A 57671-nucleotide genomic window follows, 5' to 3' on the forward strand; every position below is an offset into this window, starting at 1 on the left:
GGAGAAACCCAAGAAGAAACGAAAGAAAGCAGCGTAGATATTCCGCCGCACAGAGCAGTCTGTGCGGTCTTTTTTTGCTTTGTAAAACGTAAAGATTTTATGAACGACAGAAAAATGTCGCTTTTTGTCTTCTGCCATCGGTAAGTATATAGAGGGCGATCGTTCTCAATAAACAAAAAAAGAAAGGAGAAATCACATGAACAAACTGATCATCAAGTCCTGCGAGGAGATAATGACCACGCTGTACAAGCCGATAGAGTTCGCCGTTGACGGCTTGCTTGCCCAAGGCTTGTACATCCTTGCAGGCTCCCCGAAGACGGGGAAATCGTGGCTGGCATTGCAGCTTTGCCTTGCAGTCGCCAAGGGAGAAAAGCTGTTAGAGCGTGAAACTGCAAACGGAACGGCTCTTTATCTGTGCCTCGAAGATGGCTACGAGCGTATCCAAAAGCGGCTGTACGAACTGACAGACGAACCGTCGGACAAACTGTTCTTTTCGATAATGGCTGACTCTATCGGCTGTGGATTGGAGGAACAGATCACCAAGTTCAAATCTGCACACGAGGACTTGCATCTCATTGTAATCGACACACTGCAAATGGTTCGCAGTGAAACAGAGTCCACATATGGCAGCGACTACGCAGAGCTATTGCCTCTAAAAAATCTTGCACAGCAGCTTGGAATCTGCATCGTGCTTGTACATCATCTGCGCAAGGCTACCGATAGCGACCCGTTCAATATGGTCTCGGGCAGCACAGGGCTTAACGGCTGTGTTGACGGACTGCTGGTGCTGATGAAAGCAAAGCGGAGTGCAAATCAGGCGACCTTGCACTGCACAGGTCGTGACATCGAGGACACCGAGCTGCTGCTCACTCGGCAGGGTGCAAGGTGGACAGTCACCGACGAGAGCGAGGACAAGCCGCCTGACATTTTCTCTTTTGCCATTCATGACCTGATGCTGGAAATGCTTTCGTTCAAAGGCTCGGCAACAGAGCTGTGCGGTCTGCTGACGGAAAAGTTTGAGCAAGAATTTTTCCCGAACATGATAAAGAAAGACCTGACCTTGCACGGCTACGAACTGCAAAGCTACGGCGTGAATTTCTCGCACAAGAGAAGCAATGGACAGAGACTGATTATGCTGGCGTACGACCGTGACAGTGACACCAGTGACGGCAGAAATCTTATGCCCGAGCCGTCACAAAACGCTGACCCTGCTGTCACTGCCGAGCAACCCGAAAGCTCGCAAGCCATTGATTCTATTGGCTCTGCGGCAACAGAAGGAAGCAACACTTGTGAAAAGTCAACTGACCCTGTCGGGCAGTTAGCTGTCCCTTTTCGGAAAGGCGCTGACCCTGAGTACCTGCTCATCAATGGAAAGAAAATCGAGGTGAAACGATACACACTTAACGAGTTGCTCAACCAAAGTGCAGCAAGACTGCGAGAAAAGATTTTCAAGGAACGAGGTGTTCTCGTCCCCGAGTTCGACCCCGCACTGTGAGCCGAAATTTGCCCACCCTCTCCCCCGGTGGAGAGTTTACCCGACCCGCATGCACAGAACGCCACACAGGGCATCGTGGCGCAAGTGTGAGCGAATGAAAAAGCAAGGAACACTAACGGCTGGAGTTTACTATCTGTATAGTAACTCTGAAATTGCGGAAAAGACAAAACCCCGAGCTTGAGCGCTTTGCAGCTCACGGGTGCAGCAAAAAACTGTTCCAAGTTTAAGTCGGCAGGTCAAGCCACACAGCATATTTCTCTCTTCTGCGAATGATAGCGAAGAAAGAAAACAGCTAATTTGAGGGTGTCAAACGGCAGTCCGAAAACCGCTAAACTTTGTGACCAGCCAGCATCGCAGTCGGCAGTCCACCACCGCCCGCTTCACTGGCTCGGGGCGGACCCCGTGAACCCCCTGTCGCATTAGCAGAAAAAGAATATGTCTGAACTGATAACCCGACAGTTTTGAGTACAGCCAAACAAGGCTCGATTTCAGAGCATTCAGAGCTTTGCAGGAAAAAGCACGGCGTCATTTGCCGCCGCACGCCTCACTTCGACGAGCAAAGCTCGGCGTGTTTGCGAGAGAATCTGCGAAATGAGAATTGGAGTCAAAATGTGAAAAAGCCAAAACTACCGACGTCAAAATTCAAAAAATGTGCCTGTAACTCCGCTTGTGCGAGGTTATCCGATGGCGTCACGGGCTGTTTTCGGCTGAACAAAAAAGTTGTGTTGAAACTCTTAACGGCAAAAAATAAATACGAAAGGAAGATCAAAAATGACAAACTATAATCCAAAAGCGATGTGCTGCTTGATGCACAAAAAAGACAGACAAAATTCGTTGCAGTTGGTGATAGATAACCGCCGCAGAGTGTGGTACTCTTGTGGTAAAAACTACTGCAATAAATGGTATAATCCACCTGACGATGATAAGAATAAAGATAGGAGTGATGCGTTTGAAGATTACAGAAAAATGCAAGGCTCTTGAGCTTAAAAAGCAGACGCTCACCGCCTGGACGAGAATACTTCTCGGGCGTGGTGAGATAGATGTGAAAAAGTACAACCGGATGCTTGTGCTGATAGATAAGCTCACAGCCTGAAAAAGCCCGCTGCAAAGGCGGGCTACATAGAGTAGATATGTAAATGTTTCCACCGTATTGATTTTGAAAAATAACAAGTTATAATTAAAATAAAGGAGGATATCTTATGGATATTTACAAGGCTCGTCAGCTGATGATGAGCGAGCGGAAAACTATTTTTGACCTGGACATCAACGTGACTTTCTACGCACGAGTGTCCACCCTCTCGGACGAGCAGGAAAACTCTATCGAGAATCAGATAAGCTACTTCACCGAGATGATAAAGTCAAATGCACATTGGAACTACGTCGAGGGCTATGTGGACAGAGTCAGAGGTGAGAGTGCCGAGAATCGTGAGTCGTTTATGCAGATGATAGACGACGGCAAGGCGGGCAAGTTCGACCTCGTGCTGACTAAAGAGGTCAGCAGATTTGCAAGAAACACCATCGACAGCCTGACCTACACAAGAGAGCTTCTCTCCTCGGGCGTGGGAGTGTTCTTTCAGAATGACAACATCTGCACCATAGACCCCGACTCCGAGCTTCGCCTTACGATAATGTCAAGCATAGCCGCAGACGAGGTAAGAAAGCTGTCCGAGCGTGTGCGATTCGGTCACAAGCGTGCTATCAAGAACGGCAACGTCCTTGGCAACAACCGCATCTTCGGATATGACAAGAAAGACTGCAAGCTGGTCATCAACGAAGAGGAAGCCGAAATGGTCAGGCTCATCTTCGAGCTGTACTCCACAGGCGATGCCAGCGTGCGGAAGATAGAACGGATACTCTACGACAAAGGCTATCGGGGACGCAACGGCACACGCATACACCACAACACCATCTCGGGAATAATTCAGAACCCCAAGTACAAAGGCTACTACTGCGGAAACAAAGTCACCACCGTTGACTACCGCACCAAAGAGCAGAAGTTCCTGCCGCAGGATGAATGGGTGATGTACAAGGACGAAACAGGCGAAACAGTCCCAGCGATAGTCTCCGAGGAGATATGGGAAAGGTGCAATCAGATATTTGCCTACCGCAGCAGCGTGATAAAAGCAAGAGAACACTCCTTCAAGGACAAAAGCGTGTTCACTGGAAAGATATGGTGTCAGGCTCACGATAAGCCATACTGGCGGACGAGCTTTTCAAACAGCGCATCAAAGGGCAAGCCCGTCTACGAATGGATATGCTCCGAGAAAAAACGCTTCGGCACAAAGACCTGCGCATCATTTGCAATACTTGAAAGCGAGCTTTACAAAATGCTGTCGGGATTTTTCACCGAGATAGCAGGCGACCTTGACGACTACATCGAATCATTCCTTGAGATATACAAGCAAGCCGACAACACAGGCGAGCTGCAAAAGGATCTGAACAGACTGCAGGTTCAGCTTGACAAGGAGAACCGCAAGCGTGACAAACTGCTGGAACTTTACATGGAAGAAACTATCTCCAAGGCGGAGTTCACCGAGCGCAACACCAAGCACACCAAGGTCATCCAGGACATCGAAAACGAAATGCAATACCGCAAAGAAAAATCCCAGGACAGCGAGCAGTACGCAAAGAATATCCGCCGCATCGGCGACTACTTCCGCAATATGTACGACCCAACAGGCGTAATGACCAAGGAAGATGTTGACGAAATGGCAAAGGCGGTCATCGACAGGATAGATGTGGTGCCAATGAACAAAAACACCATGAAGCTGCAAATAAAGCTGCTAACCGGCGATAACGAGCCTGTCACCTACGTACGCAAGGGAGCGAGGTATGCTCGGCGTTCGGGTAACATCAGCAAGAAGATGATCGACTCCTACAAGGCAGGCAAGTAAACCACACCAATAAAAAAGCCACCCTATATGGGTGGTTTTTTTGCAGCAAAAAGCTTCCCCGCAAAAGCAGAGAAGCTTGTATCCGTTACTATGTATCGGAGCTTATTTGTCGTCCTTGATAGGAGGCGTGATCTTTGGACCCTTAGCCGGCGGGATAGCCGAAGCATTGTTGTTTGGACCTGCGATCTTTTCAAGAGCCTCGTGTGTCGCCGTAACATCAGCCACACACTTTGACAGTACATTGTGAGCCTCGCCAAGAGAAATGTTCAGCTTCTCAACCATAGCCTTTCTGATAGCCATGTCCTGAGCCTTTGCATTTGAAATGATCTTCTCAGCCTCTTCGTTCGCCCTCTGAGCCTCTGCGTTTGCATACTCGTGAGCCTGCTTAACGATTTCTTCCTCGCTGATAAGCTCCTTAGCCTTTGCCTGAGCGTCCTTAACGATCTGGTCGGCCTGACGCCTTGCATCGTCAAGAATGCTCTGTCTGTCCCTCTCTATCTCCTTTGCCTTCTGGATCTCATCGGGAGTGGACTCGATAAGCTCGTCAACGATCTCCATCATCATCTCAGCATCTACCTTTTTCTTGTTTGAAAAAGGTGTGCCCTGAGCGTTCATAAGTGCGGATTTAAGGTTGTTCAGTCCCTCTTCAAGATTCATGTATATCTCATCCTTTCTTCAACCTATATTTTTATATCGTCAGACTTGAGAAGTCTGCTTTTTATAAAATCATGTATCTGCGGCGGAACAAAGCCCGAGATGTCACCGCCGAAGTATGCGATCTGCTTGACAACGCTGGAGGATAAAAACATATTCTCCCCCGTGGTGGTGAGAAATACCGTCTCCGCACCGTCGTAAAGCTTTCTGTTTGCCAGAGCCATCTGAAATTCGTATTCAAAATCCGAAACAGCCCGCAAACCCTTGACAATAGCCGTTGCGCCGGTCCTTTTAAGATAGTCCGCCAACAGCCCGTCATTGCAGTCAACAACAACGTTGTCCAGATCCTTGACCACATCGTATATCATCTCCACACGTTCTCCCACCGTGAAAGCTGCCTTCTTTGCTGCATTGAAAGAAACCAGCACGATCACCTTGTCAAAAAGCGTGGATGCCCTGTTTATAATGTCCAGATGCCCCAGCGTTATAGGGTCGAAACTTCCGGGACAAACCGCAATGCGCTTCATATGTCCTCCTGTGGTGCCTTGAATACAGTCACCGCCGTCTTGCCGTATTTATACCGCTTGTAAAGCCTGATGCCATCGTAACTATCCGTCAGCTCAAGTTCCTTTTCGTGCTCGCAAACAACAATACCGCCGCTGTTGAGCTGATCGCCCATGAATCCCAGAGCCTTCTCAACAAGCCCCTGCCTGTACGGCGGATCTATAAAGACAATGTCAAAACCGCCCTTTGACACCCTCAGGTATTCAAAGCTGTCCATGCCCAGTACCCTTGACTGTGCCACGAACTTGCAGTCGCTTATGTTCTGCTTGACGATCCTTATAGCCTCAGGGTTTGAATCAACAAATACACAGTGATCCGCTTCCCTGCTCAGAGCCTCAATGCCCATCTGACCGCTGCCTGCGAAAAGATCAAGCACCTTGGAGCCCGCAACATCGAACTGTATAATGGAAAAAACAGACTCCTTGACCATGTCCGTGGTGGGTCTGGTGTCTAACCCCTCTAAGGTCGCAAGCTTCTTGCCCCTGCATTTTCCGGTAATAACTCTCATAAGCGTCTCCAATGGGTAAAAAGATATAATTTCCCAACTAATTATACAATAATTATTTCAATTTGTCTATACCTTTTTGAATTTTTCTTAATTTTTTCTGCCAAAGGCATGGAATGACTGCCGCCTGCCAAGCCGCCTGCCCCCCCTTGCAGCATGGGTGAGCGAGCTTTGTTTTTCCATTATCCCTGTGTTGTTGTCGGGGATATTCTCTTGGTGCTCTATCGGGAGTAGTTCTTCCGGGTAAGTTTTTCTCCGCACTCTCTTTGGGAGCCTTTCGGTTATTTTTCCCTGCCCCGTCGCAGACGGAGTGGGGAAAAATCATTAAGAGGTTTCTCAGGGGGGGTACGGGGGGAAGTCTTCTCCAAAAGAGTTCCCCCCGATAAAGCTCCAAAAGAGTTTCCCCCTGCTGCCACGCAGAAGTAATGCGGCAGATCCGGATATGTGTTATGCCTCGCCCTTTTTGCTCTGGACCTTTCCTGTCATGGCAACGAGCAATTTTCTTGGCATGAGCCTTGAACCCACCGCAGCCAGTTTAAGCGCAGCCGATGGCACAATGATAGTCTTGCCGCCGAACATACCCTTGATCGCATCCTTGGCGCATTGTTCTGCACTTATGGCTTTGACGCCGAATGAACAGCCTGCCACCTGGTTAAATTCAGTGTCCACAGGTCCAGGGCACAGCGCACATACATGCACCCTGCTGCCTGCCTCCTGAAGCTCTCTTGCAACTGCGCTGGTAAGGTCGGCAACGTATGCCTTTGATGCGTAGTAGGTGCTCATGTACGGACCGCCGCTCATAAGTCCCGCAGAGGATGCAATATTCATGATATAGCCCCTGTCCTTTTGTGCAAAATCCTTCACGAAAAGCTTTGTGAGAATGTGTACCGCAGTTATATTGGTGTCTATCATCTCCAGCTCACGCTCAAGCTCTGTCTCGCAGAACTTACCGAAAAGTCCGAATCCCGCACCGTTTATAAGTACCCCCACATTCTCATCCTTTACCTCGTCATAGAGTCTGTAACAGTCCTCTTTTTTGGATACATCGCATACAATGACCCTTGTGTTCTCTCCCAGCTCGTCAGCCAGCTCTCTGAGCCTGTCCTCTCTGCGAGCACAAAGAATACACCGAAAGCCCCTTGCATAAAGCTCTCTTGCGATCTCCCTGCCGATCCCCGAGCTTGCCCCGGTGATAAGTGCCGTCCTTGCCATATATATTACCTCCTTGCGGTTTTGTTTCCCTTTGATTTTACCATACCCCTCCGACCTTTGTCAATCAGCCTGTATATTATTTTTACTGTTTTTTTTGCCGTTTTCTTAACATTCTATTGACAAATCCTTTGCTATGTGAGATAATATAGCTGTAAAACCAGCGCAAATACATTGCTTGGAGGACGAAAACATGAACGCAACCCTGGTAATACTCGCAGCAGGACTCGGGAGCCGCTTTGCAGGCGGAATAAAACAGCTTGAACCCCTGGGACCGGGCGGAGAGATAATCATGGATTATTCCATATATGATGCAGTTGAAGCCGGATTTGATAAAGTGGTGTTCATTATCCGCAGGGATATTAAGGACGCCTTTGATAAAATGATAGGCGAGCGTATAAAAAAGATAGTTAAAACAGATTATGTATTTCAGGAGCTTGACTGTCTCCCCAAAGGATTTGAGTGTCCCAAGGACCGTGTAAAACCCTGGGGACACGGTCATGCCGTCTATTGCTGCAAAGATGCGGTCAAAGAGCCTTTTGTTGTCATCAATGCCGACGACTACTACGGCAAACAAGCCTTTGTCCAGCTGTATGATAAACTGAAGGAAATGCAGTCTGCCCCGCAAACACCAATGTCTATCGCCCTTGTAGGGTTTGAGCTCCAAAATACCCTCAGCGAATTCGGCAGCGTAAACCGTGGAGTCTGCAAGGTGAAAAACGGCAAGCTGGAAAGCATAAAGGAAACCTATAATATCCGCCGTGAAGCCGACGGAAAAATACATTGCGGAAAAGAAACCGACGAGGTAATAGCCGACGATAACCCTGTTTCAATGAATATGTGGGCTTGCCCCCCTGAGTTCATCACAAAGCTGGGTGAGTATTTTGAAAGCTTCCTCAAAGAAAATGTAAACAATATCACCGCCGAGTTCCTGCTTCCAGGCGGGATAGAGAAAATGATCGAAAACGGCGACGTTACCTGCGCCGTTACCCAAAGCAGCGATAAGTGGTTCGGCATAACCTATGCCGAGGATACCCCAAGCGCAAAGGCAAATTTCAAAGCATTGGTGGATAAAGGCGTTTATCCTGCAAAGCTGTGGGGCTGACAGAGCACACTATTAAAAATACCCGGGGAAGATCCCTGCCAAAAAAGATCCCTCCCCAGTCAATATCCTAAGGCATTGTGCCTTTTTATCCCATTATCTGAGCGATACCCTCGGCAACCTCACCGATGGCGTGCATAGCACGGCTGGTACGCCTTTTGAGCATACGCTTTTCCGAGCCTGTGGAGTTTGCCACAGCGTACAGCGCAGTGCCTACCGCAGCGCATACGGAAACTCCCGCAATTATAGTCTTGACCTTCAACCTTTTCACCCCCGCATAAATAAGATTTTTACAAAATCATTCGTCTTTTGTATATCTTTATTTTTTCCCGCAGGGTCTGAAAATATAGCTGTGGATTATTTCCGTTTTTCTGGCTGAAAAATCCTTAAAAATTTTTAATCTAAATCGTTTTAGACAAATATTATTCATAGTTTGTTATAAATTGTTCTTTACATTTTGACCTCTGCTATGTTATAATGTTAAGTGGCAAATGATGATTGATTAAAATAAATTATTATCTCCTGTACAGAGTGCAGGGACAGGGCGCAGACTTTGCCGCCCAATATGTGTTTAAAGGGGCTTATTTATCATGGCAATGACAATGACTCAGAAAATACTTGCAGCGCACGCAGGACTGGACAGCGTAAAAGCAGGACAGCTTATAATGGCTGACCTTGACCTTGTGCTGGGGAATGACGTCACCTCGCCTGTTGCCATAAATGAGTTCAATAAGGCAGGATTCAGCGATATATTCGATAAGAATAAAGTCACCATGGTCATGGACCACTTTGCGCCTAATAAGGATATCAAAGCCGCCGCACAGTGTAAACAGTGCAGGGATTTCTGCGGAAAATACGATATAGTCAACTTCTTTGACGTGGGCGATATGGGTATCGAGCATGCCCTGCTTCCCGAAAAAGGACTTGTTGCCCCCGGCGACTGCGTTATCGGCGCAGATTCACATACCTGTACATACGGCGCTCTCGGCGCATTCTCCACAGGTATCGGCTCCACCGATATGTGCGCAGGTATGGCAAAGGGCAAGACCTGGTTCAAGGTGCCAAGCGCAATAAAGTTCAATATCGTAGGCAAGCTGCCAAAGTACAGTGCCGCAAAGGACGTTATTCTGCATATTATCGGAATGATAGGCGTGGACGGCGCACTTTATAAGTCTATGGAGTTCTCCGGCGAGGGACTTGTGAACCTTTCTATGGAGGATAGACTCTGTATGGCGAATATGGCGATCGAAGCAGGGGCAAAGAACGGTATCTTTGCCGTTGACAGCGTAACGCTCGATTATATAAAGGATAAGGTCAACAGAGATTATAAGATATATGAAGCAGATGCCGATGCCGAGTACGAGGCAGAGTATACCATCGACCTTAGTCAGATAAAGCCCACCGTGGCTTTCCCCCACCTCCCCGAAAACACAAAGACCTTCGATGAAATAGGCGACGTGGTTATCGACCAGGTGGTGATCGGCTCCTGTACCAACGGAAGGATCGAGGATCTGAGATGTGCCGCAGAGATACTCAAGGATAAGCATATCGCAAAAAATGTAAGATGTATCGTTATCCCTGCCACCCAGAAGGTTTATATGCAGGCTATGAAAGAAGGTCTGCTTGAAATATTCATCAATGCAGGCTGTGCAGTTTCAACGCCTACCTGCGGACCGTGCCTCGGCGGACATATGGGTATCCTCGCAAAGGGCGAAAGAGCCGTGGCAACAACCAACCGTAACTTTGTGGGCAGAATGGGACATCCCGAGTCCGAGGTCTACCTTGCGTCTCCATATGTGGCAGCCGCAAGTGCAGTGGCAGGAAAAATAGCCCAGCCCTCACAGCTTTAAGCATAGTCTATGAAAAGAGAACATAAAGGATAAGAAGGAGGTAACAAAAAGCTATGAAGAATTTTCTTAAAGAGATATTCAACGACCTTGTGCTAAGCCTTGTTACCAAAAAATACGGCAACCAGCTCAACGACGACCAGCGTGAGGAAAAAGCCGACGAGATAATAAGGATACTGCACGATACCAACTCGTATACCGTGGAAATGGCGCAGGCGCTTATAGATAAAAAGGGCTTTAATTCCTTTTATAATACCCAGATAAACGGACAGCCCGTTATCGGACTGGTGAAAGAGGGTATGTTCCATAAGCCCAAGACCTGCTATTTTATAACAAGAAATAAAGAGAAGCTTGACACAGCGTATCTGGACCAGATCTATGACGAGCTGCGAAGACAAGCCCAGGGCGATAATGTGTTCAATTCCCCTGATTTCAAACCGTAAAGGAATATAACCACCGAAGGGAGAGCTTAGAAATGATAGCTCGAGGCAAAGTACATAAATACGGAGATAACGTTGATACCGACGTAATAATCCCCGCAAGATACCTTAACACCGCCGATATGCAGGAGCTTGCAAAGCATTGTATGGAAGACATCGACATCGACTTTGCAAAGAACGTGCAAAAGGGAGATATAATGGTGGGACAGGCGAATTTCGGCTGCGGCTCTTCAAGAGAGCACGCTCCCGCTGCAATAAAAGCCAGCGGAATATCCTGCGTTATCGCAAAAACCTTTGCAAGGATCTTTTACAGGAATGCCATCAATATCGGACTGCCTATAATCGAGTGTGAAGAGGCAGCCGACAAGATAAGCGCAGGCGACGACGTGGAGATCGACTTTGAAACAGGCGTTATCACCAATCACACAAAGGGCGAAACCTATCAGGGACAGTCCTTCCCCGATTTTCTCATCAATATAATCGACTCCAACGGACTGCTCAACTCGCTGAAATAACAACAAAGTGCTATCGTATGATAGCATTTTTTGTGTGCTCGGCTGCAATAACTTGAAAATGCTGTTCGATCCGCCTTTTCACAGGCGGATCGAGGAAAAACAGTCTGAAACTTCTCAAAGGGGCACGCCCTCTCTTGCAGGGCTTTCCCTCTTTCAAAACAGTCCACCGGACTGTTTTGAAATTCACCCTTTTCGGAGAGCCTGACGGTCAGGCATTTCGCTGTCTGCGGACAGCGACGAGGGCTCTGCCCTCGACCGCACGCTATCCGCAGGATAGTGTAGCTTTCTTTTACGAGAAAAGGCTTGAGCGAAAAACCTGTTATTATGCTACTAATACATTGAAAGAAGGAATATTCAAATGGAAAAGAAGATCACAGTTATCAAAGGCGACGGAATAGGTCCCGAGATCGTTACCCAGGCTCAGAAAATCCTTGATAAAGTCGCAGAAAAATACGAACATACCTTTAACTATACCCATATCCTTATGGGCGGCTGCTCAATAGATGCCTGCGGCGAACCCCTTACCGATGCGGCTGTTGCCACCGCAAAAGCCGCAGATGCAGTGCTTCTGGGAGCAATCGGCGGAAATACCTCCACATCGCCCTGGTATAAGCTGCCCCCCAACCTCCGCCCGGAAGCAGGTCTGCTTAAAATAAGAAAAGAGCTTGGACTGTTCGCAAACCTGCGTCCCGCCGTGCTCTTTGACCAGCTCCGCTCCGCCTGCCCCCTCAACGACGAGATAATCGGCGACGGCTTTGACATGATGATAATGAGAGAGCTTACCGGCGGTCTCTACTTCGGCGCAAGAAAAACCGAAACAGTTGACGGCGTTGAAACCGCTACCGATACCCTTACATATACCGAAAAGGAAATCGAACGTATCGCTAAACGTGGTTTCGATATCGCCATGAAACGCCGTAAAAAGGTAACTTCCGTGGATAAAGCAAATGTCCTTGACTCCTCACGTCTGTGGCGCAAGGTTGTAAATAAAGTGGCACAAAGCTACCCCGAGGTGGAGCTTGAGCATATGCTGGTGGACAACTGCGCTATGCAGCTTGTCAAGGATCCCGGTCAGTTCGACGTTATCCTTACCGAAAATATGTTTGGCGATATCCTCTCCGACGAGGCTGCAATGGTCACAGGTTCCATCGGAATGCTCTCCTCAGCCTCCCTCAACGATACAAAATTCGGTCTGTACGAGCCAAGCCACGGCTCTGCCCCCGATATCGCAGGCAAGGATCTGGCTAACCCCATCGCAACTATCCTCTCCGCCGCTATGATGCTGCGCTATTCCTTTGATATGGATAAAGAAGCTGATGCAGTGGAAAACGCCGTAAAACAGGTACTTTCCGACGGTTACAGAACCGTGGATATAATGTCCGACGGCAAGACCCGTGTGGGCTGCGAGCAAATGGGCGATCTTATCTGCGAAAGAATATAGCTCCAAAGGGTATACTATTATAATATATATAATATGCCCCACGACGGTTAAAAACATAAATAACGGGGAGTCCTCAACCAAATGAGGCTCCCCTGATTTTTTCACTACGCCACGGTTTTTACACTTTCAAACATTCGTTTCGCCGGTTTTCCAACGTATTTTATCTGTCCATTAAAACGTACTTTTGCCCTAAACAGCGTGTTTTGCCGATGCAGTGCCCACAAAGATTAAATGATTTAGCATAGTTTCATTTTGTGGTAACGCCCCTTTTATTTAATAACCGATAGTTCATATTTTGTGCACTTTACCAAATGTCACCAAAATGGTACAGTATGATTTTTCTGCGTATATGCGCCATTTTAGAATTTTTCAAAAATGTTCATAAATGTGTAACAGCAAAAATGCAAACAGTTTTTAAATTTAAAATCCTTGTATTTTTCTGTTCTTGATTTGTAACTTTTGTTCCGAAAACGATTAAGTTACATTTTTGCGTTTGTTTTTTGGTGTTTTGCATCTGAGAGCTGAAAAATTTAGAACTTTTCCGTTTTTATGTTAATATTGCACATTAAAAAATGCTTTTCTTTGTTCATCATATACTGAATTTCACAAAAAACAGCTCAAAAATCAATGTATTTGGAAAAAATGTCCTGCTGAAAAATTACAAAACGGTAACAAATGTGATGATTGTGTGGTGAATTTGCATAAAGGCTGAGTTAGATTTTTGTTGAAACCGACATATTTTATTACAAGGCGCAAAAAAATAAAAGAAAAGACTTGAAATCGAATAAGGAATATTGTATATTCTTATTAGCGGAAACGCTGAAATGTTATGCATCTTGATGAAAATGCGAAAACGTTTTTATCGAGCGAAAGGCGGAAAGACCATTGGTTTCTTTAAAAGACATTTCCGTCCGCTGCGGTGTTTCAGTCGCTACGGTCAGCAAGGCGCTGAACGGGCATAAAGATGTATCTGCCGCTACGAGAGAAAGGCTGCTCAAAGCCGCAAAGGAAATGGGCTACTTCCCCAATTCCCAGGCAAGGGCGCTCAAGACCAACAGAACGCACAATTTAGGCGTTATGTTTCTTGATGAAGCCGGAAGCGGTCTGACTCACGAGTTTTTTGCAAAGCTGCTCAACAGCTTCAAGACAGAGGCGGAGTCTTTAGGCTATGATATCACCTTTATAAGCGGCTCGATGGGCAAGAACAAGATGTCCACCTACGAGCACTGCAAGTACAGGAATGTGGACGGTGTGATCATAGCGTGCACGGATTTCACTTCTCAGGATGTTTATGAGGTCGTCAATGGAGATATCCCCATTGTTACCATAGATCATATCTTTGACTGCCGGACAGCTGTTATGTCCAACAATGAAAAAGGTATAGAAAAGCTGATCGAATATGTCACCAACAAGGGGCATACAAAACTGGCTTACATTCAGGGGAACAAATCATCTGTTGCCGACAAACGACTGGCAGGTTTCTGTAAAGCCTGTATAAGCAGAGGGATAAATGTAAATAACGACTGGCTGGTCCAGGGCGATTTTCACAATCCCGAAAAGACTTATGAGCTTACCAAGAAGCTGCTTTCGGACAAGGACAGACCAACTTGTATCTTTATGCCGGACGATTATTCGGCAATAGGCGGGTATAACGCCATCAAAGATCTTGGAATGTCGATACCGGAGGACATCTCGGTGGTAGGATACGACGGGATCACTTATTCGCAGCTGATCTCACCAAGACTCACCACTTATTCCCAGGATACTGCGAAGATCGGAAAGATCGCTGCAAAACAGCTGATCTCACTGATCGAGGATCCCCAGACCACCTTTACGGAGGTCATAACTGTGGAAGGGTCGCTGGTCGAAGGCGATTCGGTAGCACAGGTTTAATTCACGGCATTAATATTTTACGGCAATCCCGCCGTAAGACAATTCAATATAATGCAAATTTAAGGAGGAAATTATTATGGCAAATCTTAAGAGAGTACTTGCAGGCGCACTTAGCCTCTGCATGGTAGGATCAATGCTCACCGCTTGCGGCGACAGCTCTTCTTCCAGCGACAGCTCTAAGAAGGACAGCTCTTCTGCAGCATCTGGCAGCTCTTCCGCTGCTGATTCTTCAACAGCTGAGTCCAAGGCTGACAGACAGAACACAGCTGAGCTCCACGGTAAGGCTTCTTCTGAGGAGTCCAAGAAGACACTGAGAATCGAGTGCTGGAACACTGAGTTCAGAGAGAGACTCGAGAAGTACTATCCAAAGGGCACCAAGATGGAGATCAAGACCAACGAGTACGAGAAGAAGAACGATGACGGTACAACAACAAAGATGACCGGTATCGAGTCCATCAACGGCGTTAAGATCGAGTGGATCCAGACAGCTAACGAAGGTAACGCTTACCAGACAAAGCTGGATGAGGACCTCAAGAAGCAGAAAGATTCCGACAATAAGGTAGATATGTTCCTTATCGAGGCTGACTACGCTCTGAAGTACATCAACGGTGACGTTGCACTTTCCGTACAGGATATCGGCGTTACAGAGGATGACCTGAAGGAGCAGTACAAGTACACAAAGGACGTTGCTACAGATACAAAGACCAACGAGCTCAAGGGTGTTTCCTGGCAGGCTACTCCTGGTCTTCTGATGTACAACACCAAGTATGCTAAGGACGTTCTCGGAACAGACGAGCCTGACAAGGTTCAGGAGTTCGTTAAGGACTGGGATACATTCAAGGATACTGCTAAGAAGATGAAGGATAAGGGTATCGCAATGGTTTCCGGCTATGACGATACATACAGACTCTTCTCCAACAACGTAAAGGCACCTTGGGTTACCGACAACAAGCTGACTATTGACGATCAGTACAAGGCTTGGGCTGAGATGACCAAGGAGTTCACTGACAACGGCTGGAACAACAAGACATCCCTGTGGGATACTGCTTGGGCAGCTGGTCAGAAGCCAGACGGTAAGACATTTGCATACTTCTTCTCCACATGGGGCATTGCATTCACACTCGAAGGCAACGCAGGTGGAGCAGGCGCAGATCAGATCGGCACATGGGCAGCTTGCCCAGGTCCTCAGTCTTATTTCTGGGGCGGCACATGGATCTGCGGAGCTATCGACTCCGATAACACAGATATCGTTGCTGATATCATGAAGGTTATGACATGTAACAAGGATGTCATGAAGTCTATCACCGAGGGTGAGCAGGATTACACCAACAACAAGGCTGCAATCAAGGAGCTCATCGACGGCGGATACAAGTCCAGACTCCACAATGGTCAGAACCACCTCGTTCTCCTCTCTGAGAACGCTGACAAGATCGACCTTACTAATAAGCTCTCCGCTTATGACCAGGGTTGTAACGAGAAGTTCCAGGCTGCTATGGCTGACTGGTACAAGGGCAACACCAAGTCTTATGATGATGCAGTTGCAGCATTCAAGACTGAGATCAAGAAGCTCTACGCTAACCTCGAGGTTTAATTACCCGCTTAGCGCATAAGCAAAATTTCATCTAAAAAATAATAGGGGGTGGGAGGATCCCTCCCCCTAATTATTTTATCTTTAACTTAAACTCTCTCGGAAAGGAATGTAATTGATCACTTTTTCAATTACTAAAGGGTAATCGTGTATGAAAAGAAAAAGTGTAAGCTATGCAAAATGGGGTTACATTTTCATGATCCCGTTTTTCGTTGTTTATATTATCTTCTCATTGTATCCTTTGATCCAGACTTTCTATAACAGCTTCCTTGATTACGTAATCGACCGTGGTACTATCGGCGGAGGTTGGGGTGCTGAAACCACTGCTACCGAAACCATTAAGTTCTGCGGACTTGACAACTATGTGAACATCTTTGCTAAGGAAGAGACCCTTCTCCAGAGCTTCTGGAACACAGTTATCATGTGGATAATCGGTTTCATTCCTCAGATCGCTGTTTCACTTCTCCTTGCTACCTGGTTTACAGACCTGCGTCTGAAAATCAAGGCTCAAGGCTTCTTCAAGACTGTTATTTATCTTCCTAACGTTATCATGGCTTCTGCAGTTGCGTTCATGTTCACCTCGCTGCTTGAACGAGGAGGTTCATTGTTCAACGCTACAAGCTGGATGACCGGCGAAGACTTAAGTATACTTGATACTGTCTGGGGTACCAGAGGTACAATCGGATTTATCAACTTCCTGTTATGGTACGGTAATACAACCATCCTTCTCATGGCTGCTATCATGGGTATCGACCCAACTCTTTATGAGTCAGCTCAGATCGACGGTGCTACACCAAGAGATACCTTCTGGAAGATCACAATCCCGCTTATCAGACCTATCCTTTCATTCGTTCTCGTAACGTCTATGATCGGTGGTCTTCAGATGTACGACGTTCCTGCTCTGTTGACTAAGGACCAGGGTAATCCTAAGGGTAAAGCCCTTACTATTATCATGGAGGTTCAGCTGCGTAAGGATTCCGGTGTAGGTAAGGCTTCTGCCGTCTGCATTGCCATCTTTATCGTTTCCGCTATCCTCGGTATCATCCTTATGTTCGGTATGAACGACGACAAACCTAAAAAGAAAAAGAAGAAAAGGAGGGCGGCATAAATGACTGGTTCACTTGAGGTTGTTGGTCAGAAGACCAGTAATACCACCCTTACGATCAGAAGAATAGTTGCATATGTTGTGCTTGCTGTTCTTGTTTTCGTTTCCCTTTTCCCATTCTTCCTGCTGCTTATAAATGCTACTCGTGAAAGACGTCAGGTAGGTATTCAGTTCTACCCGGGCAGCGAGCTTATCAACAATATTAAAAAGCTCTTTGCTCCTGCTACTGCTGTTGCTTACGGAAGTGTTTACAGAGCTCTGATTAACTCGCTGATCATTTCAGCCAGTGCTTCTCTGCTCAGCGTTTACTTCTCCGCTATCACAGCTTATGCTACTCACGTTTATCAGTTTAAGCTCAGAAAATTTGCTGATACCTTCATCCTTTTGATAATGATGGTTCCGACTCAGGCTTCTGCTATCGGTTTCTACAGAATCATGAAGGACTGGGGTCTCACAGACTCTTACATTCCACTTATCATTCCTTCTATTGCAGCTCCTGCTACATACTACTTCATGAAGCAGTACATGGCTTCTTCTCTCCCTCTGGAGATCATTGAAGCTGCTCGTATCGACGGATGCGGTGAGTTCAGGATTTTTAACAGCATTGTTACTCCTATCCTGAAACCTGCGTATGCAGTTCAGATCATCTTCACATTCGTTGCTAACTGGAACAACTTCTTCATGCCAAGACTTATCATCGACTCTAAGGAAAAGTTTACTGTTCCTCTCGTATTGAGCCAGATGCGTGTTGCAGGTCCGCAGGAAAAGGACAACGGTGTATTCTATCTGTACATGGTAATCGCTATTTTGCCTGTTGTTATAGTTTACCTATTCTTGTCCAAGTTCATTATTCGTGGAATTGCTCTTGGTAGCGTTAAGGGCTAATCGCCCGTTTAATAAATCGGAACACTTTACGTGTTCCGATTTTTTTTGCCTTATTTTCCTTTACTTCTGCCCCAGGTCGTCATCATAGCAGCTTATTTTCGTTCTCACGCCTTTACTGTCCGCTGTCATGAAAACGGCGTTTATGTATTTGCTGTCACAATCTGTGGAGGTATTTACCACACGGTCAAACAGCTGCTCATTGGCAAAGGATGGGTACTCAAAAAAGCTGAAATTCCGCTTCTGGTTGGAGATCGCTGTTTTGTACACAAGTCCTTTGTTCATATCATAAAGCCATTGGCGGTCCAATTCATAATAACGTGATCGCTTAATGGAATACTTCCCTGTTTGCGGATTGTTATAATTATAATCGTAAGTCCCGTCTCCGATCCGCATATGCACATCTGAAAGCATATTCAGTGTGTTTACTCCGAATCCGCAAGAAAGCAATTTTACACCTGTATAGTCCACCTGTCGGCTATGGCTGAGGGTGGACATAATTTTATTTGTGCCGTGGATATAGGGCAGGCGGTCGTTTGCTTTGATGTTATAGGCGATTATTGCGCTCCACAAGGTGGAAGTGGGCTTAACATAAATGTAATTCACCACAGGTGTGCCCGTCTCTATGGTGATGTTCGGGTGCGGCAGACAGCCTGTCACAAGTGAGGCAAGGTCAACGTCGCTTTTTATTCCCGGTTCAGGCTCATTATTGGCTGTGAGGGAGGTATAGCTTCGGGCTGACACGGTGATAAGGCTCATGCCTGCGCTTGTGGTCATGGTGACCTTATCGGGTATTCCGTGAAAGACCGTATCGGTTCCCCACAGAAGCTTTATACTGCATATCTGGGCGGCGGTAATAGGGGTATCGCTGGCAAATTCAGCGGTGAGGGCTGCAAAGGGTGTATACAGCTCACGCTGCATTGTAAGGCGTATCCCCTTTTCAAATGTGCGCTGAATATTGTTCACGTCCAGGATCACAAGTTTAAGTGGTCTGTCCATTTTCCACGCTCCTTATCTTCAGGACAAATGTATCTATTCCGCTGTCGCAGCGGTCGGTGAGGCGGCTTTGCACAAGACAGCAGCCTTGGAAGGTCATGCCGTCAAGGGTCATAGCTGCCATACCGCTTTCAAGGGGTGCGGTAAAGGCGGTCAGGTCAGACAGACGGCTATGGGGCAGCTTTCCCTCAAGGGTCAGCTCTTTGAACCGAAGTCCCGAGGGGCTTGAGATAAAGCCACCATGCACCAGCGGCAGCTGTGTCAGGGCGTATATGGAGCGGATATCATAGCTGTCCAGCAGGATACTATTACCGCCGCAGGTGGCTGTGCAGAAGGTCGTTCGGTCAATCATCGGGCACCTCCTGTGTTACATTTGTCCGCAGTGTAAGCTCGATGTCCCTTTCAAGGCGTTTAAGGGGCATGGACTGGACGGTTTTTGAGGCTGTCATTTTACAGATAAGCAGCTCACGGCTTGCGGCAAGGGCATAAAACAGCTCATCGCAGGCGGCGGAAAAAGTATCATAATCCACAAAGTCTCCGCTTTTGCCATAAAGACGCAGCTTTATCAATGTATCCGTCTGTGCATACAGCTTCATATCGGATATATCATAGGCGCAGGCGGTGACGGAGGTATTTTCTACACAGATGACGGCAAGCATATCCTGTGGGTGGGTAAGGCTGTCAACGGCGGAAAACTCGGTCATTGGGAAAAAGCCGGCGTCGGTAATAAGGCTTTGCAGGGGTGTCATAAAAGGTCTTGTATCAGCAGTCATTTTATCCCTCCATTGCCTTAAACAGAAAGTCGGTACCCAGCGTCACCGGGCGGATTGCTTCAAGGGCGGACTCCTTCAGGCAGCGTGCGGAGCGCACACGGCTTTCGTATGCCACGTCTGCGGAGGCTTTTCCCGAGAGGGTACAGATAAGCTTATTACGGGCATTTTCTTTGCAGACATAGTCATAAAAGGCGCAGGCTGCGGCGGCATACTCTGCTCTTGAGATGTCACCTGCGGTACACCTTCTATCGTCCAGGAGCCGGCTCACCATGTGGTAGGAATTCTCGATAAGCCCCAGGTTTTCTGTGGTCTGCTGTGAGCTGCAGCCGCTGAGGTGGTCAAACTGTGCAATTACGTTTTCTAAGGATAGTTTTATCATTCTTTCTCTCCTTTTCGTTTATTGCCCCCAATGGGGGGCTTCCCTGCCCTTTGAGGGTGGGAAGCATGGTCCAAGAGCTTTTGTCAGGAACCGGTGGAAAGTGTCTTGACTGCGCCGCTTGAAAGCTTGGAGAAGCCAACGGTCACGGAGCAGGCTATCTCTGAACACTGGGTGGAGATAAGCTTGTCAAAGTCTACCACAACGTCGGTACCGAAAACTGCTTCGAGGGCGCAGTTCTTATCGATGCCTACGGCGATGTCGCTTGTAAGCTGGGGGCACTTTACCAGGGTCACGCCAAAAGGTGTTTTTACGGCTCCCCCTGTCATATACTCACCGGCACAGTATTTCATCTGCTCAAGACCCAGGATCTGCGCCATTGTTTCAGGCTTGCAGACCATGGTGGTCATATTGTAGTCGCTCATGCTGCTCCAGAAGTCGGCAAGGTCGGCATAGGTTATGCTGCTGCCTGAGATAGAGGAGGGTGTTACTCCGTATGCGGCTGTGGACATACAAAGACCGTTTACGTCTCTGGCGATAGATGCACCCAGGTTTTTGAGGATAACGCCGAAAGCTTCAAGACGCTGCTTTCTTATGGACTCATAGGAAAGGGAGAGCTTTCTTGCGAACTTTGTCAGGGCGGTAGCTGTGGAGGCAAGTCTTACGGTAGTTGTGGGGAGTGTGCCTGCCTCGGCAACCTCATCGGTGCCCTGTTTTACCACGGTAAGTCCACGGAAGTCCATGCTGTCGGTATATGTAGTTGCGGCTGCAACGTAAGGCAGGATAGATGCCTCGTTAAGACCTGCTTTGATAGCTCTTCTTACATACTCGGGGAAGAGGACTGCGGACTGGGCGGAGAGGAAGAATTTTTCCACTCTGTCGGAGTTTGCGCCTTTGAGCTTTATGTCAAAACGCTTGAGCTGTCTTTCAAAGGCGTCAAGGTTCTTCAGCTCGGTGTTTTCGTAGGCTGAGTCCGGGTCAAGGTCACAAAGTGCCTGGGTGAAGGACTTGCCGGTGATGTTATAAAGGGACTTGTCAAGTTTTACGTCGGTATACATATTTTCGTTTCTCCTTTTCAGATAGTATAATTTTCGTTTTCGTCTGTGTCATCATCTGCGGGCTGGGTGATGAAGCTCTTTTCGCTCTGCTCTATATCCGCTGCGTGGCTTTGGACGTAGCTTTCAAGCTTTTTACGAAGCTCAAGCAGGCGGTAGATATCCATTTCCTCAGTCATTGCGCACACCTGGTCGGTGGTATAAAAGGGGGTACAGAAATAAGACAGCTTCAGTATCTCCCCTCTCACATGGTCAGCGGCGGCAGACAGCTTCTTTGTTGCCTCACCAAGCTCGCTTCTGAGCTTTGTAAGCTGCTTTGAGGTGTCCTGCCTTGTTTCATGGCGTTTGGTGACACCTGCGCCCTGCTGGGCGGGGACCGCAACAAAGGACCACTCATAGGCATCGGTGGGGTCTTCAAGGGTCACATAGCACAGCTTTTCTCCGTAGCGTTTGCCCTTGATATGGGAGCAGCTATGCTGTGCTCTGTCGGTGCCGCAGACAGAACAGGTATGCTTTGCAACGGCACAGCTCACGGATACCTCCTTTTTTATGCCGCCGTTTATCTCTTTGATAAGGTCGGCATTGGAGGAGGTCCTGACCATATAGGCTTTGGCGGTGAGGGCGGTATACGGCTGTCCGTCAAGGGTCAGGCGGGTATCATCGGTAACGACGGCGGTGGAAAAGATGCGTGCCGTCTGTCCCGACGAGGTAGGGTCGTGGTCGAAGATGCCTGTTTTGCCAAGAAAAAGCTTTGCCAGCTCTTGCAGAGCTGCGTTTGAAAAGCGCTCGTTATCCCTGTCGATGTCGTTATCGCAAAGGGTAAGGCTGAAGCAGAAGACATCCTCCGGTTTCAGCGGGTCGATGGTATAACGGTTTATCATATCCATGACCTTGTCTGTAACGGGAAATGATTTTTCCAATCAGTTCTCTCCTTTCTGTAAAGAGTTTTCAAGTACCTGTGCACGGGCATTATCAAGTCGTGCCTGAGCAAGGTTCACCTCGTCCTGGAGGTTGATATTCGCCCAGTTTACCTTGCAGCCGCAGGGTGCTCCCATAAGGCGAAGGAAGGTATCTCCCACACGCTGCACCACCGGGGTGAGCAGGCGGCGGTAATACTCAAGCTCGCTGGTGAGGATATCCGCCTGCTGGGAGCTCATTTTTTCGGTGGTTGACCAGTTAAGTCCCAGCATAAAGGGGGGAATGGAAAGCTTGGCAACTATCTGCTCAAGGAGCTGGCGCACAGGTATCTGAGTATCAAGGACCTTATTGTCTGCGCCGATAACTCTTATATCCACGTCCCCTACGGTGACAAAGTCCTTGACAACACCGCTGCGGGAGGCAGTCATGCCGTCCGCCCACTCTTTGGCTATCGCCATGGCACGCTCCTTTGCATAGATACGATCGGAGCCGTCGGGGGCAGGCTTATAGGTCACGGCGTAACGCACGTTTCCGGCACGCTCAAAATTCCTGCCGATACAGTCATAGATGCTCATAAGCAGGCTGCTCACCGCAGGAAGTCCACGCAGCAGGGATACTCCCTGGGGGTCCTGTGGACTGGGGTTGAGAGTGGTGTACATAAGCTTATGGGGGGCGGTAACGGGGATATCCTTCTTGCTGAAGGCGCCTTTCACCTTAATATCAAGGGGGGACTTTCCGCAGGTGAAGGTATAAAGGGTAGGGTCGCCCACATAAAGACCTTTCACGGTCATGGTGCGGTGGTCGGTAAACACCCTGCCCACTGCTCTGCCGTAGGTCAGCAGGCTGTCAAGGTACATATCGGCAAAGGTATGGACAGAGTTTCCCGAGATACCCACAGGCACGTCATTGCAAAAGGCATCAAGCTGAGGCTGGTACCTTTCGTCAAGGGCTTGCAGGGTGAAGTCGCCTGTAAGGCGGACTATCTTATGGATACAGGAATCTATCACGGGGACCTTTTCACGCAGGTCGTAAAAGATGCTCTCGGTGAGATATTCTCCGTTATGGGCGAGGCGATAGGTAAATCTGTCGCTTTCACGGTTGGCAGCTGCACAGGTATCCGCAGGCGGCTGCTTTTTTTTGAATATGTCTTTTATAAGACCCAAAGTATTCCTCCTTTCTTATCAGTTCCTTTCAAGAGAGAGGGCGAAAAACGGCTGGGTTTGCTCATCGGCGATGACGGTGGTCACAAAGTAGCGTATATCGTCCATGGCGTGGTCGTTCTCCTTTATGGGACAATCCTTGCCTGCGGTCTCGTCCCAACGGTAGAGGGTGAACTCACGCAGGGTGTCGGTGCATTTCTCGCTTATCATAAGCTTGCCTTCACGAATGCAGTCGGACACCTTCCTTATGCCTGTGAGCACGTCGTTTTTCGCTGCTGCGACACTGTATTTGCCGTGACGGCGGATACACTGGATAAAGGACTGGGCGGAGGGGTCACAGACTATCACTTCAACATTCCTGTCACCGATAAGACGGCAAAGTCCTTGATAGTGCTCCTCGTCGGTCCTTCGTTGTCCGCTGCGGCGTGAGTCGTAATAATATTCCTCAAGTCGGTACCAGATGCCTGCCGACCTGCCCCAGAGACCAAAGCTTGAGGGATTTACGGTGCCGTAGTCACAGCTTACAGCATATTTATCACAAAGGGGCTCGCCCTTGAAGGTATGTATACGGGTATCGAACATGGGGTAAACGATACCCTGGGGGGCTGTCCATTCTCCTCGGACAAAGCGTTTATAAAAGGCTCCTGTGTAAAGCCGCTTATAACGCTGTATGACCTGGGGGGACAGGGAGGGATTGTCCTTCAGCCCGAAATGGATATGACACAGGTTCTTTTCACGGGCTTTGTCTATCCAGTCGGTCTTGAACCAATGATACGGTCCGTCAGGGTTGCAGTTGAACCAGAGCTTTGAGTTCTTTACGGAACACCTTGCCACTGCCTGCTCCACAAAGCTGCGGGGCATCAGTACTACCTCGTCAAGGAGCAACCCTGCAAGGGTAATGCCCTGTATCAGTGCGGCAGAGCCTTCATCCTTTCCGCCGAAGATATAAAATCGGTTGCGGTGACCGTTATAGGTCAGCTCGAAAAAGTTGGAGGTCTTATGCTCACGCACGGTCATTCCCATTTTCCTCACACGTACAAGCAGGTCGTCAAGAAGATTGCGCCGAAGTGAGGATATTGTTTTTCCGCAAAGGGCAAAACACCTGCCGTCAAAACGATCCATCGCCCAGATCACAAAGGATACGGACATGGCGGTGGTCTTTCCGCTTCGGATAGCTCCGTCACATATCACGCCGTCGTAGTTTTTATACTTGGTGTTGTGCCACCAATGGAACAAAAACAGCTGTTTCGGGGAAAGCCTTGGCAGATCATTCAGGCATCTCCTCAGGGACATCGTCATCACCGTCCTTCAGCATATAGGATATATCCTCATCAGAGGTGCGGCAGACGGCAGAGAGAAAATCATCTGCTTTGCTGTCGCTTTGAAGCTTGTCGTCAAGCTCAAGAAGCTTTTCCAGCGCCTTCTGGCGGTCAAAGAACTTTACCTCTACCCCGCCGCCTTTGACTCGCTTTATCTCACTTATATTGAAAAGGTCAGAGTGGGCTATGGCGTAGGGGGTGGGCTGGTCGGAAAAAATCAGGGACACAGCATCGTTGACGCTTCCAAAGGCAAGACGGGCAAGCCCTGCACGTACCTCGGAAAAGGAATAGGGGGCGCTGCTTTCTATGCTTCGCAGGCTTTTTTGCACCCCGGGGGTGTTCGCCATGCGCTCCCCTTCGGTCTTTGCTTTGCTTGGTGGGATACCCAGACGCACTGCCGTTTCAAAGCTGTTGCGCAAACGGGCGTAAAGCTGGGCAAAGGTTTTTGTGGTCAGATTTTTCATGGTCATCGGCTCCTTTGTTGCGTATTTAAGTTGTATTGGTTGGATATAAGGACTGTTTTTGGTGACCTGCTAAAGAATTATCCGGCAGCAGCAGAATTGTCAGCTTTAAGTCACCCAATGGAAAAGTCCTTTCACTAATAGCGAAAAAGGGGGGATTTGTTGCATTGAAACGTGCAACAATTACAGAAAATCGGTATAATTAGTTCTTTTATCATTTTTGTGCACAAAAAGGGGACGCTTGTTTTGTGGGAAAAGACGGATAAGATGCGGTAAGATGTGAATTATTTGGGAGAAAAAACAATCTGCACACAAGAGCAGAAAGGTAGTCGGGTGGACATAATGCACATACAAGCGAGTGTATCTCCGTGCAAAAGTTACATATAATGAGTATGTATAATTAGTTGTTGCAACTATTTTCATAATAATTTACAGTTATTTTTGGCGAACACCTAACATTTGATAACTGTGGGCTTGCAAATTTTGTGCTTTTATGGTATACTGGATATTGCAGATGTGCCCAAGGGGGTAATATGCGCTTATATAACAAGTCGAATTATGTCCTGATGCGGAGAAAAACCTCGCAGACAGGGTAAAAATAACGCCCCTTGATCTCAAAGGGACGGTATCAGGAGGAAAAAACATGGCAAAGACAACTGCGGAAGGCAGCATAACCAAAACAGAGCTTAAAAATCAGTTTGTGGAAATTCTCCACAACGATTTTCAGACTACACCCGACGAGGCTTCGGATAAGCAGGTGTATGAGGCTCTTACAAAGATCGTTGTAAGTATTCTTAAAGCTAAGAGAAGAAAATTTACAGTAAATCACAACTCACAGGGCAAAAAGAAGGTTTATTACCTTTCTATGGAGTTCCTTATGGGACGTTCGCTGAAAACTTCAATATATAACCTATGCATTGCTGACAAGGTCACTTCCATGCTCAAGGACTTTGGTATCTCTATCAACGGTATCTACGAGCAGGAGCCTGATGCAGGTCTGGGCAACGGCGGTCTGGGCAGACTTGCTGCCTGCTATCTTGACGCTCTGGCAGCAGACGGCTACCACGCAACAGGTTATTCAATTTGCTATGAATACGGTATCTTCAAGCAGAAGCTGGAGGACGGCTGGCAGACAGAGCTGCCGGATAACTGGCTCCCCGGCGGCAGCGCATGGCTGGTGCCTGTACCTACACAGTCGGTTGAGGTTCGCTTTGACGGCGAGCTGAACGAATACTGGGACGACCAGTACCACTGTGTAAAGTACGAAAACTACACTTCGGTAATGGCTGTGCCTTACGACCTGTATGTTTCGGGTTACAAGAGCGATGCGGTATCAAAGCTGCGTCTTTGGAAGGCTGAGCTGTCTACATTCGATATGTCCATGTTCAACAAGGGCGATTACACCAAGGCTCTGGGCAGAAATATCATCTCTCAGGCTATCACCAAGGTGCTTTATCCTAACGACAACCACGCTGAGGGCAAGTCTCTGAGACTGCGTCAGCAGTACTTCCTTTGCGCTGCGTCTATCGGCGACATCGTAAACCAGCATATGAACGTTTACGGCACGCTGGATAACCTTTACGAGAAGGTGGCTATCCACATTAACGACACACACCCCACGCTGGCTATCCCCGAGCTTATGAGGACACTGCTGGACGACTGCGGATACACCTGGGAGAAGGCTTGGCACATAGTTACCAACACCTTTGCTTACACTAACCACACAGTCATGCCCGAGGCTCTGGAAAAGTGGGACTGCAATCTTCTCAAGAGCGTTTGCCCCAGAATTTTCTCTATCATCGTTGAGATAAACGACAGATACTGCAAGGACCTTTGGGAGAGATACAGAGATGAGGCTAAGGTTTCCCATATGTCTATTGTGGAAAACAACAAGGTCAAGATGGCTACTCTTTGCGTTCACGCTTCCCACAGCGTCAACGGCGTGGCTAAGATACACTCGGAGATAATCAAGAAAGAGACCTTCAAGGACGAATATCTTGACACACCTACAAAGTTCAAGAACGTTACTAACGGTATTGCTTACAGACGCTGGCTGTATCAGTCCAACGAGGGGCTGACCAAGCTGCTGCGTGAGAAGATCGGCGACGGCTTCCTCAGAAACGCTGCGGAGCTTTCAAAGCTCACTGTTTTTGCAAACGACAAGGCTGTTCTTGAGTCTCTGGGCAAGATAAAGCACACAAACAAGGAAAGCTTTGCAAAGTATGTTAAGAACCAGTACAACGTTTTGCTCAACACAGATTCTATCTTTGATGTTCAGGTAAAGAGGCTGCACGAGTACAAGCGTCAGCAGCTCAACGCTCTGAATATCATTGCTCAGTACAATTATCTCAAGAACAATCCAAACGCTGACTTTGTGCCAAAGACATACATCTTTGCCGCAAAGGCTGCGCCGGGATACTACATGGCAAAGCAGATAATCAAGCTTATCTGGAACATTTCCCAGGAGCTTAAAAAGGATAAGAATCTGGGCGAAAAGCTGAGCGTCATTTTCCTTGAGGATTACAACGTTTCCCTTTCCGAGATCCTTATGCCGGCAGCGGACATCAGCGAACAGATCTCTCTGGCAGGTACTGAGGCAAGCGGTACGGGCAACATGAAGCTGATGATAAACGGTGCGATCACTCTGGGCACTATGGACGGCGCTAACGTTGAGATCCACGAGCAGGTGGGCGATGACAACATCATTATCTTCGGTATGAACGTTGACGAGGTAAACGCTTGCAAGAACAGCTACAATCCTATGGATATGTACAACTCAAACGGTGTTATCAAGGCTGCTATCGACAGGCTTCAGGGCGGCATTAACGGCAACACCTTCAACGAGATATCTGAAAACCTCAAGACCAAGGATCCATACATGGCTCTGAAGGACTTTGACAGCTATCAGCAGGCACAGAAGTACGCTTCGGAATGCTACACAGACAAGATGAAGTGGAACAAGATGAGTCTTGCAAACATTGCAGGTGCAGGTATTTTCTCGGCAGACAGATCTGTTGAGGAGTACGCTAAGGACATCTGGGGACTTAAATAATCTATCCGAAATTGCAAAACAGCCATACAGAGCAAGTCTGTATGGCTGTTTGTGGGTAAAAAGAGGGTGAGGACTTGGACAAGCAGCAATTCTGCGACGCTTGCGAAAAGGTGATCGGTGAGCAGCGTCAGCGCAGGGGTATCGGTACTCTTGGAGAAAAAACGCTGCACGCTGTGCTTAAAAATTACTACGAGCCTCACCGGGAAAACCACGAGATAAAGGTCGGACGGTACGTTGCGGACATTGTGGGGGAACAGGGAGTCATTGAGATACAGACACGGCAGTTTTTCAGGCTTGTGCCAAAGCTGGATAACTTTTTGGAATTCTGCGACGTTACGGTGGTTTATCCAATGCCTGCCCTTAAATACGTAAGCTGGCTGGACATGGACACAGGGGAGGTGTCCCCGAAGCGGAGGTCCCCTCGGAAATACCGTATTTACGATGCTTTCAAGGAGATATACAACATAAAGTACGCTCTTGACAATCCACGGTTTCACCTGGTGCTGTGCCTTATGGAAATGGACGAGATAAGATATCTTAACGGCTGGTCCAAGGACAAAAAGCGTGGCTCCAGCAGATGCGACCGCATACCCAAGGAGATAATCGAGGAAGTCCGCTTTGACTGCGTACAGGATTACAGGCTGTTTATCCCCGGCTCCCTGCCTGTAAGGTTCACCTCGGCGCAATACGCAAAGGCTTGCTCTATCAGCAAAGAGCTTGCAGGCATGGGGCTTAACATACTGAATTATCTGGGACTTGTTGAGCGTGTGGACAAGGTGGGAAACAGCTACATTTACACCGTTGCCGATTGACAAAGCAGAGAAAAAAATATATAATGTATGTGTATGTTTTTCAGCGTTCACTTCCCTGACAGGGTGGAACGCTTACAAAAGCTTGGAACAAACGTGCAGTTAATATAAAGGAATGGTTAAATGAAACTCAAAAAGAAGTTTTGCAGGGTGCTTGGCTTTATGCTGGCTCTGGCAATGGTATTGCCGGGAGTGAGTGGGGCGGCACTGAATTTCAAGCCGGTATCCTCCATTGACAAGGACGGCAAACCGGTGGAGCTTACCTTGCGCTCAAAGGCTTGCTGCGTTATGGACATGGACAGCGGCGACATTATTTACAGCATGAACGGCGGCAAGGAGATGCCTGTGGGCACTCTGAACATGATAATGACAAGCCTGTTGATCGTTGAAAAATACAACGACATCGGCACTCTTAAAAACACCACCGTCAGCGCAGGCTCAGAGGCTTACGACGAGCTTTTCGACAAGGGCGCACCTACGGCGGACATCCAGCCCAATGAAAAGGTGAGCTACTACGACATTTTGTGCGCTATGATCTTACAGTCCTCCTGCGAGGCGGCGAACATTGCGGCTCTTGACATGGGAGGCGGAAAGCTTGCGGGCTTTACCAAGCTTATGAACGACAGAGCTCAGCAGATGGGACTTAAACACACCAAATTCTCCAGCGCACACGGTTTATGGACCAGCGGAAACTATTCCACCTGCGAGGATATGGCGGTGCTTTGCAAGTATGTTATGGAAAATTCCAGCATACTCAAAGAGATTTTCAACATGAGCACCTACACCATGTCCAAAACAGACAAGCACCCTGAGGGCACTACACTTTACAACAACAATGTGCTTATAAACAGCGCATCTTTATACTACTACTCCTCGGCAAAGGGCATCAAGACAGGCTCAACAAACGATGCAGGCAGATGCCTTGCAAGCTGTGCGGTAATAGAGGGCAAAAACTATCTCATTGTATCCCTGGGCGCACCGGCGGAAATTCTGGAGGAGGACAAGGAAAAGGGCAAGGACGACCCTGATTCGGTCTATGCTCAGGACTACATCTACTACAACCTTATCGACCACATCAACATTTACAACTGGTGCAGGACATTCCTTGTGGAGTCGGATTTTCTCAACCCTGACAGCGAGGTCCGTGATGTACAGGTGCTTTACGGAGACAAGAACTATGCCAATCTGAAGGCAAAGACAGGCTTCAGCAGAGTCTGGCCAAGCTACATCAAGACAGAGGACGTTAAGCGTGAGATAACCGTAAAGGAGAACATTGTGGCACCGGTAGAGGTGGGCGATGTTCTGGGTGAGATGAAGCTGAGCTACAACGGAGAGACTATCGCTACGCTGGACCTTATTTCCACCACCAAGGTGGAGCGTTCAGAGTCAGCTTCAAAATGGGAGATAGCAAAGAGCTATTTTAAGTCAAAGGTCTTTTATGTAACACTGGTGCTCATTGGCTGTCTTATAGTGTTATACACGGTGGTACACGTTGTAAGGACAAACAGAAAATATCTTAAAAAGAATGCGGAGGTGCACTCTGATGATAATAGACTGGACGAAGATGAATGAACAGCTCTCAGAGGGCTTTAAGGGCGGAGAGAAATTCTACGCAAGAAAAGCCTTTGAGGACGGTGACAACAAGATAATGCTGGGACGGCTCGTTCCGGGGGCGTCTATCGGTCTTCACACCCACGAGGGGGACAGCGAGGTAATTTTCTTCCTGCAGGGAAAGGGCAAGGTGCTGTATGACGGCGGATATGAAAAGGCAGAGGCAGGACTGTGCCACTACTGCCCTATGGGACATGAACACAGTCTTATAAACGACGGCGACAGCGACCTTATTTTCTACGCCGTTGTTCCAAAGCACAGGTAGATATACAAATAAAAAGGGGGGAGTTTTTAGTTAAGCTCCCCCCCTGAATATTTATTAAAGGATCGACTCACTCTGTCTGCGCCGCTAAGGGACAATGGCAGCTGATAAGCTGTTGAAAAGCAGAAGAAAATTGGGCATATTCCGCAAAAAAAGCTGTAATAACATGCTCGTACACCGGTGGCAGCCTGTGAAAGCTGCGCAGATACGGTGTTTTAGTATGGTGAAAGATTTTTTTGAAAAGGGGCTTGACAAAACCCCCGGTGTGTGCTATAATGCTATCAAACCACCAAACTACCTGATTGGTAGGTTAAAGGGAGATGAGCATTATGCAAGGCAGATCTTACAGGTTTTTAAGACAGTATTACCGTTTCGGTCGAATGTGGCGATGTTGCAGCCGCAACAACACATTTAACTTGAAAGAAAGAACTTGTAATGAGTATTTACAGATTTGAAGCATTACAATTACACGTAGGACAGGAACAGGCAGACCCGGTAACGGATTAGGGGCGGTATGGCTGCTCCGGCAGAGCCTTTCGGGGCAGCTGTCATGACCTACACAATTCAGGCTCTTGCTCAGGCAGGCATGATCCATGCCACGGTAAGGCTTTATATCAGAAAAAACACATTGACGACATTACTGCAGACCTTGACAATGCATTTGCACAGGTCTGATAAAAACGGAGGAATTTATTATGGCTAACATTTACACATCAGCAGATCAACTTGTAGGCGGCACTCCCCTGCTGGAGCTTTCGCACATTGAAAAGGAGCTTGGTCTGAAGGCAAAGATCCTTGCAAAACTGGAATACTTTAACCCGGCAGGCTCTGTAAAGGACAGGGTGGCAAAGGCTATGATCGAGGATGCGGAAAAACAGGGCAAGCTGAACGCAGATTCGGTAATAATCGAGCCTACAAGCGGCAACACAGGCATTGGTCTGGCATCTGTTGCGGCGGCTCGGGGCTACCGCATAATCATTGTTATGCCCGAGACGATGTCCGTTGAGAGACGGCAGCTGATGAAGGCATACGGTGCGGAGCTTGTACTCACAGAGGGGGCAAAGGGCATGAAGGGTGCTATTGCCGAGGCTGAGAGGCTTGAGAGAGAAACTCCTGGTGGAATTATCATGGGACAGTTCGTAAACCCTGCAAATCCAAAGGCACACTTTGATAGCACAGGTCCTGAGATATACCGTGACACAGACGGAAAGGTGGATATTTTCGTTGCAGGCGTTGGCACAGGAGGAACGGTAACAGGTGTGGGCAAATTCCTTAAAAGCAAGAACCCTGACGTTAAGATAGTTGCTGTTGAACCTGCATCATCACCGGTACTTTCAAAGGGTGAGGCAGGAGCGCACAAGATACAGGGCATTGGCGCAGGCTTTGTTCCGGACGTTCTGGACACAGGCATATACAGCGAGATCATTGCGGTGGAAAACGATGACGCTTTTGAATACGGCAAGCTGGTAGGCAAGAAAGAAGGCGTACTGGTGGGCATATCCTCGGGCGCAGCTGTTTACGCTGCTGTTGAGCTGGCTAAGCGTGAGGAAAACGCAGGCAAAACTATCGTTGCTCTGCTGCCCGACACAGGCGATAGGTATTTGTCTACTTCCCTGTTTGCTGACTGAGCCTACTGCGGCAGGCTTATTAAGGAGCGCACCGCGGTTCAGACGGAGGTAAAAATGGACAGTTCATCAACGCTTGAGATCAAGGCTATCGGTCACATAAAGAGCGATTTTCCCACCAAGTTCGGAATACCCAGGCAGAGCGGGCTTTGCAAGAACCTTCTGTCACAGATAGTTTTTGAATCGCCTTACAATACGGCAGATGCGTTCAGAGGTATCGAGGAATTCTCCCATATATGGGTAATATGGGGCTTTTCGGACAACGCAAGGGAGGTCTTCTCCCCTACGGTGAGACCGCCTAAGCTTGGGGGCAACGAAAGGCGTGGGGTATTTGCCACACGCTCCCCTTTCAGACCTAATCCTCTGGGGCTATCCTGCGTTAAGCTGGAGCGGGTGATACGCTCGGATAACGGGATCATCCTTGAAGTGTCGGGAGGCGACATGAAGGAGGGCACGCCTGTTTACGACATCAAGCCGTACATTCCCTATGCGGACTGCATTGAGGAGGCAGACGGCGGTTTCGGGCAGCGGCACAGCGGCGACAGGCTGAAGGTGGAGGTCAGATCTGATCTGATGGAGCTTGTTGCCCCGGAAAAGCGCAGCGCACTTACAGAGGTTCTGTCCCTTGACCCTCGTCCCGGATATCAGGACGACGGGCAGAGGGTTTACGGCTTTGAATTTGCCGGACTGGAGATAAAGTTCAAGGTGAACGGTGACACGCTGACTGTCACGGAAATATATGCTGTATAAAAGAAAAACGGGCACCAAAAAGTGTCCGTTTTTTTGTACTTATTTTAAAATGGCTTCAGCTTATACACCACAGCGGAGATACGTGGGCAGCAGACATGACCTGTTCTTGGGGCGGGATAGGACTTTCCGTTTTCGTCCAGCACCAGCAGCCACTCCCCCATGGGCAGGTCAAAATACCTATCTTCATTGCTGCCGTTAAGGGCGACAACGAAGCTTTCGCTGCCCTCAAAGAGGCTGTAGATAAGGAAATTTCCATGACTTATTTTCCAGAACGAGAGCTTCTGCTCCACCTCCCACTTCATGGACATTCGCAGCAGGCTGCTTGATTTACGCAGGGCGATAAGCGCCTTATAGTAATCAAAGACTGCGGAATACTGAGTTTTTCGTGTCCAGTCGATGGCGTTGGTATAGTCGGGGGCATTATAGCTGTTCTCGTCAAAGATGTTGACCTCGTTTGGCTCCTCCCCGGGCTTTAAAATTCTTGGCTTAGTGCGCAGAAAATCCTGTCCAAGCTGGAGAAACGGCACGCCCTGAGACAGCAGCACAATGGCAGCTGCCAGCTTATCCATACGGATACGGTCCTCCTCAGATGCGTTATTTGAACAGATACAAAGCTTGTCCCACAGGGTATTATTATCGTGAGCCTCGCAATAGTTTATGGTCTGGGTGGGTTCAAACGCCCAACAGGCTTCCTTTGCCTCATGCAGTTCCGGGTGAGGCACAGAGCCTGCGATGCCTCGTTTGAGCATTGCCACGCTATGGGTATTGCCGCTTACAAAGCCTGTATCAAACACATTGAACGTACCGCCCTTGATGCTGTCACGGATATTATCGTTGAACAGTCCCACTCTGCCGAAGCGGTAGGAGTTCCATTTATACGCCAGTTTATCCGATGCCAGGGGCGATGCTCCCCCTGTCCAGCCCTCGCCGTACAAGAGGATCTGCGGGTCTATCTTATCCAGCTCGTCACGGATATGATTCATGGTATCTATATCGTGAAGCGCCATAAGGTCGAAACGGAAGCCGTCCACCTTATACTCCGTTGCCCAGAATTTAAGAGAATCCACAATATATTTACGCATCATAAGGTGCTCCGATGCAGTTTCGTTACCGCAGCCCGAGCCGTTGGTGAACTTGCCGTTGATATGACGGTGGTAATAATAGGGGAAGGAACGCTCGAATGCAGACTCATCGGTATAATATGTATGATTGAAAACAACGTCCATTACCACGCCGATGCCTCTTTTATGAAGCTCCATGACCAGCTTTTTAAACTCCCTCACACGGCACTTTGGGTCGTAGGGATCGGTGGAATAGGAGCCTTCAAGGCAATTATAATTCTTCGGGTCATAGCCCCAGTTAAACTGGTTCTTTTCGGGGTGCGCCTCATCAACGGTGGCATAATCCGCCACAGGCAGCAGCTGTACATGGGTAACACCAAGCTCCTGCAAGTGGTCAAGGCAGGTATTGGTGCTGCGGTTCCTTGTGCCGCCCTTTGCCATTGCAAGAAACTTGCCACGAAGCTTTGCTGGAACTCCGGAGGACGGATGGACGGAAAAATCCCTTACGTGACACTCGTAGATAACTGCGTCACAAGGGTTTTTGCACACAGGTCGGTCTACATTTTCCCAGCCAATGGGGTCGGTGGTCGAAAAGTTTACCACCGCTCCCAGATCACCGTTTACGCCGCACGCCTTTGCGTAGATGTCTATGGTCTCAGGGTTCTTCTTGTGGTTATATTCAAAGGAATAGGTATAAAAACAGCCGTCAAGGTCTCGCAGTATCTCTACATACCACACGCCCTTGTCCAGCCGTTCCATGGGAAGCGACTCCATTCGGCTCAGACCCTCTCCGTCAAGATATAAATTCAGGTATACACCCGTCGCCATCGGCGCCCATGTCTTGAATACAGTCTTGTCCTCGTGTATTATCGCTCCGAGGTCATCGCCGTCGTAAAAATATTCCTGATCTATCCATGCATAGTTTATTTTATACAACGGCTTAACCTCTCTTTCCTAATAGATCAATAATTTTCGTCAATGCTTTACAGCCACGCCCACAGCTTCTCCCTGGAGCAATTTAGTTTCAAAGCCTTGTCGGGTGTTTTCCAGCAGGTCGGGGCAGACCTTGACCTTATCCTTTTCAAGCAGCAGGACGATAGTAGAGCCGCCGAACTCGAAATAACCTTTTTCCTCCCCTCGCAGGACAGTTCTTCTGCCGTAGGGGTGGGCGTTGGTGATTTTGCCCACCAGGAGCGCTCCCACTTCCATTTGCACAACGTCGCCGAAATTCTCGGTTCTTATAACGCAATAGCGTCTGGAATTTTCACGGTAAACGGGGACATACTCATTGACCACGGGGTTTACGGTACTGAGCACGCCGTTAATAGCTCTGTCGTGGCTTTTAATGCCTGTTGCGGCATAGCAATATCTATGATAATCGTCGGGGGTAAGGCGGATTATTACCGCTGTGCCGCCCTCATAACGCTTAGCCAGCTTTTTATCACGAAGCAGGCTCTTCACTGAATAAACAGAATTTTTGATAACAAAGCCGTTGACCTCGTCGATCTTATAGGCTGTGACCTTACCGTCGGAGGGTGAGATAAGGATATTTTTATCCTTTGGGATCGGTCGTGAGCCGGGCTTTATTTTTCTTGTGAAAAAGTCATTGAAGGAACGATACGCCTTTGGCTCATAGTCAGAAAGGTCGATATTGTTCTTCTCGGCAAAGTCAGAGATAAAGCTTGCAGAGATCTTGCTGTCAAGGATCATTCCCCCCAGCTCGGAAAATCCGGGCATACTCAGCAGTCTGAGAAAAGCTCTGCAAAAGTAGCTGTTATACGCTCTCTGAAGCAGCTTGTCCTGTGAGGTGGTCTCTTCAAACTCCTCGCCTTTTCTATTGCGGTATTTCATTACAAACCCTCCCTAATATTCCAGCCTCAATGTGACGGTGCGAATTTCCAGATACCCAGTATTACCAGTGCGGCAAGGGTGAACATAAGGAAGATGCTCTTTGCGGATACTTTCTTAACCTTGATATCAAGCACGAAAAGCACTGCAAGTGCTAACATAAAGCCCTGGAAAACGTAGGGGTATGCGGCATTGGGTATATTTCTCTTTCCCAAAAACAGAAGGGGAAGAATGATAGAGGAGGTTGTTATAGGCAGTCCCTGATATTCCTTTCTGTTTTCGGCAGTGGTTCTCTGGCGTTCCTCCTCCATAACGTTAAAGTAGCCGAGTCGGATAAGACCGCAGAGCACGATAAGTATTGCCGACGCAAGTCCCAGTCCGTAGTTAAATCCCATTTTGTAACCGATGCACGCCGGCAGAACGCCGAATGCCACAAGGTCGCACAGAGAATCTATCTGGATACCGAACAGCTTTTCCTGGTCTGTTCTGTCCTTTTTATGCCTTGCCACCTTTCCGTCAAACAAGTCGCATATTCCCGAAATAAGCAGGCACAGGATAGCTATTGCTTCACGACCTTCAAAGACCTGAGTTATACCTACCACAGCCGAGCAAAGGCTCAGGTAAGTAAGGATTACGGTATAATTATAAAACCCGATTATATTTTCACCTTATTCCTTGTTTTTTTGTTCCTTGACCACCTGCACCTGATCCGGGACAGCTATTTCCGCTTGCGCCGCATCTTCAGCCTTGTCGGTGGACTTTCCGTATTTTTTTATATTCAGCAGATGTGTAAACAGCGTTACAAGTCCTCCCACGATAATTACAGCATAGAAGCTGATACCACGGTTAAGGAGTATTGCGGGGCTGAGAAGCTCATCTGCAAATACGCCTGTGAAAAACGCTATAAAGCAAGCCTCGGTTATACCTGCTGCACCGGGAAGAGGCAGCATTTCAACGGCGACACCGATAAGCACCTGAAGTGCCACTATCTGCATAAAGCTTGCGCCGTGCAGTCCGTAGGACTTATAGATGACCCATGTGAGCATGAACAGCGAGAGTCTTTGCAACACTGTGATCCATGTTATGGTGAACAAAGAGCCCATGTTACCGCCGATATATTTTGAGGCTTTGACGTAGTTATCAAATATCCTTGTGACCCTTTTGATATAGCCTTCGGTATTTTTCTTATTGAGCACATGGATACGGGTCAGAAAGTTTATGAGTTTTATCGCCATTTTCCTTGACCAAAGCGGCTTGAGGCAGACGATAAGAAGCAGGGTGATATAGGCAAGATTCAGGAAAAATCCCACATACACCAGCCACATATATCCCCCCACGTGCTCGGTAACATAGCCATGGTAGAAGATATAGAAGAATAATCCCAAAAGCACCAGCACAGCTTTATATACCACTGCGATGACCAGCATTATCAGGGACGAATAGCCGTAGTAGATACCGTCCTTTTTCATATATATCATCTGTGCAGGCTGACCGCCGGACGAGGACGGGGTTATATAGGAATAGAAAAATCCGATAAACGAATATTTCAGACACCGCCGAAAGGGCGTTTTTTCTTTAAAGAGCCAGAGCATATACTTGATTATCACCGATTCGCCGGCGATAAAGCAGAAGGTACACACACAGCCAAGGATGAGCCACAGCTTATCTGCACGATGAAGCTCGCTCATGACCTCGGAAAGCTCCTTATTGTTGAACAATATCCTGAATGTGAGATACCCCACCACTGCGATAAACAGCACATTCAGAGTATATTTGACCTTTTTGTTTATAGTTATCACTCCATATTTCTCATATCCGTATCATCACTGTGGGTGAAGCAGCGTTATAACAGGGGCTGCATCACTCGGTGATAAAGCAGAAGCAAGCAGCCACAAGAATCTGAATGATAACGAACCTTGTTACCACCTGTGTATCAGACCAGCCTTTATTCTTTCTCACATGGTCATGGATAGGTGTACGGATATTCTTCATAAATCCCTTTAATCTCAGGAAACGAATGAATGAGAGCTTCACAAGTCCCAGACCTCCGTCTATAATAAGCATAAGTGCCAATGGGATAAATATCAGCGGCGAACCTGTTTTCAGACAGATAAGCGCAAGGAACACGCCCAATGCTCTGGAGCCTGCATCACCCATAAGTATAGAGCTTGGTGAGGCATTGGACCAAAGATATGCTCCCAATGCGGCAAGCATTATCAGACAGGCGGTTATCATTGCCGAGTCCTCAAGCAATCTGCTCACAAAGAAGATCGTCACCATACAAAGTGTTGCGCACAGTCCGTCAACTCCGTCGGAGCAGTTGGTAACATTTATCGCTGCCCACACAAGCAAAGTTGCAAGGGCAATAAAAACTGCCGGATGAGGCTCGATAATTTCTTTGAGCAGCGGAAGCTTGAATCTGCCGGAATTAAAGTAATAATAAGTCCCTGCGATACCGCCGGAAATTATAAGGTCGATAAGTCCCTTTTTGACCTCGCCCCAGGGAACGTCCGAGGCATCGTCCAGATAACCGCTGAGCATTGCGCCGTATATAAACACAAGATACAGCACCATTTCAAGGTCAAGAGGTATAAAAAGCGCAGTAAGGATAACAAATCCGGTAATGAAGATAAGACCTGCTCCCCTGGCTTTTCCCTGGGAGAGAGCACCGTTTACCGCAAACTCACGTCCCTGGTCTTTGGGAAGTATCTTTCTGAATATTTTGATGGTGAAAAATACAAACAAAAAGCTTGTGAGAAAAACGATACACAGAGCAAGCCCCTTCATGGGCTTACCGTTTATCATTATATTTTTTCCCAGCTTTTCGATCAGGTCGTAGAGCATCGGTCCTCATCCTTTTCACATTTATGTCAGATAACATTTTGCGTTACATATGCGATATATGCACGCACAGCTATTATACCATATTTATGCGCAAAATGCAAATAATATAGCAAATAAATTTGCACAAAAAACGCCCCTGCAAAAAGGATATTTTTACAAATCACGTATAAAAGGCGCAAAAAGCCGAAGAACAGCCTGTTACGCCTTAATAATTCTATCAAATTCCCGAAACAAAAATTGGACATCACGCTGTGTCCCGGCAAGCATACGTGCGGCTTTTTTTCAAAATAAGCAAGGGGAAAACTCCTTACACAAAAGAGTCCCCCCCGGATGTCCTACTGCATATCTTTATTTCTGTTTTTCAGAAGCTTCTTTGTCTTTCGGTCATGCTTCCACATAACTATTTTTTCGCACAGATCCACTATCTTTTTCATAAACGGCTTGAACACATAGAAGAACTCGCCCGCATAGGTGACCACCTCGCCGTTGAAGCCCTTTTTGAACTTATAAACGCCGTAGTTAGGGTGCTCCGGGTCCTTATAGAAGGGTATGCCCTGGAAGTCGTAGATATAATTCTTACCCTCTATCGCCCAGTTTATCATAGTCCACTGCATGAGGTAGTTGGGGTAAAGGTTTCTGTGGTGATTGGCGGATGCGCCGTAGACGTAGCAAGTCTTACCTGCATACTGTGTAGTAACGGCACCGGAAAGAGGTATCTGCTTGCCGTCCTCGTCCACATAGCACATAAACAAACGGCAATGCTTTTCGCCCAGCCCCTCTATCATCTTTACAAAATACTCCTTTGAACGGATAGAAAATCCGTCACGGATACCCGTTGCCTGCATCAGCGGATAGAAATCGTCAAGAGCCTCCGTACCGCAAGCCTTACAGTACACGCCCTTTCTTCCGGCTTTTCTTATCCTGTTGCGCCAGTCGGGCTGGAATGTCATCATGACCTCATCGGGAGTTTTTCCCTCTATGTTGCGAAGCATATAGTTGTTTCTTGCCTGTATGGTGGTAAGCTCCGCTGCGTTATAGGTATGCTTGAAGCCCATGGATATTATCATTTCTGAGATGTCCTTATCCTTCTCCTCATGGCAAGGGTCCCACATGAACTGGTAGCACTTATACTTTTTAGCCAGCACCTTTATGCCCTCAAACAGATCCTCCATTGTCTGCTTGTCACGCCAGTCGCAGACAGGTCCGTGGGGAGCATACAGAAAAGTGCAGCCGAAAATCGGGATCTTCTTGATAATAACAAGGCAGGTGCCTTTTATCTTGCCCTGTTCGTCCCTGGAAATAACGGCGTCCCAGCCCCAGTTGTCCTTTACCTTGGGCCACAGCAGGGACTGCATGAAATTTCCGTATTTACTTGTGCTTGCGAACTCTTCAAACTCGGCAAGCATATTTTTGTCCTTTTTATTGATTATCTCCATATATGTACCTTCCCGCATTTATTCTCAATTATGCTTATTATACACTTTAATTCCCAAAAAATCAAGGGATTTCCGCATTTTTAGTCATTATCGGCAATTTTTAATATATATACCTGAACGCACACTTGATTTTTATGGCATATTGTGATATAATGACCACAAGTGTAAAAATTTCAGAAACAAAAATTCCCTCAGAACCGGAAAGAACTGATAAAGAATGATTGATGACAGTAAAATAACTCAGATCGAAGATCATGGCGAAAACGGCGTATCCCATGCCGAGGACAGCCAGGTCAGGGTCACAAATAAAACGGCGCACAAAACCTTTTTACAGCGCAACAAATACCGCATAAGACAGATATGCGGTGTGGCAATTTTACTTATAGTTATAACTTCTGTGGCGGTGCTTATCACAAAAAACAGCGGCAGTGACATAGAGTCAGGTGACAGCGAGGCTCAGGCTTTTATTCAAAATACAGAGTCAGATACAGAAGTTACCACCTCCGCTGTCTCCACCACGACCTCCGCTTCACAAAGCTCAACGACTTCCTCGGCAACGGTCACGGAGGATACCACCACTTCCTCTCAGCAAACCACACAGGAGACCACTACACAGCAGACGACCACCACAGAGGTCAACACTCAGAAGCCCATGACCTCCACCACAACAAAGGTGGTTGACAACAAGGACCCGGAGGTGGTGAAGCCTACGGTCATCAAGGGAATACTCGTGGTAAACAAGAGCTACCCTCTGCCTGCGGATTACAACCCGGGAGGACTGACTCCGGAAACCGCTGCGGCTTTTGAGAAAATGCGGCAGGCTGCGGCTCTGGACGGGATACAGCTGTGGATATGCTCCGGATTCAGAAGCTATTACACACAGCAGAATCTGTTTGCACAGTACTGCTGGCGTGACGGAACGGAAAAGGCAGAGACCTATTCCGCAAGACCGGGACACAGTGAGCACCAGACAGGACTTGCAATAGACGTAAACTATGCAAGCAGCTGGCAGTTTGACAACACGCCGGAGGCAAAGTGGCTGGCAGAGCACTGCAACGATTACGGCTTTATTATCAGATACAAGCCGGGCAAGGAGCAGTACACAGGATACGTTGCGGAATCGTGGCATATCAGGTACCTGGGGGATGTGGAGCTTTGCAAGACTATCGAGGCTTCGGGACTTTGCCTTGAGGAATATCTGGGCATTTCAAGTAAATACAACAACTGACAACAAAACCCTCGCAGCAGCAGACTGCGGGGGTTTTTTTATGCTCTTTTAAAAGATGCATAAATGTCACCAAAAAGGGGAAACTGTTTTTGTGCAGTTATATAATTCGTAGGCAAAGTTATATAATTCTATTGACAAATTATTTAATTGTGGTACAATAGTTTACAGAGGAAAAAGGAGGGAAGGTCATGGGTAAAAGCGTTTACAGTCTGGTGCTTGACGACGATGTGGTGAATGCGGTGGACAAGCTGGCGCACTCTATGAACACCAGCAGGAGCAATCTTATAAACACTATCCTTGCGCAGAAGGTGGAGCTTGACACGCCGCAGATGCGTATCGAGAGCATTTTTTCCGCAATGCAGAGCCTTATCGACAACCGCTTTCAGCTTATAGACAGACAAAGCAACTCCACCATGTCCATAAAGAGTATGCTGGAATACAAATACAAACCCACAATCCGCTACTCGGTGGAACTGGCAAGGGACACGGGAGGCAAGGTGGGCAGCCTTAAAGTGCGGCTGAGGACCACATCGGGAAATCTTATGGGGCTTATGGAAAGCTTTTTCACCCTTTGGAGAGAGCTTGAAAAAGCTGAACTTTCTCATCTTTTCACAGGGGGCTTCCCGGGAAGCATATCTCAGGGCTGCTTCACAAGGGACTTTTACTCCCCTGCCCGGGAGCGTCTTAATGACAAGGACATCGGAATGGCTATCGGGCGGTATATCAGACTTATTGACAAATGCATACAGCAATACTTTGACAATCTTGATGACCCGCAAAGGGCGGCAAGGCTTACGGAGCAGACGTATAAACAGTACCTTGATGAGGGGGTACTTATCTTATAAAACAACCCTTCCCAAAGAGGCAGGGAAAACAGAAAGGAGAAATGTAAAATGAATGTACAGAAGCTGACACAGAAATCTATCGAGGCAATTAACAGCGCACAGTCCGTGGCTGCCACATACGGTAACCAGGCGGTGGACCAGCAGCACCTTATGCTGGCTCTGCTTACCCAGGAAAACGGGCTTATACCTCAGCTGCTGACAAAAATGGAAATAGACCCGGAAAACTTCAAGCTGGCGGTGACACAGTCGGTAAACGCCATACCAAAGGTGAGCATTTCAGGCAGCAGGCAGGCTGATTCGGTATATATCTCAAACGAGCTGGACAGGGCGTTGGCGGACGCAGAGAACTGCGCTATGCAGATGAAGGACGAGTTCGTTTCGGTGGAACATCTTATGCTGGGAATGATAAACCAGCCAAACAGCGAGATGAAGCGGCTTTTCAAGACCTTTAATCTGACCAAAGACGAGTTTTTACAGGTCCTTCAATCGGTAAGGGGCAACGCCAAGGTCACCAGTCAGAACCCTGAGGAGACATACGATGTGCTGAAAAAGTACGGTCAGGATCTTGTGGAGCTGGCAAGGGCAAACAAGCTGGACCCGGTCATAGGACGTGACAGCGAGATAAGAAACGTTATCCGTATTCTGTCACGAAAGACAAAAAATAACCCTTGCCTTATCGGCGAACCGGGCGTGGGCAAAACAGCTATTGCAGAGGGACTTGCTCAGCGTATCGTCAGCGGCGACGTGCCCGACAACCTGAAAGACAGGCAGCTTTTCAGCCTTGACATGGGTGCGCTTATCGCAGGAGCAAAATACCGGGGCGAGTTTGAGGAGCGTTTTAAGGCTGTGGTGCAGGAGATAAAGAAGTCCGAGGGCAGGATAATCCTGTTTATCGACGAGCTGCACAACATTGTTGGGGCAGGAAAAACAGACGGAGCGATGGACGCAGGCAACCTGCTCAAGCCTATGCTGGCAAGGGGCGAGCTGCACTGTATCGGTGCCACTACCCTTAACGAATACAGGCAGTATATCGAAAAGGACGCTGCTCTTGAAAGGCGTTTCCAGCCGGTAATGGTGGACGAACCTACCGTTGAGGACACTATATCCATACTGCGTGGACTCAAAGAAAGATACGAGGTTTTCCACGGAGTAAAGATACAGGACCAGGCTCTTGTATCGGCGGCGGTGCTTTCAAACAGATACATCAGCGACAGGTTCCTCCCCGACAAGGCTATCGACCTTGTGGACGAAGCCTGCGCACTTATCCGCACGGAAATGGACTCCATGCCCACGGAGCTTGACGAGATAAGGCGTAAGATACTCCAGCACGAGATAGAGGAAACGGTGCTTAAAAAAGAAAACGACAAGCTGGCTGTGGAGCATCTTCACGACGTTCAGAAGGAGCTTGCACAGATGCGTGAGCAGTTCAGCGAGATGAAGGCAAAGTGGGAGAACGAAAAGTCGGCTATCTCCAAGGTGCAAAAGCTCCGTGAGGAGATAGAACAGTGCTCCAAGGACATCGAAAAGGCTGAGCGTGAGTACGACCTGAACAAGCTGGCAGAGCTTAAATACGGCAAAATGGCACAGCTCCAGTCACAGCTTGAGCAGGAGGAGGAAAAGGCTGAAAAATCCGCAAGCAAGAACACACTTTTGCGTGACAAGGTCACAGAGGAGGAGATCGCCCGGATCATCGGACGCTGGACAGGTATCCCTGTTTCAAAGCTGGTGGAGAGCGAAAGAGACAAGCTTCTGCGCCTGCCGGACATTCTCCACAAGCGTGTTATCGGGCAGGACGAGGCGGTGGAGCTTGTTTCACAGGCGATACTCCGTTCCCGTGCAGGCATCGCAAACCCTGCACAGCCTATCGGCTCTTTCCTGTTCCTGGGTCCTACGGGAGTGGGCAAGACAGAGCTTGCAAAGGCACTTGCACAGGCTCTTTTTGACGACGAGAACAGCATCGTTAGGATAGATATGTCCGAATACATGGAGAAATTCAGCGTTTCAAGACTTATCGGAGCGCCTCCGGGATATGTGGGCTACGAGGAGGGCGGACAGCTTACAGAGGCTGTGCGCAGAAAGCCGTACTCGGTAGTTCTGCTGGACGAGATAGAAAAGGCTCACCCCGACGTTTTCAACATACTTCTTCAGGTGCTTGACGACGGCCGGATAACCGATTCTCAGGGCAGGACGGTGGATTTCAAGAACACTATCATTATCCTCACCTCAAACCTTGGCTCGCCTTATATCCTTGAGGGCATAGGCGACGACGGGGAGCTTTCACAGCAGGCTCGCCAGCAGGTGGACGGACTTCTTCACCAGCAGTTCAGACCTGAATTCCTCAACAGGCTTGATGAGATAATCTACTACAAGCCCCTTATGCGCTCACAGATAGGAAAGATAGTTGACCTTATGCTGGAGCAGCTGCAAAAGCGGCTTGAGAGCAAGCATCTGAGCATACAGGTAACTCAGGCTGCAAAGGACGCAGTTATCTCCCGTGGATACGACCAGAACTTCGGCGCAAGACCGCTGAAAAGGTTTATACAGCGAAATATCGAGACCCTTATCGCCCGCATGATAATTGCTCAGGACATTGAGCCTGACAGTGTGATAAAGGTGGATCATGACGGAGAAAATTTCACAGCCGACGTATCCCCGGTCTGAACATAAAATAAAAATGCCGATAGTGAACAAGATCACTGTCGGCATTGTTTTTGCTTATTGGGTTTTATGCTGCAGGTTTAGCGGCTGCTGCGGCGGTGGTGGTTGCCGGGGCTGCTGCGTCTGCTGTTCCGGGCACCTTAGCCTTGCTTCCGGGGACATATTTTTCAAACATTGCCACGGTCTCGCTGCCGCAGGTGGCTGCGGTGGAGCTTTTGGAGATTATGCAGCAATAGGTATGTCCGTTGTCGGTATCCTTTGCAAAGGTCGCCATTGCAAAGCCTGCTTCATTGGTATAGCCGGTCTTACCGCCGGTTATGGAGATGCTGTCGTCGTTTGAGCCGTTGCCGTTTTTGTCGATAAAGAAACCGCTTACTCTGCCAAGCACGGTACACTGAAGGTCGATACCGGTAGGGTTCTGCTGTGTCTGTGCGGTGGTATACTTCATGGTGTTGAGCACCTTTCGGCAGGTAACATTATGGTTTGCGACTTTCATAATAACAGCCATATCCGCAAGTGTGGTATAGTGTTTTTCGTCATGAAGACCTGTGGTGTTGGTAAAGTGGGTATTTTTCAGACCAAGCTCCTGGATACGCTTGTTCATAAGCTCCATGAACTTATCCTTTGAACCGGCGATAGCGTTTTCAAGTCCCACGCAGGCGTCTGCACCGCTGGGAAGGACAGCTCCGTAGAGAAGGTCCATTATTGTCACCTTTTCTCCCGGCTTGAAGCCTGCCATCGAGGCGTTCTCTTCCTCCAGCGGAGCCAGATCCTCCGGCTTGAAGGTATATGTATCGTCATAGGATTTTGCGTTCTCGCAGGCAACCAGCACTGTCAGGACTTTTGTAAGAGATGCTGGATAGATCCTCAGATCCATATTGGAGCCGGCATATATAACATCGTCGTCAAGGTCTGCAAGCAACGTAGCCTGGGAGGTAAGTCCCTTTATATCAGTCTTTTTGAAGTCGGGGCTTTGCTTTAAGTACAGATCCACTTCCTTTGGTGTTTCCGGCACAGGGGCAGTAGCGGCTGTTGTGGTAGTGGTCACCACGTTGTTCTTTTTTTCCTGAGGATTATCGTCGGTGTCCTTGATGTCGTTTCGCCCTCCAAGCATCATCACTATTGCACCGATGCCGATAAGGATTATCATTATCAGAACTGCTACCAATGCGGCGTTGCCATTTTTATTATTCTTCACTCTTTTTTCTTCCCTTCTTTTATTTTCAGTCCCATGCCAGGGCTTCATCTTCCTGCTGGCTTTCCGGCTTGGCAAGCCTGCTGTGGCAATACTTCAGCACGTCGCTTCTGGTTATTATGCCGATAAACATTTTCCTGTCGTCGATAACAGGGACAAAGTTCTGGTTCACCAGCATAAGTATCACATCGTCTATGGTTGCGGTAACAAGCACAGGCTTCACTTCAACGTTGCGCTTTACTTTTATATCGTCAACGGTGAACATCTCAAGGTCACGCCTTGTGCATATTGCCTTATTCACCATAAACCACATCAGGTCCCCCTCGGAAAGGGTCTTTACATACTCCCCGTCATGGCTGATCACGGGTATTACAGTAAATCCGTGGTTGCCCATTATCTCCAAAGCCTGGCGGCAGGTGCTGTCGTTATAGACATAGTCGATCAGTGCTTTGGGATGAAGCAGCTGTATTATATTCATTATTATTCACCTTAAAGTATTATTTTTCCGATGCCTTGGCACCTGCGGCAATGACCGCAGAGGCAAAATCAATGTAAGACACGGTCTTCAGGTCATAGGTGGTAAGACCTACATTATAGAGCGTTTCATTGGTTATTTTATTGTCCCTCATCACCTGGCGGCAGAATTCTTCCCGCTTTTGCTCGGTAAAGCCTTCAAAATGCACATAGCCCTTATCCGTAAGTTCCTTTTCATTAAACGCCGGTACATCAGCGGACACTGTACTCATTTTCTCTATCTCTCTGGTCTCCACCTCGTTATCCTTTCCCTCAATGGAATAGGTCACGGTGTACTTTTTCAGCTCACCTGTGGTCTTGTCAAAGTAAAAGTCCAGTACTGTAATATATGTGCCTGCGGTATAGGTATATTCCTCGGCATCATACTTTTTTTCTTCCTGAGGATCTATATGTGTCCTCGTAGGTTCAAGAGACTGTTTCACCGTCTGAACGATAAGGTTTCCGGTGGGATCCTCATTTATCTCCCCCACTTTTCTGGAAAACGCCTTGGTCTTATCATCGTATCTGTATGTGGTGTTTCCGGTGCAGACAACATATGACTTTATGTCGCCGTAGTCGGTGGTCTGTCTGATTATGCCCTTGTCCTTTAAAAGAGTCATCTTTGCATCTCTGCCTATGCCTTTTACGGTGCAGACAAATTCATAGGACGGGTTTTCAAAAAAGGCAGCTGCCTTCTTTATCCTCTCTCCCATGACCTTTTCCTCCGGCTTGCTTTCGCTTTGGGAAGAACTGCTTTCGGCAGTGCTCTCGGAAGAAGTCTGAGAGGAACTGTCGGTGCTTTCACCGGATGAGCTGTCGCTGTCTGAAGAGCTTGATTTTGAGCAGGCACCTGCAAACAGGGAAAGTGCGGCGGTAAATATCAGAATTGTTTTTCTCAGTTTATCCATAAGTCATCCTTTTTTCATATCACACTTTCAGGGTACGCAGCAAGGCACACCCATACACTTTAAGATTATACTACACATTCCCCTTTCTGTCAAGACGGCAATGCGCAAAAAAGCCCAATTAAACTTGACAATCACAGGGTTGTGATGTATAATTATTACTTGAACTATTATATGTAAAAAGGAGTGCTTTTTTTATGAAGCTCAACGGTTCTGACGTTATTATGGAATGCTTGCTGGAGCAGGGCGTGGACACCGTTTTCGGTTATCCCGGCGGTGCTGTGCTGAACATTTACGATGCTCTTTACAAGTATTCCGATAAGATACACCATGTTATCACAGCACACGAGCAGGCTGCCTGCCATGCGGCTGACGGCTATTCCAGAACAACAGGCAGGACAGGTGTTGTTTTTGCCACATCGGGTCCGGGTGCCACCAACCTTGTTACGGGAATCGCCACCGCTTACATGGATTCTATCCCACTTGTGGCTATCACAGGAAACGTACCAAGGGGACTTCTCGGTCTTGACTCCTTCCAGGAGGTGGACATCTGCGGTATCACAATGCCTATTTCAAAGCACAACTATATCGTAAAGGACCCGGACAAACTGCCCGACATTATCAGAGAGGCGTTCTTCATTGCCAACGAGGGCAGGAAGGGACCTGTGCTTATTGACGTTCCAAAGGACATATCTGCGGCGATGATAGAATATAAAAAACAAAAGCCCAAAAAGATAGTCAACCACAATCCCGACACGGTGAACGAGGAGATACAAAAGGCTGTGGAGCTTATCAAGGCAAGCAAAAAGCCTTTCATTTACGCAGGCGGCGGTGTGGTATCATGCAACGCTGCGGACGAGATGGCTGAGTTCGTCAAAAAGGTAAATGCACCTGTTGCCCTTTCCCTTATGGGACAGTGCGCTTTTGACAACACCAAGGAAGAGTACATAGGCATGCTGGGTATGCACGGCACAAAGACCGCTGCGCTCACACTCAGCGAATGTGACCTTATGATAGTTCTTGGTTCAAGGTTCTCCGACAGAGTTCTTTGCAACCCAAACACCTTTGCAAACGGCAAGAAGATAATCCATATCGAGATAGACCCTGCGGAGATAGGCAAGAACATTGACGTTTATCACCATGTAACAGGCGACCTTGAATACATTATCGACAAAATGACTTCCATGCTCCAGCAGCAGAGCCACCCCAAGTGGATGCAGCAGGTAAAGAAGTGGAAGAAGGAATACGCCCTTAAAATGGCTCCTATCGAAAGCGAGGACGAGGTCCTGCCTCAGGATGTTATCCAGGAGCTTGACAAGCTCACCAAGGGCAAGGCTATCATCACCACCGAGGTGGGACAGCATCAGATGTGGGCTGCACAGTTCTACAACTTCAAGTGCGAAAGAAGCTTTGCTTCCAGCGGCGGACTGGGCACAATGGGCTACGGTCTTGGCGCAGCTATCGGCAGCAAGCTGGGCAACCCGGACAGAACGGTGGTAAACATTGCAGGCGACGGAAGCTTCTTTATGAACTGCAACGAGCTTTCTTCCCTTGCAAAGCACAATATCCCGGTGGTGGAGCTTGTGTTTGAAAACGACGTTCTGGGAATGGTAAGACAGTGGCAGAGGCTGTTCTACGGCAAGAGATTTTCTCAGACGGATATCGAGCGTCACACAGACTTTATGAAGCTTGCTGATGCATTTGGCATCGAGGGTATAAGAATAACCAAAAAGAGTGAGATAAAGGAAGGTCTGAAAAAGGCACTTTCCTGCGGCAGACCCTGTCTGGTGGACGTGGTAATAAACAAGGATATCAACGTTCTGCCTATGGTGCCTGCGGGAGCAGACGTTTCGGAACCTATAATGGATATCGAGCTTACATAAGATCCAAACAAATACAAGGCACCATGTCAACGGTGCCTGAAAAGAGGAAAAAATGAAGTTTTCAAAGCGTTTCAGAGAAAACATGATGCTGGTAGTGCTGGGCGTTGTACTGTTCTTTGTGCTGACCAACTACAAGCTTGTGCTGAACATTCTTGATTACATAAAAAATATTCTTTATCCTGTAATGCTGGGCGGACTTTTTGCGTTCATTCTCAACGTGCCTATGTCTGCTATCGAGCGGACTATTTTCCGCACGCCGAAAAAGGAAAAGCCTAAAAAGGTGATCTGCGCCATAAAGCGTCCCTGCTCCATAGTGCTTACATTGCTTATAGCTATCGGCATACTGTCGCTTTTGCTGGTGCTGGTAATCCCGTCGCTGGCAAAGACGCTTTCTACTCTTTCCGAAAGCGCACAGGCTATTGTTGACAACATCTCGGAAAAGGTGGAGAGCAACGGCGCACTCAAGACTATTTTCAACGCATTTAATATCAAGAAGGATTCATTTACCACAGGACTTATGGACTTCCTTAAAGACAGCGTGAGCGCATTGAAATCCATGAACTCCCCCGGCTCGGCAGCAGCTGCCATCTTCTCTTCGATCATAAATGTTGTTCTTGGAATTTTCTTCTCTATCTACTTCCTTGCACAGAAAGAAAAGCTTAAAGAACAGGCAAGAAAAGTCTGCGTGGCTTTCCTTCCCGCAAGAGCCAATTCCAAGGTAACAAGAATAGGTCAGCGTACAGTGGACACCTTCGGAAAGTTCCTTACGGGACAGTGTACCGACGCTGCTCTTCTGGGCACCCTTTGTTCGCTGGGTATGCTTCTTTTCGGCTTCCCTTACCCGCTTCTTATCGGCGTTGTTGTTGCCGTTGCGGCACTTATCCCTGTGCTTGGCTCATGTATCGGAATGGCGATCGGATTTTTGCTTATCAGCGCAACCAGCATCACACAGGCTGTGTGGTTCGTGGTGTTCCTGCTGATACTCATTCAGATAGACTGCAACTTTATCTACCCCCGTATCGTCGGCAACTCGGTTGGGCTGCCTGCATTGTGGGTGCTCTTCGCCGTTACGGTGGGAGGCAGAATGTGGGGCGTTCTGGGAATGTTCCTTGCGGTGCCTGCCTGCGCTATCGTTTACAGCGCACTTACGGTCATTGTAAATGAGAGATATTCCAAGACAATAAGGCTCAGAAACATACAGCACTCAAAAAAGCACCGCAAAAAACGGTTCTTGTCGGATGACGAAGACGAGGACTGCGACGAGGAGGACTGCGATGACGACCTGTATCAGGATGATATTGACCAGATCTCCTTTGAGGAAATAGAAGAAAATCAGGAGGTCTGTGCACAGCAGGAAAATATCTCCGATACTCCGGTCCCGGACAGTACAGACTAAATTGTATGTACGAAATGCACCAAGGTCATGGTGCGGGTATTTACATTTTTTGAACAAGTTTACAATTTTGAAATTACTCCATGGTGATTTCATTGACAGCCGTTCAATGCTGTGCTATACTCTTATCATCCGATAGATTATTCGGAAACTGTTTAAGAGAGTAAGCAAAAGAGAGAGCAAAAAGAACGTGCAAATTAAAAAAGCCTTCCGCCGTATATGACAGAAGACTTGAAATTGATTTCCACTCCCACGGTTTTTCCACCGTGGGCTTTTTGTTTGCCGTGGGCTTTTTATTTTTGTTTATACATAAATACAGATCATGCAAAAAGGCTGGCAACTCCCTGGCTGGCAATGGTCATTATCAGACCTGCAAGCAGCACTCCGAGCACAACTGCGATTATGCTCTTTTTAAAGTCAAGGTCAAGTATGCTGGCTGCAAGGGTTCCTGTCCATGCGCCTGTTCCGGGAAGAGGTATTCCCACAAAAAGCAGCAAAGCTACATACACGCTCTTGCCTGCCTTCTGCTGAAGCTTTTTGCCGCCCTTTTCACCCTTTTTCAGACAGAAGCTGCAGAACTTGCCGATAACCTTTTTATCGCTGCCCCACACAAGAAGCTTTCTTGCAAAAAAGAAAATAAACGGAACAGGTATCATGTTTCCAAGCATACACACAAGCAGGCACCAGTGCCAGGGGATACCCCAGCCCGTTCCCACGGGAACACCGCCTCTCAGCTCAACAAGCGGTACCATAGATATAAGAAAAGCCATTATGTATTTTTTGAACATGATAAAACTCCTTCTTGTAAAACACACTACCCGATAAGTATAGCATACCACGCCTGCATTGTAAAGTGTCGGTTGACATTTTTGGTGTTATCTGCTATAATTGACCGTGATAAACTTAAACGATTTCGGTAAAAAACACCCATAATTGTAAAGGAGCATTAAAATGGAACAACGGGAAAAGATGCTGTTCGTTTTTAATCCCCATGCGGGCAAGGGTCTTATACAGAAAAATCTTTGTGATATAATAAATATGTTCACCGCAGGCGGATATGACGTTCTGGCATACCCCACCCAGGCTCAGGGTGACGGATATGAAAAGATAGTGAACGTGGGAAAGGAGTACGACATCATAGTCTGCTCCGGCGGAGACGGCACTCTTTCGGAGAGCGTGAGTGCAGTGATGAAGCTGCGTGAAAAGGAGCCGGATCTGAAGATCCCCCTTGGGTATATCCCCGCAGGTTCAACCAACGACTTTGCCAATTCCCTTGGCATATCAAAGAAAATGCTTCAGGCTGCTTTCGGCATAATCGAGGGCGAAGCCTTTGACTGCGATATGGGACAGTTCAACGACGATTATTTTGTCTATGTGGCAGGTTTCGGTGCGTTCACGGATGTTTCCTATGAGACCTCCCAGACCTCAAAAAACCGCTTCGGTCATGCGGCATATATTGCCGAGGCACTGAAAAGGCTTCCGAAAATATCCGGTCAGACGGTTACGGTGGAGCATGACGGGGAAACGATCACAGGCAGCTTTGTTATAGGTCTTATATCAAATTCACGCTCCATAGGCGGACTTAAAAACATGATCTCAAAGAACGTTGTTTTTGACGACGGACTGTTTGAGGTGGTACTTGCAAAGACTCCGGAAAACGCAAGGGATTTCGGCACGCTCCTTGCCAACGCCGCAAGAAACAATCTCAGCGACAGAAACTTTATAACATTCAAGACCTCCAAGGTGACCTTCAGAAGTGAAAACGAGATACCCTGGACCCGTGACGGAGAGGCAGGGGGAAAACACAAGGAGGTAACCATAACCAACCACCAGCAGGCAATAAGACTTATCATCTCTTCCGACAAGGTGGACACGGAACACCCGTCTGCACCGCTGAACGAAGGCGGCGATCAACTTGACTACGTCATCGAGGATCAGGAAAATATAGAAAACTGATATTGTGAATATCAACAAAGCAGCATCTGAAAGTGAGCAGGCTATGCGGTAGCGGGAACGATCACAGTTCATGAGGAAAGTCCGAGCATCACAGAGCAGGATAGCTGATAACGTCAGCCGAGGGTGACCTCCGAGCAAGTGCAACAGAGATATACCGCCGCAGGATCCTGCGGTAAGGGTGGAAAGGCGGGGTAAGAGCCCACCGGAGCGGCAGAGATGCCGCTGCCATGTAAACCTTATCCGATGCAACACCAATGGTGATGCGCAAGTCAATGGCTGCTCGTCAGGCTTGCGGTCATAGGTGGCTTGAGCCGTGCGGCGACGTACGGTCCAGATAGATTACCGCACTCGACAAAACTCGGCTTACAGGCAGGCTCACTTTCAGATGCTGTTTTGAAATATTGGTGCTTTACAAGGCTCCCCTTTTCCCCAGGGAGCTTTGTTTTTTGGGGCAAATCTAAGAAAATAATTGTGAAGTTGTAACAATTCTTTGACCTGTGTTGTATTATTAAAGTTTATGTGTTATAATGTCCGGGAATGAAAATGGGATGATGTTTCCCGAAAAATCTGAATTGTCCGGAGATGAAGATAATGAGCGAAAAAGATATAAAAGATCAGCAGGCTGAGCAGGAGGTTGAAAAGGCTGCACAGGAGCAGCAGGCTGAACAGACTGCACAAGAGCAGGAAACTCCCAAGGAGGAAAATGCAGCGCAAGGCAATAGCCTGTCAACGCCTAAGGAAGGCATAAATAAAAAAGTACTCATAGGGTTTATCGCTATGGGCGTGGTCATCATCATTCTTCTGGTGGTGCTTATAGTCGTTATGGTCTCCGGCAAGAAGAAAGACTCCGACAGCAGCGAAAGCTCATCTGAGGGATCTTCACAGAGCAGCGAAAGCACAGCCGCCCAGACCGACAGCATTACCGATGTCAGCGGCGTTTCCGATGACTCCCTGCCAAAGGGCGATGACAGCTCATCATCTGAGTCGGGCAGCAGTGATAAGCTGGGCAAGGGACTTTACCTTGGCTACACCGCAGGCAACACCTGGGAAGACGGGGACAAGAAAATGTGCGGACTTGCACTTTCTATCGTCAACAACACCGACGAGGCTATAAAAGGCTGGACGCTGGTGCTTGAGGTGGAGAACCTTAAATCCTGCAGCGGCTGGTGCGGCAACTTTACCGTCAGCGGCAACACCCTTACGATAACCAATGCTCCTCACAACGGAGAGATCGCAAAGGGCGCAAGCATTACCGACGTTGGATGCAACATCGGTACAGGCTCAAAGCTCAATATTAAATCTGCCAAGCTCAACGGCAAGGAAATGGTTGTCAAGGCAGGCTCCATAACCCCTCAGGGCGGCGACGACAAGGTCAAGGAAACGGCTCAGGGCAATCAGGGCAAGACAGACATTTCCCAGCTTCTCACCCGAACCAAGAACGCTAAGCAGGGCGACGACTGGCTGCATACCGACGGCAACAAGATACTTGACAAGGACGGCAAACAGGTGTGGCTCACAGGTGTGAACTGGTTTGGATACAACACCGGCACAAATACCTTTGACGGACTGTGGAACAGCCAGCTGGTGCCTACGGTAAAATCTATCGCCGACCACGGCTTTAACCTTATCAGAGTGCCCATCTCCGCAGAGCTGATACTTCAGTGGAAAAAGGGCGAATACCCCAAGGCAAATTACAACAACGCTTATAACCCGACTCTTAATGATCTTAACAGCCTTCAGATCTTCGACTATTTCTTAAAGCTTGCCGAAGAAAACGGAATGAAGGTAATGCCCGATATACACAGCGCAGAGACTAACGCAAGCGGTCACAACGTAAACCTGTGGTTCACCGAAAAGATAAGCACAGATAAGTTCTATGAGGCGCTGGAGTGGATGGCTGACAGATACAAGGGCAACGATACCATCATCGCCTTTGACCTTAAAAACGAGCCTCACGGAAAACCAAATGAGGGCAAAAACGCCGCTATCTGGAACAACTCCAAGGACGCAAACAACTGGAAATACGTTGCCGAGACAGCTGCCGCAAAGATCCTGGCTAAAAATCCTAATGTACTTATAATGATAGAGGGCACGGAGATCTATCCCAAAAACTCAAAGGGCGATTATTCCTCCACTGACGAGAAGGATTACTACTTCAACTGGTGGGGCGGCAACCTCAGAGCGGTAAGAGACTTCCCTATCGACCTGGGCAAATATCAGAATAAGCTGGTATACTCCCCTCACGATTACGGTCCAACAGTCTACGAGCAGCCCTGGTTCAAGAGCGATTACACCTTTGACAGCCTTATGAAGGACTGCTGGCAGGACAACTGGTTCTATATCCATAAGGAGAACAAGGCTCCCCTGCTTATCGGCGAGTGGGGCGGATTTATGAAAGACCCTAACCTTAAATGGATGACCTTTATGCGCAAGCTCATCAAGGATAATCACCTTAACCACACCTTCTGGTGCTTCAACGCAAACTCCGGAGATACCGGCGGACTTGTTAAGGACGACTTCAGAACATGGGATACAGAAAAGTATAACTTCGTTAAGGAAGTCCTCTGGCAGCAGGGCGGTAAGTTTGTCGGACTTGACCACGCTGTAAAGCTGGGCGCAAACGGAATTACTCTCACGGAAGCAAAATCACTCTAATATATCAAGGGGAACTCTTTTAATAGAAGAGCTCCCCTTTTTTGTAATTTCACACACCTGTAAACGTCAACATTTCGGTTGGCGTTTTTTGTTACTTATGCAATATGAGCAAAAACCGTCTGAAGTTTTGCTGTCGGACTGTGCAAAGCGACATATTTTTGGAAAAAGTATAATATCCTATTGACAAATAATATTATATGTCGTATAATATGCACAGTAATAGAATATAACAGACAAAAGAGTGTAGCACAGAAGAAAAAAGACAACAGAACAAAAACTGCTGAAAGGAGTTGAATGTATGAGCTTTCCGATAAGCGCAGGTCTTTTGGATTCCATGGTGCTTGCCATTGTGGAAAGAGAAGATACCTACGGTTACGAGATAACACAGACCATGCGCAAGGCGGTGGACGTTTCCGAATCCACCCTCTACCCCGTTCTCAAACGGCTGCAGAAAAGCCAGATGCTTGAGACATACGATAAGGAGTTTATGGGGCGCAACAGGCGGTACTATCACGTGACCGCAAAGGGACGGGCACAGTTGAGCGATTACAAAAGTGAGTGGCTGGAACACAAACAAAAGGTTGACAGCATACTATTAAAAGAAACAGAAAAAAGGGTAAGTGAGGAAAATAATAAAGAAAAGGAGGAAGTGCTTCCGCAGGAGGCATAACAGGGGAATATGAAAAGACTTGAATATATGACCATTCTCCGTCAGAAGCTTGTTGACGGCGGTCTGAGCAACGAAGAGATAAACGACGCACTTGAATTTTATGAGGAGCTTTTCCTTGACGGCGGATACGAGAACGAGGAAAAGACTGCGCAGAATCTTGGCGATCCGGAAAAGCTGGCTCAACAGATACTTGCAGAAAACGGCGCAGTGGGCTTTGTAAGACCACAGGCAAAAATGGAGGACGTTATTGACCCTGCAAATGCGCAGACGACTCCCCCGCCAAGACCAGACTACGACATTGCACCGGACAACAGAAACCTTGCGCTGATAGTTATTGTGCTTATCACATCTGTTGTATGGGCACCTGTGGGATTCGGACTTCTCACCGGAGCATTTGCTGTTGCCTTTGGTATTACGGCGGCACTTTTCAGCATCGGCTGCGTAGGTATCGGACTGGTGGTTTCAGGCGGCATCACACTTTTCCAGGCACCGCCTGTGGGACTTATGCTGTTCGGAGTGGGACTGTTCCTTATCGGACTTTCGGTACTGGTATTCGTTCCCTTCTGCAAGCTGGTGGTGGGACTTTTCAAAAAGTTCTTTACATGGCTTATCAACCTTTTCAGAAAGCTTTTCAACAAGGCAGGCTCAGGTAAGGCGGTGAGCGAAAATGGCTAAGTACGACGCAATGGGTGACAGAGTTCAGAGGCGTGTGCCTATCGCCGTGTGGATAATGCTGTTGGGGCTTATTATCAGCATCGTGGGCGTTATCTGGTGTGTCAACACCGATCTGAAAAAATACATCAAGTCCGAAAACCTGTCCAAGGTACAGGAGATAAGCGACATAAAAGATCTGGAATTTGAGTTTGACTCATCTACAATAGATATTTCAAGATCAAGCGACAATAACATACACGTTGAGATCGAAAACGCTCCCGAGGGCGTATATAAATTCGACGCACAGGACGGCAAATTCTCCATACACCGCAAAAAATTTGTAAGTCTGATAAAGTGGTCGGGAATTTCAAATATACCTTTTCTCAAGGACATCTATCCTCAGGCGAAGATAAGCGTAAAGATCCCCGACGGACAATACGGCAAGATCAGCATCAAAAACACTGCAGGCGACCTTACCATAACAGACGCTCTTAGCTGCGAGGAGATCGAGATCGACAACGGTGTGGGAAAGCTCACTGCCAACGGCATCAAAGCAAATCGATCAGAGATCGACAACGGCGTAGGAGAGGTAACTCTTAAAAACTGCGACCTGGGAGATGCGGACG

53 protein-coding genes and 1 other RNA gene (1 of these 54 running past the window's edge) are annotated in these 57671 nt (G+C 47.9%); 30 read left to right on the forward strand and 24 right to left on the reverse strand.

The features are described from left to right. Nucleotides 1-196: 196 nt before the first annotated feature. From T494_RS0108835 to T494_RS0108845, 3 genes are all read left to right on the forward strand, one after another. Nucleotides 197-1495, forward strand: a complete 1299-nt coding sequence (locus T494_RS0108835; RefSeq protein ID WP_028505990.1) for an AAA family ATPase — start codon at nt 197-199, stop codon at nt 1493-1495. Nucleotides 1496-2444: 949 nt separating this feature from the next. Further along, nucleotides 2445-2588 (forward strand): hypothetical protein, encoded by a 144-nt coding sequence (locus T494_RS13875; RefSeq protein ID WP_155984073.1) that lies wholly within the window; start codon nt 2445-2447, stop codon nt 2586-2588. A 106-nt stretch (nt 2589-2694) separates the two neighbouring features. After that, nucleotides 2695-4389, forward strand: coding sequence for a recombinase family protein (locus tag T494_RS0108845; RefSeq protein ID WP_028505991.1), 1695 nt, complete (start codon nt 2695-2697; stop codon nt 4387-4389). A gap of 102 nt (nt 4390-4491) precedes the next feature. On the opposite strand, the gene T494_RS13470 is transcribed toward T494_RS0108845, so the two are convergent. The 4 genes from T494_RS13470 to T494_RS0108870 all read right to left on the reverse strand — a co-directional run bounded on the left by T494_RS13470 (nt 4492) and on the right by T494_RS0108870 (nt 7324). Beyond that, on the reverse strand, nt 4492-5046 hold the full coding sequence (locus T494_RS13470) for a hypothetical protein (RefSeq protein WP_051540270.1): 555 nt from the start codon (nt 5044-5046) through the stop codon (nt 4492-4494). Nucleotides 5047-5069: 23 nt separating this feature from the next. Further along, nucleotides 5070-5570 carry a pantetheine-phosphate adenylyltransferase gene (coaD, locus tag T494_RS0108855; RefSeq protein ID WP_028505992.1) on the reverse strand — a complete coding sequence of 167 codons (501 nt, stop codon included), beginning with the start codon at nt 5568-5570 and terminating at the stop codon, nt 5070-5072. Further along, nucleotides 5567-6115: a 16S rRNA (guanine(966)-N(2))-methyltransferase RsmD gene (rsmD, locus tag T494_RS0108860; protein ID WP_028505993.1), complete on the reverse strand. Its 549-nt coding sequence runs from the start codon at nt 6113-6115 to the stop codon at nt 5567-5569. The genes coaD and rsmD overlap by 4 nt, the downstream gene beginning before the upstream one ends. Before the next feature lie 444 nt (nt 6116-6559). After that, nucleotides 6560-7324: an SDR family oxidoreductase gene (locus T494_RS0108870; RefSeq protein ID WP_028505995.1), complete on the reverse strand. Its 765-nt coding sequence runs from the start codon at nt 7322-7324 to the stop codon at nt 6560-6562. A gap of 175 nt (nt 7325-7499) precedes the next feature. On the opposite strand from T494_RS0108870, the gene T494_RS0108875 reads away from it, so the two are divergent. Next, a complete protein-coding gene (locus tag T494_RS0108875) occupies nt 7500-8426 on the forward strand; it encodes a sugar phosphate nucleotidyltransferase (protein ID WP_347490887.1) in 927 nt (308 codons plus the stop codon). Between the two features lie 85 nt (nt 8427-8511). Here T494_RS0108875 and T494_RS13880 read toward each other — a convergent pair whose 3' ends face one another. Next, a complete protein-coding gene (locus tag T494_RS13880; protein WP_242836419.1) occupies nt 8512-8694 on the reverse strand; it encodes a hypothetical protein in 183 nt (60 codons plus the stop codon). Between the two features lie 319 nt (nt 8695-9013). Here T494_RS13880 and leuC point away from each other — a divergent pair, with 319 nt between their 5' ends. From leuC to T494_RS0108925, 8 genes are all read left to right on the forward strand, one after another. Continuing rightward, nucleotides 9014-10273 (forward strand): 3-isopropylmalate dehydratase large subunit, encoded by a 1260-nt coding sequence (leuC, locus tag T494_RS0108885; RefSeq protein WP_028505997.1) that lies wholly within the window; start codon nt 9014-9016, stop codon nt 10271-10273. Between the two features lie 53 nt (nt 10274-10326). After that, entirely contained in the window at nt 10327-10713 is a 387-nt protein-coding gene (locus tag T494_RS0108890) for a hypothetical protein (protein WP_028505998.1), read from the forward strand. 32 nt (nt 10714-10745) lie between these two features. Next, nucleotides 10746-11225 carry a 3-isopropylmalate dehydratase small subunit gene (gene leuD, locus T494_RS0108895; protein ID WP_028505999.1) on the forward strand — a complete coding sequence of 160 codons (480 nt, stop codon included), beginning with the start codon at nt 10746-10748 and terminating at the stop codon, nt 11223-11225. A 358-nt stretch (nt 11226-11583) separates the two neighbouring features. Beyond that, entirely contained in the window at nt 11584-12666 is a 1083-nt protein-coding gene (gene leuB, locus T494_RS0108900) for a 3-isopropylmalate dehydrogenase (protein WP_028506000.1), read from the forward strand. A gap of 885 nt (nt 12667-13551) precedes the next feature. Next, complete coding sequence (locus T494_RS0108910; RefSeq protein WP_028506001.1) at nt 13552-14559, forward strand: LacI family DNA-binding transcriptional regulator; 1008 nt, start codon at nt 13552-13554, stop codon at nt 14557-14559. A 76-nt stretch (nt 14560-14635) separates the two neighbouring features. Continuing rightward, nucleotides 14636-16150 carry a hypothetical protein gene (locus T494_RS0108915; RefSeq protein WP_028506002.1) on the forward strand — a complete coding sequence of 505 codons (1515 nt, stop codon included), beginning with the start codon at nt 14636-14638 and terminating at the stop codon, nt 16148-16150. Nucleotides 16151-16298: 148 nt separating this feature from the next. Next, nucleotides 16299-17255, forward strand: a complete 957-nt coding sequence (locus T494_RS0108920) for a sugar ABC transporter permease (protein ID WP_028506003.1) — start codon at nt 16299-16301, stop codon at nt 17253-17255. Next, the gene (locus T494_RS0108925; RefSeq protein WP_028506004.1) at nt 17256-18137 is read left to right on the forward strand and encodes a carbohydrate ABC transporter permease; all 882 of its coding nucleotides are present in this window, start codon (nt 17256-17258) and stop codon (nt 18135-18137) included. A 60-nt stretch (nt 18138-18197) separates the two neighbouring features. On the opposite strand, the gene T494_RS0108930 is transcribed toward T494_RS0108925, so the two are convergent. From T494_RS0108930 to T494_RS0108970, 9 genes are all read right to left on the reverse strand, one after another. Continuing rightward, nucleotides 18198-19133, reverse strand: a complete 936-nt coding sequence (locus T494_RS0108930; protein WP_028506005.1) for a hypothetical protein — start codon at nt 19131-19133, stop codon at nt 18198-18200. Next, complete coding sequence (locus tag T494_RS0108935) at nt 19117-19482, reverse strand: hypothetical protein (protein WP_028506006.1); 366 nt, start codon at nt 19480-19482, stop codon at nt 19117-19119. Before T494_RS0108935 ends, T494_RS0108930 begins: the two co-directional genes overlap by 17 nt. Next, on the reverse strand, nt 19475-19903 hold the full coding sequence (locus T494_RS0108940) for a hypothetical protein (RefSeq protein WP_028506007.1): 429 nt from the start codon (nt 19901-19903) through the stop codon (nt 19475-19477). The genes T494_RS0108935 and T494_RS0108940 overlap by 8 nt, the downstream gene beginning before the upstream one ends. Nucleotide 19904: 1 nt before the next feature. Further along, entirely contained in the window at nt 19905-20282 is a 378-nt protein-coding gene (locus T494_RS0108945; protein WP_028506008.1) for a hypothetical protein, read from the reverse strand. A gap of 83 nt (nt 20283-20365) precedes the next feature. Continuing rightward, entirely contained in the window at nt 20366-21337 is a 972-nt protein-coding gene (locus tag T494_RS0108950; RefSeq protein WP_028506009.1) for a hypothetical protein, read from the reverse strand. 17 nt (nt 21338-21354) lie between these two features. Next, on the reverse strand, nt 21355-22254 hold the full coding sequence (locus T494_RS12790; RefSeq protein WP_051540272.1) for a hypothetical protein: 900 nt from the start codon (nt 22252-22254) through the stop codon (nt 21355-21357). Next, the gene (locus tag T494_RS12795) at nt 22255-23415 is read right to left on the reverse strand and encodes a serine/threonine protein phosphatase (RefSeq protein ID WP_197021144.1); all 1161 of its coding nucleotides are present in this window, start codon (nt 23413-23415) and stop codon (nt 22255-22257) included. It abuts the gene before it with no gap. A gap of 18 nt (nt 23416-23433) precedes the next feature. Further along, on the reverse strand, nt 23434-24705 hold the full coding sequence (locus tag T494_RS0108965) for a PBSX family phage terminase large subunit (protein WP_051540274.1): 1272 nt from the start codon (nt 24703-24705) through the stop codon (nt 23434-23436). Continuing rightward, nucleotides 24680-25195 (reverse strand): terminase small subunit, encoded by a 516-nt coding sequence (locus tag T494_RS0108970; protein ID WP_051540276.1) that lies wholly within the window; start codon nt 25193-25195, stop codon nt 24680-24682. The genes T494_RS0108965 and T494_RS0108970 overlap by 26 nt, the downstream gene beginning before the upstream one ends. A gap of 640 nt (nt 25196-25835) precedes the next feature. Here T494_RS0108970 and T494_RS0108975 point away from each other — a divergent pair. The 7 genes from T494_RS0108975 (at nt 25836) to tsaA (ending at nt 33301) form a co-directional block, all read left to right on the forward strand. Beyond that, complete coding sequence (locus tag T494_RS0108975) at nt 25836-28244, forward strand: glycogen/starch/alpha-glucan phosphorylase (RefSeq protein WP_028506012.1); 2409 nt, start codon at nt 25836-25838, stop codon at nt 28242-28244. A gap of 74 nt (nt 28245-28318) precedes the next feature. Then, the gene (locus T494_RS0108980; protein WP_028506013.1) at nt 28319-29056 is read left to right on the forward strand and encodes a hypothetical protein; all 738 of its coding nucleotides are present in this window, start codon (nt 28319-28321) and stop codon (nt 29054-29056) included. Between the two features lie 120 nt (nt 29057-29176). Next, nucleotides 29177-30625 (forward strand): D-alanyl-D-alanine carboxypeptidase, encoded by a 1449-nt coding sequence (locus T494_RS0108985; RefSeq protein ID WP_028506014.1) that lies wholly within the window; start codon nt 29177-29179, stop codon nt 30623-30625. Continuing rightward, nucleotides 30597-30929, forward strand: a complete 333-nt coding sequence (locus T494_RS0108990) for a cupin domain-containing protein (RefSeq protein ID WP_028506015.1) — start codon at nt 30597-30599, stop codon at nt 30927-30929. The genes T494_RS0108985 and T494_RS0108990 overlap by 29 nt, the downstream gene beginning before the upstream one ends. Before the next feature lie 511 nt (nt 30930-31440). Further along, complete coding sequence (locus T494_RS14015; protein WP_028506017.1) at nt 31441-31629, forward strand: hypothetical protein; 189 nt, start codon at nt 31441-31443, stop codon at nt 31627-31629. Beyond that, nucleotides 31622-32554 (forward strand): cysteine synthase A, encoded by a 933-nt coding sequence (gene cysK / locus T494_RS0109005; RefSeq protein WP_028506018.1) that lies wholly within the window; start codon nt 31622-31624, stop codon nt 32552-32554. Before T494_RS14015 ends, cysK begins: the two co-directional genes overlap by 8 nt. A gap of 54 nt (nt 32555-32608) precedes the next feature. Continuing rightward, nucleotides 32609-33301: a tRNA (N6-threonylcarbamoyladenosine(37)-N6)-methyltransferase TrmO gene (gene tsaA / locus T494_RS0109010; RefSeq protein ID WP_037344463.1), complete on the forward strand. Its 693-nt coding sequence runs from the start codon at nt 32609-32611 to the stop codon at nt 33299-33301. A gap of 44 nt (nt 33302-33345) precedes the next feature. Here tsaA and pulA read toward each other — a convergent pair whose 3' ends face one another. The 6 genes from pulA to T494_RS0109040 all read right to left on the reverse strand — a co-directional run bounded on the left by pulA (nt 33346) and on the right by T494_RS0109040 (nt 40490). Further along, on the reverse strand, nt 33346-35298 hold the full coding sequence (gene pulA, locus T494_RS0109015; RefSeq protein WP_028506020.1) for a type I pullulanase: 1953 nt from the start codon (nt 35296-35298) through the stop codon (nt 33346-33348). A 39-nt stretch (nt 35299-35337) separates the two neighbouring features. After that, a complete protein-coding gene (locus tag T494_RS0109020) occupies nt 35338-36213 on the reverse strand; it encodes a phosphatidylserine decarboxylase (protein WP_028506021.1) in 876 nt (291 codons plus the stop codon). A gap of 26 nt (nt 36214-36239) precedes the next feature. Further along, on the reverse strand, nt 36240-36869 hold the full coding sequence (locus tag T494_RS0109025; RefSeq protein ID WP_028506022.1) for a CDP-alcohol phosphatidyltransferase family protein: 630 nt from the start codon (nt 36867-36869) through the stop codon (nt 36240-36242). A 9-nt stretch (nt 36870-36878) separates the two neighbouring features. Continuing rightward, nucleotides 36879-38009 (reverse strand): lysylphosphatidylglycerol synthase transmembrane domain-containing protein, encoded by a 1131-nt coding sequence (locus T494_RS12800; RefSeq protein WP_242836421.1) that lies wholly within the window; start codon nt 38007-38009, stop codon nt 36879-36881. A gap of 61 nt (nt 38010-38070) precedes the next feature. Next, on the reverse strand, nt 38071-39054 hold the full coding sequence (locus T494_RS12805) for a phospho-N-acetylmuramoyl-pentapeptide-transferase (protein WP_037344466.1): 984 nt from the start codon (nt 39052-39054) through the stop codon (nt 38071-38073). Nucleotides 39055-39389: 335 nt separating this feature from the next. Continuing rightward, nucleotides 39390-40490: a peptidoglycan bridge formation glycyltransferase FemA/FemB family protein gene (locus T494_RS0109040; protein WP_028506023.1), complete on the reverse strand. Its 1101-nt coding sequence runs from the start codon at nt 40488-40490 to the stop codon at nt 39390-39392. A gap of 217 nt (nt 40491-40707) precedes the next feature. Between T494_RS0109040 and T494_RS14170 the strand changes: the two genes are divergently transcribed. The 3 genes from T494_RS14170 to clpB all read left to right on the forward strand — a co-directional run bounded on the left by T494_RS14170 (nt 40708) and on the right by clpB (nt 45224). After that, the gene (locus T494_RS14170; protein ID WP_051540278.1) at nt 40708-41718 is read left to right on the forward strand and encodes a M15 family metallopeptidase; all 1011 of its coding nucleotides are present in this window, start codon (nt 40708-40710) and stop codon (nt 41716-41718) included. Between the two features lie 188 nt (nt 41719-41906). Further along, nucleotides 41907-42563: a CopG family transcriptional regulator gene (locus T494_RS12815; RefSeq protein ID WP_051540280.1), complete on the forward strand. Its 657-nt coding sequence runs from the start codon at nt 41907-41909 to the stop codon at nt 42561-42563. A 48-nt stretch (nt 42564-42611) separates the two neighbouring features. Next, a complete protein-coding gene (gene clpB / locus T494_RS0109055; protein ID WP_028506024.1) occupies nt 42612-45224 on the forward strand; it encodes an ATP-dependent chaperone ClpB in 2613 nt (870 codons plus the stop codon). A gap of 64 nt (nt 45225-45288) precedes the next feature. On the opposite strand, the gene T494_RS12820 is transcribed toward clpB, so the two are convergent. The 3 genes from T494_RS12820 to T494_RS0109070 are packed head-to-tail and all read right to left on the reverse strand — an operon-like array spanning nt 45289 to nt 47837. Then, on the reverse strand, nt 45289-46419 hold the full coding sequence (locus T494_RS12820) for a serine hydrolase (RefSeq protein ID WP_197021145.1): 1131 nt from the start codon (nt 46417-46419) through the stop codon (nt 45289-45291). Between the two features lie 25 nt (nt 46420-46444). Continuing rightward, nucleotides 46445-46894: a CBS domain-containing protein gene (locus T494_RS0109065; RefSeq protein ID WP_028506025.1), complete on the reverse strand. Its 450-nt coding sequence runs from the start codon at nt 46892-46894 to the stop codon at nt 46445-46447. Between the two features lie 19 nt (nt 46895-46913). Beyond that, nucleotides 46914-47837: a hypothetical protein gene (locus T494_RS0109070; RefSeq protein ID WP_028506026.1), complete on the reverse strand. Its 924-nt coding sequence runs from the start codon at nt 47835-47837 to the stop codon at nt 46914-46916. A 194-nt stretch (nt 47838-48031) separates the two neighbouring features. On the opposite strand from T494_RS0109070, the gene ilvB reads away from it, so the two are divergent. Both ilvB and T494_RS0109080 read left to right on the forward strand, forming a co-directional pair. After that, nucleotides 48032-49717 carry a biosynthetic-type acetolactate synthase large subunit gene (ilvB, locus tag T494_RS0109075; protein ID WP_028506027.1) on the forward strand — a complete coding sequence of 562 codons (1686 nt, stop codon included), beginning with the start codon at nt 48032-48034 and terminating at the stop codon, nt 49715-49717. A gap of 52 nt (nt 49718-49769) precedes the next feature. Continuing rightward, nucleotides 49770-51113: an AI-2E family transporter gene (locus tag T494_RS0109080; protein WP_028506028.1), complete on the forward strand. Its 1344-nt coding sequence runs from the start codon at nt 49770-49772 to the stop codon at nt 51111-51113. 317 nt (nt 51114-51430) lie between these two features. Here the strand turns inward: T494_RS0109080 and T494_RS0109090 are convergent, their stop codons facing one another. After that, on the reverse strand, nt 51431-51898 hold the full coding sequence (locus T494_RS0109090) for a small multi-drug export protein (RefSeq protein ID WP_028506030.1): 468 nt from the start codon (nt 51896-51898) through the stop codon (nt 51431-51433). A 163-nt stretch (nt 51899-52061) separates the two neighbouring features. Here T494_RS0109090 and T494_RS12825 point away from each other — a divergent pair, with 163 nt between their 5' ends. The 6 genes from T494_RS12825 to T494_RS0109115 all read left to right on the forward strand — a co-directional run. After that, the gene (locus tag T494_RS12825; protein ID WP_037344470.1) at nt 52062-53066 is read left to right on the forward strand and encodes a diacylglycerol kinase family protein; all 1005 of its coding nucleotides are present in this window, start codon (nt 52062-52064) and stop codon (nt 53064-53066) included. A 33-nt stretch (nt 53067-53099) separates the two neighbouring features. Next, nucleotides 53100-53448: RNase P RNA component class A (rnpB, locus tag T494_RS13485), an RNA gene on the forward strand. A 209-nt stretch (nt 53449-53657) separates the two neighbouring features. Beyond that, entirely contained in the window at nt 53658-55721 is a 2064-nt protein-coding gene (locus T494_RS0109100; RefSeq protein WP_028506031.1) for a cellulase family glycosylhydrolase, read from the forward strand. A gap of 298 nt (nt 55722-56019) precedes the next feature. Continuing rightward, a complete protein-coding gene (locus tag T494_RS12830) occupies nt 56020-56391 on the forward strand; it encodes a PadR family transcriptional regulator (protein ID WP_037344472.1) in 372 nt (123 codons plus the stop codon). A gap of 9 nt (nt 56392-56400) precedes the next feature. Further along, nucleotides 56401-57066, forward strand: a complete 666-nt coding sequence (locus T494_RS0109110; RefSeq protein WP_028506032.1) for a hypothetical protein — start codon at nt 56401-56403, stop codon at nt 57064-57066. Then, on the forward strand, nt 57059-57671 hold the 5' portion of the coding sequence (locus tag T494_RS0109115) for a DUF4097 family beta strand repeat-containing protein (RefSeq protein ID WP_028506033.1). The gene runs 287 nt beyond the window's last position; 613 of the gene's 900 nt are visible here — the first part of the coding sequence; its start codon is at nt 57059-57061; its stop codon lies beyond the right edge, outside the window. The genes T494_RS0109110 and T494_RS0109115 overlap by 8 nt, the downstream gene beginning before the upstream one ends.

It is taken from the genome of Ruminococcus sp. FC2018 (genome assembly GCF_000621805.1).
Lineage (GTDB): Bacteria > Bacillota > Clostridia > Oscillospirales > Ruminococcaceae > Hominimerdicola.

What these genes read in the sequence shown, in the direction of transcription:
- T494_RS0108835 (WP_028505990.1), top strand. Translation starts at nt 197, where the DNA reads ATGAACAAACTGATCATCAAGTCCTGCGAGGAGATAATGACCACGCTG.
- T494_RS0108845 (WP_028505991.1), top strand. Translation starts at nt 2,695, where the DNA reads ATGGATATTTACAAGGCTCGTCAGCTGATGATGAGCGAGCGGAAAACT.
- T494_RS13470 (WP_051540270.1), bottom strand. Translation starts at nt 5,046, where the DNA reads ATGAATCTTGAAGAGGGACTGAACAACCTTAAATCCGCACTTATGAAC.
- coaD (WP_028505992.1), bottom strand. Translation starts at nt 5,570, where the DNA reads ATGAAGCGCATTGCGGTTTGTCCCGGAAGTTTCGACCCTATAACGCTG.
- rsmD (WP_028505993.1), bottom strand. Translation starts at nt 6,115, where the DNA reads ATGAGAGTTATTACCGGAAAATGCAGGGGCAAGAAGCTTGCGACCTTA.
- T494_RS0108870 (WP_028505995.1), bottom strand. Translation starts at nt 7,324, where the DNA reads ATGGCAAGGACGGCACTTATCACCGGGGCAAGCTCGGGGATCGGCAGG.
- leuC (WP_028505997.1), top strand. Translation starts at nt 9,014, where the DNA reads ATGGCAATGACAATGACTCAGAAAATACTTGCAGCGCACGCAGGACTG.
- T494_RS0108890 (WP_028505998.1), top strand. Translation starts at nt 10,327, where the DNA reads ATGAAGAATTTTCTTAAAGAGATATTCAACGACCTTGTGCTAAGCCTT.
- leuD (WP_028505999.1), top strand. Translation starts at nt 10,746, where the DNA reads ATGATAGCTCGAGGCAAAGTACATAAATACGGAGATAACGTTGATACC.
- leuB (WP_028506000.1), top strand. Translation starts at nt 11,584, where the DNA reads ATGGAAAAGAAGATCACAGTTATCAAAGGCGACGGAATAGGTCCCGAG.
- T494_RS0108915 (WP_028506002.1), top strand. Translation starts at nt 14,636, where the DNA reads ATGGCAAATCTTAAGAGAGTACTTGCAGGCGCACTTAGCCTCTGCATG.
- T494_RS0108920 (WP_028506003.1), top strand. Translation starts at nt 16,299, where the DNA reads ATGAAAAGAAAAAGTGTAAGCTATGCAAAATGGGGTTACATTTTCATG.
- T494_RS0108925 (WP_028506004.1), top strand. Translation starts at nt 17,256, where the DNA reads ATGACTGGTTCACTTGAGGTTGTTGGTCAGAAGACCAGTAATACCACC.
- T494_RS0108930 (WP_028506005.1), bottom strand. Translation starts at nt 19,133, where the DNA reads ATGGACAGACCACTTAAACTTGTGATCCTGGACGTGAACAATATTCAG.
- T494_RS0108935 (WP_028506006.1), bottom strand. Translation starts at nt 19,482, where the DNA reads ATGATTGACCGAACGACCTTCTGCACAGCCACCTGCGGCGGTAATAGT.
- T494_RS0108940 (WP_028506007.1), bottom strand. Translation starts at nt 19,903, where the DNA reads ATGACTGCTGATACAAGACCTTTTATGACACCCCTGCAAAGCCTTATT.
- T494_RS0108945 (WP_028506008.1), bottom strand. Translation starts at nt 20,282, where the DNA reads ATGATAAAACTATCCTTAGAAAACGTAATTGCACAGTTTGACCACCTC.
- T494_RS0108950 (WP_028506009.1), bottom strand. Translation starts at nt 21,337, where the DNA reads ATGTATACCGACGTAAAACTTGACAAGTCCCTTTATAACATCACCGGC.
- T494_RS0108965 (WP_051540274.1), bottom strand. Translation starts at nt 24,705, where the DNA reads ATGTCCCTGAGGAGATGCCTGAATGATCTGCCAAGGCTTTCCCCGAAA.
- T494_RS0108970 (WP_051540276.1), bottom strand. Translation starts at nt 25,195, where the DNA reads ATGAAAAATCTGACCACAAAAACCTTTGCCCAGCTTTACGCCCGTTTG.
- T494_RS0108975 (WP_028506012.1), top strand. Translation starts at nt 25,836, where the DNA reads ATGGCAAAGACAACTGCGGAAGGCAGCATAACCAAAACAGAGCTTAAA.
- T494_RS0108985 (WP_028506014.1), top strand. Translation starts at nt 29,177, where the DNA reads ATGAAACTCAAAAAGAAGTTTTGCAGGGTGCTTGGCTTTATGCTGGCT.
- T494_RS0108990 (WP_028506015.1), top strand. Translation starts at nt 30,597, where the DNA reads ATGATAATAGACTGGACGAAGATGAATGAACAGCTCTCAGAGGGCTTT.
- T494_RS14015 (WP_028506017.1), top strand. Translation starts at nt 31,441, where the DNA reads ATGGCTGCTCCGGCAGAGCCTTTCGGGGCAGCTGTCATGACCTACACA.
- cysK (WP_028506018.1), top strand. Translation starts at nt 31,622, where the DNA reads ATGGCTAACATTTACACATCAGCAGATCAACTTGTAGGCGGCACTCCC.
- tsaA (WP_037344463.1), top strand. Translation starts at nt 32,609, where the DNA reads ATGGACAGTTCATCAACGCTTGAGATCAAGGCTATCGGTCACATAAAG.
- T494_RS0109020 (WP_028506021.1), bottom strand. Translation starts at nt 36,213, where the DNA reads ATGAAATACCGCAATAGAAAAGGCGAGGAGTTTGAAGAGACCACCTCA.
- T494_RS12805 (WP_037344466.1), bottom strand. Translation starts at nt 39,054, where the DNA reads ATGCTCTACGACCTGATCGAAAAGCTGGGAAAAAATATAATGATAAAC.
- T494_RS0109040 (WP_028506023.1), bottom strand. Translation starts at nt 40,490, where the DNA reads ATGGAGATAATCAATAAAAAGGACAAAAATATGCTTGCCGAGTTTGAA.
- T494_RS14170 (WP_051540278.1), top strand. Translation starts at nt 40,708, where the DNA reads ATGATTGATGACAGTAAAATAACTCAGATCGAAGATCATGGCGAAAAC.
- T494_RS12815 (WP_051540280.1), top strand. Translation starts at nt 41,907, where the DNA reads ATGGGTAAAAGCGTTTACAGTCTGGTGCTTGACGACGATGTGGTGAAT.
- clpB (WP_028506024.1), top strand. Translation starts at nt 42,612, where the DNA reads ATGAATGTACAGAAGCTGACACAGAAATCTATCGAGGCAATTAACAGC.
- T494_RS0109065 (WP_028506025.1), bottom strand. Translation starts at nt 46,894, where the DNA reads ATGAATATAATACAGCTGCTTCATCCCAAAGCACTGATCGACTATGTC.
- T494_RS0109070 (WP_028506026.1), bottom strand. Translation starts at nt 47,837, where the DNA reads ATGGATAAACTGAGAAAAACAATTCTGATATTTACCGCCGCACTTTCC.
- ilvB (WP_028506027.1), top strand. Translation starts at nt 48,032, where the DNA reads ATGAAGCTCAACGGTTCTGACGTTATTATGGAATGCTTGCTGGAGCAG.
- T494_RS0109080 (WP_028506028.1), top strand. Translation starts at nt 49,770, where the DNA reads ATGAAGTTTTCAAAGCGTTTCAGAGAAAACATGATGCTGGTAGTGCTG.
- T494_RS0109090 (WP_028506030.1), bottom strand. Translation starts at nt 51,898, where the DNA reads ATGTTCAAAAAATACATAATGGCTTTTCTTATATCTATGGTACCGCTT.
- T494_RS12825 (WP_037344470.1), top strand. Translation starts at nt 52,062, where the DNA reads ATGGAACAACGGGAAAAGATGCTGTTCGTTTTTAATCCCCATGCGGGC.
- T494_RS0109100 (WP_028506031.1), top strand. Translation starts at nt 53,658, where the DNA reads ATGAGCGAAAAAGATATAAAAGATCAGCAGGCTGAGCAGGAGGTTGAA.
- T494_RS12830 (WP_037344472.1), top strand. Translation starts at nt 56,020, where the DNA reads ATGAGCTTTCCGATAAGCGCAGGTCTTTTGGATTCCATGGTGCTTGCC.
- T494_RS0109110 (WP_028506032.1), top strand. Translation starts at nt 56,401, where the DNA reads ATGAAAAGACTTGAATATATGACCATTCTCCGTCAGAAGCTTGTTGAC.